Source organism: [Clostridium] scindens, assembly GCF_019597925.1.
Taxonomy (GTDB): Bacteria; Bacillota; Clostridia; order Lachnospirales; family Lachnospiraceae; genus Clostridium_AP.
In genome coordinates, this window is sequence record NZ_CP080442.1 from 3290382 (window position 1) to 3348052 (window position 57671).

45 protein-coding genes, 1 tRNA gene, 1 pseudogene and 1 other annotated feature (2 of these 48 cut by a window edge) are annotated in these 57671 nt (G+C 49.6%); of the genes and pseudogenes, 9 read left to right on the forward strand and 38 right to left on the reverse strand.

The genetic code is table 11. From position 1 onward, the window contains the following. From yedF to K0036_RS15805, 7 genes are all read right to left on the reverse strand, one after another. Positions 1 to 556, reverse strand: the 5' portion of a protein-coding gene (yedF, locus tag K0036_RS15775; protein WP_220430144.1) for a sulfurtransferase-like selenium metabolism protein YedF. The gene continues 50 nt to the left of window position 1, outside the view; only the first 556 of its 606 coding nucleotides appear in the window; the start codon lies at positions 554 to 556; its stop codon lies beyond the left edge, outside the window. Between the two features lie 40 nt (positions 557 to 596). Then, positions 597 to 1283, reverse strand: a complete 687-nt coding sequence (locus tag K0036_RS15780) for a PHP domain-containing protein (RefSeq protein WP_220430145.1) — start codon at positions 1281 to 1283, stop codon at positions 597 to 599. A 95-nt stretch (positions 1284 to 1378) separates the two neighbouring features. Next, positions 1379 to 2722 carry an MATE family efflux transporter gene (locus K0036_RS15785; RefSeq protein WP_220430146.1) on the reverse strand — a complete coding sequence of 448 codons (1344 nt, stop codon included), beginning with the start codon at positions 2720 to 2722 and terminating at the stop codon, positions 1379 to 1381. 99 nt (positions 2723 to 2821) lie between these two features. Next, entirely contained in the window at positions 2822 to 3709 is an 888-nt protein-coding gene (locus K0036_RS15790; RefSeq protein WP_025642157.1) for a YitT family protein, read from the reverse strand. A gap of 125 nt (positions 3710 to 3834) precedes the next feature. After that, a complete protein-coding gene (locus K0036_RS15795; RefSeq protein WP_025642155.1) occupies positions 3835 to 4542 on the reverse strand; it encodes a GTP pyrophosphokinase in 708 nt (235 codons plus the stop codon). Positions 4543 to 4664: 122 nt separating this feature from the next. Continuing rightward, positions 4665 to 5189 carry a cob(I)yrinic acid a,c-diamide adenosyltransferase gene (locus K0036_RS15800; RefSeq protein WP_025642154.1) on the reverse strand — a complete coding sequence of 175 codons (525 nt, stop codon included), beginning with the start codon at positions 5187 to 5189 and terminating at the stop codon, positions 4665 to 4667. 136 nt (positions 5190 to 5325) lie between these two features. Continuing rightward, positions 5326 to 6390, reverse strand: coding sequence for a PTS transporter subunit IIC (locus tag K0036_RS15805; RefSeq protein ID WP_025642152.1), 1065 nt, complete (start codon positions 6388 to 6390; stop codon positions 5326 to 5328). Positions 6391 to 6777: 387 nt separating this feature from the next. Between K0036_RS15805 and K0036_RS15810 the strand changes: the two genes are divergently transcribed. Continuing rightward, positions 6778 to 7041 carry a hypothetical protein gene (locus tag K0036_RS15810; protein ID WP_009248191.1) on the forward strand — a complete coding sequence of 88 codons (264 nt, stop codon included), beginning with the start codon at positions 6778 to 6780 and terminating at the stop codon, positions 7039 to 7041. 775 nt (positions 7042 to 7816) lie between these two features. On the opposite strand, the gene K0036_RS15815 is transcribed toward K0036_RS15810, so the two are convergent. Genes K0036_RS15815 through K0036_RS15825 form a run of 3 tightly spaced genes read right to left on the reverse strand, consistent with a single transcriptional unit; the run spans position 7817 to position 11405 of the window. Next, on the reverse strand, positions 7817 to 9229 hold the full coding sequence (locus K0036_RS15815) for an ABC transporter permease (RefSeq protein WP_220430147.1): 1413 nt from the start codon (positions 9227 to 9229) through the stop codon (positions 7817 to 7819). After that, the gene (locus tag K0036_RS15820) at positions 9195 to 10688 is read right to left on the reverse strand and encodes a COG1361 S-layer family protein (protein ID WP_220430148.1); all 1494 of its coding nucleotides are present in this window, start codon (positions 10686 to 10688) and stop codon (positions 9195 to 9197) included. The genes K0036_RS15815 and K0036_RS15820 overlap by 35 nt, the downstream gene beginning before the upstream one ends. 3 nt (positions 10689 to 10691) lie before the next feature. Then, positions 10692 to 11405 (reverse strand): ABC transporter ATP-binding protein, encoded by a 714-nt coding sequence (locus K0036_RS15825; protein WP_025642148.1) that lies wholly within the window; start codon positions 11403 to 11405, stop codon positions 10692 to 10694. A 121-nt stretch (positions 11406 to 11526) separates the two neighbouring features. Between K0036_RS15825 and K0036_RS15830 the strand changes: the two genes are divergently transcribed. Both K0036_RS15830 and K0036_RS15835 read left to right on the forward strand, forming a co-directional pair. Further along, a tRNA-Gly gene (locus K0036_RS15830) sits at positions 11527 to 11597 on the forward strand. A gap of 74 nt (positions 11598 to 11671) precedes the next feature. Next, positions 11672 to 11968, forward strand: a complete 297-nt coding sequence (locus K0036_RS15835; RefSeq protein ID WP_025642146.1) for a hypothetical protein — start codon at positions 11672 to 11674, stop codon at positions 11966 to 11968. 30 nt (positions 11969 to 11998) lie between these two features. Here K0036_RS15835 and K0036_RS15840 read toward each other — a convergent pair whose 3' ends face one another. The 16 genes from K0036_RS15840 to K0036_RS15910 form a co-directional block, all read right to left on the reverse strand. Then, on the reverse strand, positions 11999 to 13639 hold the full coding sequence (locus K0036_RS15840; protein WP_025642145.1) for a Na/Pi cotransporter family protein: 1641 nt from the start codon (positions 13637 to 13639) through the stop codon (positions 11999 to 12001). 76 nt (positions 13640 to 13715) lie between these two features. Further along, a complete protein-coding gene (gene spoVAE / locus K0036_RS15845) occupies positions 13716 to 14072 on the reverse strand; it encodes a stage V sporulation protein AE (RefSeq protein ID WP_025642144.1) in 357 nt (118 codons plus the stop codon). A 16-nt stretch (positions 14073 to 14088) separates the two neighbouring features. Then, positions 14089 to 15093: a stage V sporulation protein AD gene (locus K0036_RS15850; RefSeq protein WP_025642143.1), complete on the reverse strand. Its 1005-nt coding sequence runs from the start codon at positions 15091 to 15093 to the stop codon at positions 14089 to 14091. Between the two features lies 1 nt (position 15094). Beyond that, on the reverse strand, positions 15095 to 15568 hold the full coding sequence (locus K0036_RS15855; protein WP_044955170.1) for a SpoVA/SpoVAEb family sporulation membrane protein: 474 nt from the start codon (positions 15566 to 15568) through the stop codon (positions 15095 to 15097). Between the two features lie 13 nt (positions 15569 to 15581). Then, the gene (locus K0036_RS15860) at positions 15582 to 15998 is read right to left on the reverse strand and encodes a stage V sporulation protein AB (RefSeq protein WP_173694472.1); all 417 of its coding nucleotides are present in this window, start codon (positions 15996 to 15998) and stop codon (positions 15582 to 15584) included. Beyond that, positions 15958 to 16632, reverse strand: a complete 675-nt coding sequence (locus tag K0036_RS15865; RefSeq protein ID WP_025642140.1) for a stage V sporulation protein AA — start codon at positions 16630 to 16632, stop codon at positions 15958 to 15960. Before K0036_RS15865 ends, K0036_RS15860 begins: the two co-directional genes overlap by 41 nt. A 2-nt stretch (positions 16633 to 16634) precedes the next feature. Next, complete coding sequence (locus K0036_RS15870; RefSeq protein WP_196813506.1) at positions 16635 to 16790, reverse strand: hypothetical protein; 156 nt, start codon at positions 16788 to 16790, stop codon at positions 16635 to 16637. 72 nt (positions 16791 to 16862) lie between these two features. Then, entirely contained in the window at positions 16863 to 17576 is a 714-nt protein-coding gene (locus K0036_RS15875; RefSeq protein WP_220430149.1) for a SigF/SigG family RNA polymerase sporulation sigma factor, read from the reverse strand. After that, positions 17555 to 18010, reverse strand: a complete 456-nt coding sequence (gene spoIIAB, locus K0036_RS15880) for an anti-sigma F factor (protein ID WP_220430150.1) — start codon at positions 18008 to 18010, stop codon at positions 17555 to 17557. Before spoIIAB ends, K0036_RS15875 begins: the two co-directional genes overlap by 22 nt. Continuing rightward, complete coding sequence (gene spoIIAA / locus K0036_RS15885) at positions 18011 to 18322, reverse strand: anti-sigma F factor antagonist (RefSeq protein WP_009248197.1); 312 nt, start codon at positions 18320 to 18322, stop codon at positions 18011 to 18013. Positions 18323 to 18409: 87 nt separating this feature from the next. Next, complete coding sequence (locus tag K0036_RS15890) at positions 18410 to 19786, reverse strand: tetratricopeptide repeat protein (RefSeq protein ID WP_025642133.1); 1377 nt, start codon at positions 19784 to 19786, stop codon at positions 18410 to 18412. 20 nt (positions 19787 to 19806) lie between these two features. Continuing rightward, on the reverse strand, positions 19807 to 19941 hold the full coding sequence (locus tag K0036_RS19180; RefSeq protein ID WP_004607343.1) for a hypothetical protein: 135 nt from the start codon (positions 19939 to 19941) through the stop codon (positions 19807 to 19809). Then, on the reverse strand, positions 19934 to 21274 hold the full coding sequence (locus tag K0036_RS15895) for a bifunctional folylpolyglutamate synthase/dihydrofolate synthase (RefSeq protein ID WP_220430151.1): 1341 nt from the start codon (positions 21272 to 21274) through the stop codon (positions 19934 to 19936). The genes K0036_RS19180 and K0036_RS15895 overlap by 8 nt, the downstream gene beginning before the upstream one ends. Then, on the reverse strand, positions 21261 to 23465 hold the full coding sequence (locus tag K0036_RS15900; RefSeq protein WP_173694475.1) for an LTA synthase family protein: 2205 nt from the start codon (positions 23463 to 23465) through the stop codon (positions 21261 to 21263). Before K0036_RS15900 ends, K0036_RS15895 begins: the two co-directional genes overlap by 14 nt. Before the next feature lie 15 nt (positions 23466 to 23480). After that, positions 23481 to 26132 (reverse strand): valine--tRNA ligase, encoded by a 2652-nt coding sequence (locus K0036_RS15905; protein WP_025642123.1) that lies wholly within the window; start codon positions 26130 to 26132, stop codon positions 23481 to 23483. A gap of 84 nt (positions 26133 to 26216) precedes the next feature. Continuing rightward, positions 26217 to 26466: a binding site (T-box leader), on the reverse strand. A gap of 85 nt (positions 26467 to 26551) precedes the next feature. Beyond that, positions 26552 to 28726 carry a PKD domain-containing protein gene (locus K0036_RS15910; protein ID WP_025642121.1) on the reverse strand — a complete coding sequence of 725 codons (2175 nt, stop codon included), beginning with the start codon at positions 28724 to 28726 and terminating at the stop codon, positions 26552 to 26554. 276 nt (positions 28727 to 29002) lie between these two features. On the opposite strand from K0036_RS15910, the gene K0036_RS15915 reads away from it, so the two are divergent. Next, positions 29003 to 29986, forward strand: coding sequence for a hypothetical protein (locus tag K0036_RS15915; protein WP_025642119.1), 984 nt, complete (start codon positions 29003 to 29005; stop codon positions 29984 to 29986). 78 nt (positions 29987 to 30064) lie between these two features. Here K0036_RS15915 and K0036_RS15920 read toward each other — a convergent pair whose 3' ends face one another. Both K0036_RS15920 and K0036_RS19185 read right to left on the reverse strand, forming a co-directional pair. Next, complete coding sequence (locus K0036_RS15920) at positions 30065 to 32278, reverse strand: PKD domain-containing protein (RefSeq protein ID WP_025642118.1); 2214 nt, start codon at positions 32276 to 32278, stop codon at positions 30065 to 30067. Positions 32279 to 32472: 194 nt separating this feature from the next. Continuing rightward, positions 32473 to 33384 (reverse strand): hypothetical protein, encoded by a 912-nt coding sequence (locus tag K0036_RS19185; protein WP_259283327.1) that lies wholly within the window; start codon positions 33382 to 33384, stop codon positions 32473 to 32475. Positions 33385 to 33622: 238 nt separating this feature from the next. Between K0036_RS19185 and K0036_RS15935 the strand changes: the two genes are divergently transcribed. Further along, positions 33623 to 34162, forward strand: coding sequence for a flavodoxin family protein (locus K0036_RS15935; protein ID WP_025642114.1), 540 nt, complete (start codon positions 33623 to 33625; stop codon positions 34160 to 34162). Positions 34163 to 34169: 7 nt separating this feature from the next. On the opposite strand, the pseudogene K0036_RS15940 reads toward K0036_RS15935, so the two are convergent. Then, positions 34170 to 35113 (reverse strand): annotated as a pseudogene (locus K0036_RS15940) (AEC family transporter). A 201-nt stretch (positions 35114 to 35314) separates the two neighbouring features. Between K0036_RS15940 and K0036_RS15945 the strand changes: the two are divergent. From K0036_RS15945 to K0036_RS15960, 4 genes are read left to right on the forward strand one after another with little or no spacing between them, the layout of a single operon-like run. Further along, positions 35315 to 35866 carry an RNA polymerase sigma factor gene (locus K0036_RS15945; RefSeq protein ID WP_025642110.1) on the forward strand — a complete coding sequence of 184 codons (552 nt, stop codon included), beginning with the start codon at positions 35315 to 35317 and terminating at the stop codon, positions 35864 to 35866. Further along, entirely contained in the window at positions 35844 to 36605 is a 762-nt protein-coding gene (locus tag K0036_RS15950) for a hypothetical protein (RefSeq protein WP_220430152.1), read from the forward strand. Before K0036_RS15945 ends, K0036_RS15950 begins: the two co-directional genes overlap by 23 nt. Further along, positions 36589 to 37476 (forward strand): ABC transporter ATP-binding protein, encoded by an 888-nt coding sequence (locus K0036_RS15955; RefSeq protein ID WP_025642106.1) that lies wholly within the window; start codon positions 36589 to 36591, stop codon positions 37474 to 37476. Before K0036_RS15950 ends, K0036_RS15955 begins: the two co-directional genes overlap by 17 nt. Continuing rightward, on the forward strand, positions 37463 to 38656 hold the full coding sequence (locus K0036_RS15960) for an ABC transporter permease (RefSeq protein ID WP_259283328.1): 1194 nt from the start codon (positions 37463 to 37465) through the stop codon (positions 38654 to 38656). Before K0036_RS15955 ends, K0036_RS15960 begins: the two co-directional genes overlap by 14 nt. Positions 38657 to 38693: 37 nt before the next feature. On the opposite strand, the gene K0036_RS15965 is transcribed toward K0036_RS15960, so the two are convergent. From K0036_RS15965 to K0036_RS16005, 9 genes are all read right to left on the reverse strand, one after another. Continuing rightward, positions 38694 to 39497, reverse strand: coding sequence for a protein-ADP-ribose hydrolase (locus K0036_RS15965; RefSeq protein ID WP_220430153.1), 804 nt, complete (start codon positions 39495 to 39497; stop codon positions 38694 to 38696). Positions 39498 to 39506: 9 nt separating this feature from the next. Further along, a complete protein-coding gene (locus K0036_RS15970; RefSeq protein ID WP_220430154.1) occupies positions 39507 to 40007 on the reverse strand; it encodes a DNA-deoxyinosine glycosylase in 501 nt (166 codons plus the stop codon). A gap of 14 nt (positions 40008 to 40021) precedes the next feature. Then, a complete protein-coding gene (locus K0036_RS15975) occupies positions 40022 to 41680 on the reverse strand; it encodes a MutS-related protein (RefSeq protein ID WP_220430155.1) in 1659 nt (552 codons plus the stop codon). A gap of 105 nt (positions 41681 to 41785) precedes the next feature. Then, a complete protein-coding gene (locus tag K0036_RS15980; RefSeq protein WP_025642097.1) occupies positions 41786 to 42988 on the reverse strand; it encodes a hypothetical protein in 1203 nt (400 codons plus the stop codon). Between the two features lie 32 nt (positions 42989 to 43020). Continuing rightward, on the reverse strand, positions 43021 to 43437 hold the full coding sequence (locus K0036_RS15985) for a type IV pilus modification PilV family protein (protein ID WP_025642095.1): 417 nt from the start codon (positions 43435 to 43437) through the stop codon (positions 43021 to 43023). A gap of 15 nt (positions 43438 to 43452) precedes the next feature. Then, positions 43453 to 44106 (reverse strand): hypothetical protein, encoded by a 654-nt coding sequence (locus K0036_RS15990; protein ID WP_025642093.1) that lies wholly within the window; start codon positions 44104 to 44106, stop codon positions 43453 to 43455. Between the two features lie 53 nt (positions 44107 to 44159). Continuing rightward, entirely contained in the window at positions 44160 to 55373 is an 11214-nt protein-coding gene (locus tag K0036_RS15995) for a hypothetical protein (protein ID WP_220430156.1), read from the reverse strand. 25 nt (positions 55374 to 55398) lie between these two features. Beyond that, positions 55399 to 56448: a type IV pilus twitching motility protein PilT gene (locus K0036_RS16000; RefSeq protein WP_025642084.1), complete on the reverse strand. Its 1050-nt coding sequence runs from the start codon at positions 56446 to 56448 to the stop codon at positions 55399 to 55401. 24 nt (positions 56449 to 56472) lie between these two features. Then, on the reverse strand, positions 56473 to 57671 hold the 3' portion of the coding sequence (locus K0036_RS16005) for a GspE/PulE family protein (RefSeq protein ID WP_220430157.1). It continues 484 nt past the right edge of the window; only the last 1199 of its 1683 coding nucleotides appear in the window; its start codon lies off the right edge, out of view; it ends in the stop codon at positions 56473 to 56475.

Consider the following 57671-nt stretch of genomic DNA (forward strand, 5'->3'; position numbering starts at 1 on the left):
ACATGTTGGTAACAGAGCCAACCGCCAGCTTGTCCTTCAGCCCGTAATAGTCCAGGCAGGTCCCGCAAGTAAGAATCTCTACGCCCTGCGCTTCCAAAGACTTAAGATCCTCCAGGGAATCCGAGCCTTCCGTCGTCAGCATAGCGCCGCCGTTATAGAACAGCATCGTCTTTGGCAATTCATCCAGCTGCGTCACCGCAAAGATAAATCCTTTGATCAAAACTTTTCCTAACTCGTCATTTCCAGATCCCATACGGTCGGAAGATACTGCTACCACCATATTTCCTTTCCGGTCAGGAATACATGCCGGATCCTCCTGGGATGCGGCTTCCATAGCGCCATTCATCCGGATTACAACCTTGAATTCTTTGTCCCCCAATTTTTCTGAGGATACTTCTCCGCCTGCGCTTGCTGCCATCTTTGTCACATTCTGCACTGCAATCTCATTGTCGACCAGCACTTCTATCACTTCCGGCCCCGTAAGCGCCTGCATTGCCTTTTTAGTCTTAATAACCGGGATCGGGCAATTCTCTCCCATTGCGTTGACTGTAATCATAATATTCCGCCTTTCTTTTTCTGTTTCTTACCTTCAACACTTATAGATACATTCTATCATTGAAAGCGTAAAAGGTAAATGGTATTTTAGATTTTTGTTGCTCTTTTAGTTCCAATACATGGCATTTCCCTCCCGCGTAGTATGCGGGCTTCATCTGCCCTTTCCTGAACGCGTCAAGGAACCCTTCCATCGTATGAAACCTTTCAGGGAAGTAAGTTGCACATACGCCCACCTTCTCCGGCACATGGCAATCGCTGGAGCCCAATGTGAAAAGGCCCAGTTCTAAAGCGTACCTTGCCGCCTTCTGGCATGCCTCCACAGAAGTGCTTCCGTTTAGCACCTCCAGGCCATGAAGGCCTTTTACCTTGCGCAGATTCTCCTCTAGTCCCCGGTTGTTATTGCGGAAAGGATGCGCCGCAAAGCACACGCCTCCCTGGGCGTTTACCAGATCGATAAAGTCCTGGGCCGGGATTCTCTCTGTGGGATAATCTTCAATTCCAAACGCCACAATATCTCCTTGCAGGGAGTAGTACTCAATCCCGACGAAGATTGGGAATCCTGTATCTTTGGAATATTCTGCCGCATACTCCTTAAGCCCCATGCTGTCATGATCCGTGACGCAGATTCCCTCAAGTCCCTTCATCCGGGCAATCTGTACCATTTGATCAAGCGCAAGGAAACTGTCTTTGGAATATGTCATTTCATGCATATGCGTATCTATAAACATGGCCTGCTCTCCTTCTCTTAATTCCCATTATATAAACCCAGGCCCCCGGCTTCAAATAGAGTTTTTTTATATGTCCCTTGTTATATAGATATCGTCTATAAGTTTAATTTTTTACGCCAAATCCCCGATTTTACATAGCATATCCCGATCGGGACCGAGGATGCCGGGGCGATCATGCAGGCAAGGAATACTCCTGTAAGCCCCAGCGCCTGGTCAAGCAGGATTACCAGCACCACCCGGACCAGAATACAGTTAACAAAAGAACTAAGAAGTACAAACCAGGTATGCCCCGCGCCTAGCGCAAATCCATGATATATCATGAATATGGCATAGAATATCTGGCCGATCATCTCAATCCTGAGATTTTGAACCGCCACGGCCGCCACGTCTGCCTCCCGTGTGAAGAGTCTCACCAGGAGCGGCGCGCCAGCCTCTACAGCCACAATCAGCACCATCGATGCCAGCATGGTAATCTTCATGGCCTCATAGAGGATCTCCTTGGCGCGGCTATATTTGTCCGCTCCCAGCGTCTGCGCCACCATCGTGGAAGTAGCGCTGCTGATCGCCAAGGTAAAGAGCAGGCAGAAGTCCTTGATCTTCGCGGCAACGCCTCCCCCGGCGGAAGCCGCTACGCCATAATGGTTAATATACCTGGTGACAGTAAGCCAGGACAGGCCTGCAAGCGACATCTGAATCGCGCAGGGAATGCCAAGCGCCAGTATCCTCGCAAAACGCTTCAGCTGAATCTGCGGGTGACGGATGCATATGCCAAATACGTCTCTGCTCCTAAGCACGTGTACAAGAATCAGCACAAAAGAGATGCCCTGCGCGATAACAGTGGCAAGCCCTGCTCCTGCGGTTCCCATTTTCAATCCACCCACGAACAGAATATCCAGCACGATGTTCGCGCAGGTAGAAATGATGATGATCAGCATCGGCCGCCGGGAGTCCCCCACGCCTCGCACAGCTGCTACCAAAGCATTGTAGCCGAAGATAAACATCGTTCCTATCGTGCATATCCGCAGATAGGCCAGCGATTCCCCATATGCTGGCGCGCCCAGCGCCATAAGCATGGAAGAGGCGAAAGTCCTAAGAAGTATGGCTGTTGCCAGGGACAGAATCATAAAGCTATAGAAAAGCGTATTGGTGGTCTCTTTTCTGGCCTCTTCTTCCCGGGCGCCAAAGAACTGGCCAATCAGGATATTGCCGCCCTGAGACAGCCCGATCGCGATCTGGGTTACCAGCAGCATGACCTGGCTGGAATTATTGATGCCGGAGATTCCCCTGCTGCCAATAAAATGACCGGATATCAGAAGATCCGCCATGCTGTACAGAGACTGCATCAAATTCATGACCACAAGAGGAAGCGCATACTGTATCAAGGTCTGCCGCACCCTGCCTATAGTCAGGTCAAACGTCTTTTCCTCCACGCCTTTCATCGTCTTCCCTCCATTCTCATCCTTTGTAATAGGAAGATAAAACAAATCTGGGACAGGGCATAGAATGCCCCATCCCAGATTAGAATCGCTTGTTTTCTATTATAGCCTTTTTTCGAAATTGCCGTCTACATGGCATCCTTCCGTAAATATCATGAAGGCATTGGGGTCTATGCTATGGACGATCTGCTTGATCTGTCCCACCTCGTACTTGGATATCATTACAAATAAAATATAGGAAGTCTTATTGGTGTAGGCGCCTTCCCCGTCCCAGTTGGTGACGCCCCGGCCCGTCTGCTCAATAATGGCCCTGGAGATGCCCATCTTCTTGGTAAATATCATGACGCTGGTATTAATATTCTGGATATGTACTCTGTCAATAGCCATGGCTAGCACGGTAGTATAAATCAATGAATAGATGACAATCTCTATATTAAATAAGAACAGACAGATTGCATAGACGAATATATTCATCAATATATTAATCTTGCCTACGCTGATATTCGGATACTTCTTAGAGCAGCAAAGCCCTATAATATCCTGTCCGCCTCCGGAACTTCTTCCTCTTAGCACAAGCCCTGTTCCGGTTCCCGCAATGATTCCGCCAATGATGCAGGCTGTCAGATAATCCTCGATCAGCGGCACGGCTGGAATCGGCACGACTACAAGGAACATACTCTGCATGCCTACGGTAATGAGCGTCTTGATCGCGAATTCCTTCCCCAGTATCTTCAGTCCCATATAGAACAAAGGAATATTAATGATAAAGTATAAGATACCGGAAAGATCCACGCCCGATGGCACCGGCACATGCAGTACGCTGACTACGAATGTACGCATCAGCTGGGCAATTCCCATGAACCCTCCATTATATAATCCAAGCGGTATAATTATTAAGTTTACTCCCAAAGCGAACATCAGGCTGCCGCCCACCGCATAAGCCGCCTGCATAATCAATTGCTTCTTTTTTGCGTCTAACTTCTCTGCCATCTCCGTATCCCATTCCTCTTGAATAAATATTCATTAATAACCTTTCATCATTCTAGCATCTGCTATCTGGATTTACAATGATAATCTAAAATATAACAAAAAAGAATTTTAAAAAACCTGAGGGGTTACCTCAGGTCAGGCAGCACATGATTTTCCTGGCTGTTCCTATGTTTATTTGTACTAGTCTTTAACTCTTCGTGTTTTTCCAGGCAATCCTGGATTGCCTCATTCAGGGACAGCATCTTCTCATCCAATGTTGATACCATCTCCGCACACTCTCTTAATTCCCTGCTGATATATTCCGGCGCGTTTCCTTCAAACTTATAGTAGATCTTATGCTCCAGACTGGCCCAAAAGTCCATGGCTATGGTACGTATCTGTATCTCCACTTTCGTATCTACCACGCTGTCCGATAAGAAGATCGGCACGGATACCAGCATGTGATAACTCTTATAGCCGCTTTCCTTTGGATTCTTGATATAATCCTTGATGGACAGCACCTTAAGATCGCTCTGGTTGCCGATCATCTCGGCCAGCCTGTAGATATCGGATGTAAAGGAGCAGATTAAACGTACGCCGGCAATGTCATTGACATACTTAACCATGTTCTCGATCGATATCTCATAGCCATACTTTCTCAGTTTCTTTACAATACTTTCTGCCGTCTTTACTCTTGTCTTAATATGTTCAATCGGATTGTACTGATGTACATGCTGGAATTCGTCATTTAATATCTCAAGCTTGGTCCCCACTTCCTTAAGCGCGGAAGTATACAGGAACATAACTGTCTTCCAACTGTCCACATCCTCATAGTTCTTGATAGCATTCTCCATAATCAATTAGGTCTCTCCTCTCTTGCCGAAGAGTTAATTCCGTACTGTTATAGTATATCATATAGGACATGGCATTGTCATGGAATTCACATTTATTTAAGAAAGAGATTATATTTCGACAATTAGAACTCAATTCCTTCCCGCGCCAGTTTTCCCAGGTCGTAAGGGTGCTTAATCTTATGCATCTCCGTGGCATAATCCGCGATCTCTTTCATGCGGTCAGATACCTGATGCCCGGTCAGCACGATCTCCAGCCCCCGCGGCTTATGCTGAAGGAAGCTGATCAACTTCTCCTCGCTCAATACCTTTAGTCCCACCGCGCACAGGGCCTCGTCCATTACCAGCAGGTCAAACGGGCTGCAGAACTTGACGATCTCATCCAGCGCCTTATTGTTATAATGCAGAAGTTCTGCCTTCTCATCCCCGTTCATGCGGCTTACAAACTTCACCTGCTCTCTTCCCGGCAGGCAGGTAATATTCGAAATCTGTTCCAGTATCTTCCGCTCGTTGGAAGAGTTATCCTTTAGAAACTGGAAAAACAGCACACGAAATCCATGTCCGGCAGCCCTGACCGCCTGGCCTACGGCAGCCGTGGTCTTTCCCTTCCCGTCTCCAAAATATATATGTATTCTCCCTGTATCCATCATACTCTACATACCCGCCTTCATCTGTAGTCTCGCCTTTGGTCTTTGTAGGTTCCCCTGCCCCAGTCAAAAAAAGAGCAGCAAGAGTTATCTCTTACTGCCCATTATAATAGTTTCACGGAAGATTGTATAGTAATTCTTAAAACTCCAGCTTCATGTCGCCGAATTTGATCCACTGCTTCTTGCGCATGAACTCGGAGATGCCAAGGGTAACGATTGCCGGCAGGATGATCTGGATCAGCAGTATCTTGATCAGAACCACCATCCCAGGCTCTGTCTGGATCATCGTCTGCCAGGTCATGATCTGCCCCACCAGTCCCGCGGTACCCATGCCGGAACCTGTGGCATTGCTGGTCATATGCAGCACCATGGTTCCCACTGGTCCCAGTACGGCGCTTGATAATATAGCCGGCAGCCAGATCACAGGCTTCCTAACAATGTTCGGAACCTGCAGCATAGATGTGCCGATTCCCTGCGCCAAAAGGCCGCCGATCTTATTCTCCCTGTAGCTTGCCACAGCGAACCCGACCATGTTGCAACAGCACCCCACGGTCGCTGCACCGGCCGCAAGTCCGGACAGATTCAGGATGATTCCAAGCGCCGCGGAACTGATCGGCAACGTCAGGATCATTCCCATCAATACGGATACGATGATTCCCATCAGGAAAGGCTGCTGTTCCGTCCCCCAGTTGATCAAAGAGCCCAGCCATGCCATGAACCCTGAAATCGGAGGCCCAAGGAGCAGACCCACTGCCGCCCCTGACCCGATTGCTACAATCGGCGTGACCAGGATATCTACCTTCGTCTTCCCTGCTACCAGGTGACCGAAGAATATGCCCACATAGGCTGCGATAAACGCCCCAAGAGGCTCTCCTGGCCCAGCATATACCATGGTTCCCTCTACCAGAACCGTGCCAGCCAGAAGATTGCTTGCAAATGCGCCCACCATTCCGGCAGTTGCCGCCGATACCACGACCAGCGGCGGTTCTTTGAACTTATAAGCCACTGCCACGCCGATGCCGGCTCCCGTCAAAGAAGCCGCAACCTTCCCAATCACATAGATCATCCCGCCAACAGAACCTCCGAGCAGCGTTCCCACCTGCTGGATAATCGTGCCAATGATCAGAGTGGCAAATAACCCTTGCGCCATCGCGCTCAATCCCTCAATAAAAATCCGGTCTAATGCTTTTTTTAACTTTTCCATCTTTCCTCTCCTTGTAGTTTACATACAATTTTACAACTGTCTTGTCATACGAAGTCATTTGAAAAAGTTTATCATATTCCTCAAGTTAAATCAAGCAATGTTGATGATTTATTCCTGTTCCACTTCATGGTTCCTTAAGATTATTTATGATTAGATAATGATATCTTCATTTTTTCTTTAGTGCAGTGTCACACAATGGACACATTTAACTTATATACTGTAAATATCAAATGAAAGACGTTAACTTAAATTTATATAGATTGTTTTTTTCATTCCCTTTCCTCAAGATGCGGCGTAAAACCCGCATCTTTTTCCTTTTAATGCTTTACAGCGCATTCTAAAATGGATATACTTTTAGGTATTCATTAACTAAAGCGAGGTATGCATATGTTCCGATTATGGGGAAAAGAATTTAAAGACAACAGGATGCTTAGGGATACCGTCATCTGCGATGATACCGAGGACACCCGTACGCATAAAATATTCAACGCGCTGGATGCCATCTGCTATGAATTTGATTTGAGCAAGCCCATCTGGCTGGATTCCACCATCGAAGAATTTAAGAAACATGATAAGGCAAGATTTACACAGGATAATTTTGTGGATTCCATTGATTTTGATTACCTGGAAATCCATGTTATTGAGGAGTGAGGGGAATTGGGAATTGGTGGTGGCAGACGCCCGGAAGGGGCTGGGGGAATTTTTCCGACGCTTCGGCGCCTCCATCTCATGCACCGGGATGTAAGGCTTTGGGAGAGTCGTCCGCTGACTCCTCTCCCAAGGCCTAACATCGCGGGCATGGATATTCCGGACGCCTCCGCTTCCCTCCAAAATTCCCCCCAGCCCCTTCCGGGCTCCTCCACGCTATTGGCAATTCAGCGTGAGTGCGGCCACTACTATACACCTGACAATTAGCAACTCTAAGCCTGAAGTTCTAGGGCGTTTCGTATTCCCTATTTACTCATATTCACTTATATTCCTTATTTATATATATTCTCCGTTCACTCATATCCTCTATTGCATATATTCCACCTTTACTTAAATTCCTTATCTCCTCCTCAATACACAATCCCCCGCGCAACACCCACGCAGGAATTCCCTCTCGGGCGATATTCGGTAAGGCTTTACAGCAGCCAGGCCAGAGACAGCTGGAGGGGCGGCGTTCGGCATGTCGAATAAGCCCCGGACTTTGTTGCTGAAAAAACTGCCCAAACGTGGTATGGGAATTTTATCTCAAATAAAATTCCCAAGAGTCTCTGAGCCGCGAAATCCCTTCAGGATTTCACGGCGAATAGACTCGGTTGCCACGTTTGGACAGTTTTTGAAGTTACAAAGTCCAGGCGAAGAGAGTCAGGCCAAACGCCGCCCCTCCGGCTGCCTCTGGCCGTCCTCCATAAAGCCACGCCATATCGCCCAATAAATTCCCTTACTCGCTCCGTATCGCCGCCAGCGGGCTCAGCCTCATTGCCCTTAGCGATGGGAAGTATCCCGCGGCCACGCCTACCAGCATTGCGAATCCCATGGACAGGATCACCAGCCACCAGGGGATGTACGAGATATTTCCATCGATGCCCATTGCCGCTCCATTGCCGGTCAGGATATTGATGACAAAGGACATCAGGAAACTTAGGATATTTCCGATGACGCCGCCGATCAGGCCTATGAATGCCGCTTCTATCAGGAACATCTGCTTGATGTTCTTCAGGCTGCAGCCCAATACTTTGATGACGCCGATCTCTTTGGTCCGTTCATAGATGGACATCATCATCGTATTGGCAATTCCGATTGCCGCAACCAGAAGGGAGACTGCTCCGATTCCTCCGAGCACGGCCTGGACGATGGCGAACTGGCCTTTCATGCTGTCCAGATATTCGGCGTTGGTCTCCACATTGTACCCCATCTCCCGGACGATTCTGGCGACGCTGTCCACACTGTCTATGTCATCCACTTTTAACTGCGCGTAAGAGTAGCAGAATTCCTTGTATGGCTTGCCAGACTTTGTCGTCGGCTGCCCGGGGATCACCCTTCCGTTAAACTCTTTTTTCAGTATCTGCTTCAAGGTATCTAGATCGCAGAATATGTTATAGTAATTGGCATTGTATTCATCCGGGCTGCCTGCAACGATTCCGCTTGCCTTTGCCACATGCTTGGCTATGGTCTTGGGCTGGGCCTGCTTCCCGTCACCGCTGTCCGAACTGCCGGAGGCTTCGCCGCCGTTCTGGCTGCCCTGGCTATAATATCCTTCCTGATCCAGGATCAGGAATACAGAATCTTTCGCCAGATCGATATCCGGCAGCCTTCCGGTCTCATAATATCCTTTTCCCGAGCCTTTCTCATTGAACATGGTCAGGACTCCATTGCCGTATACCAGGTTCAAATGCCCGGAATTTGGCTTCGGCAGGGATCCTTCCGCCAGATTGATATTCCTTGCCTCCATGGCCTCCGGCGTCGTAGCCAGGAGCTGCCCGTTGCCCTCGTAGCCGCCCTTTAGCAGTACCACCGGCAGTTCATATACCGGCGATGCCAGGGTTACATGTTCCAGTTTTGACAGCCTGGCCAGCAGCTGATCATTAATATATTTGGTTGGCTGCTCTTCTTCCTTCCTAGAGGAAGAGTACATCATAGAGTTGCCTGCCTGCGCGCCGCTTACCTTAATGGTAGTCAGGCCGCCTGACTGCTCTACCTCGCGGTACAGGGACTGCTGCATTCCAAGTCCCAATGATATCATGACGACAATGGATGCTGTGCCGATGACCACTCCGAGGACGGTCAGGAAAGTACGGAGTTTGCGCCGTTTCAGGTTGCTAGTGCTCATCCTCAGAAGGTCCATCCAATTCATCCAGCAATCCCTCCTCTTCATTTAGCATCTGCTTTTTCTTCTTTTTTCTTATGATGACAACTGTCACGGCAATCCCTGCAATGATCACTACAGCGACTGCAATCGGCACTACCGGGACTTTGCCTTGCTCTTCTTCCGGGATTTCCATCATCGCGGCATCGTCCGCGCTCATCTCTGTCACTTCCAGCTGAAGATCTTTGGTGGTTGTAGAAACTTTTCCGGCCTCATCTTCGTAACCCAGCGTCATCGTAACCTTTGCCGGCCCATTAGTTGCCTTCTTGCCTTCCAGCATCGCGTCAATCGATGCCGTCGCGCCGGATTCTACATTTCCTACAAACACTTCTTCTTTCTTAATGCCGGCCCCTTCAAAGGTAGCCTTTACATTATATAGCTTGATGCGTCCCAGATTATAGAGGCTGCAGGAAACATTTCCTTCTTCTCCCACCGCGATGGCCTGCGGACTGATATCAAAATCGCTGAATTCAAACCTGGCATCCTGCTTGACTGGGATCGAGATGCTGGAAGCCGCTTCTATCTGGGCAGCATTGGCGTCTTCATACTTCATGCCCATGTCGATGCTGTAAGGCTTCTGAAGCAGGTCAGCCTTGGCGTTGAGCTGGATGGATATATCTGCCGTTCCATTGGCCGCGATTCCGTCCAGATAAATGGAACTCGCGCCGGATGTAGGAAGGAATGCGGGAGCCATGGTCTGCTCATCCTTTCCTTCCGTCGGAGCGTTCAGATTGAACAGCATATTGCTGACTTTGGTGGACTTGGAAGTATTCTTCAGATGAATAGTCAGCGTGAAGTCGCTCCCAGCACGCACCTCCGCAGGATCCGTGGTGAATCCGGTGACAATGACCCTTGGGACAGACCCGGAGCCTTCCGAGCCGCCGCCACTGAAGGACGCCCCGCCATTGCTGAATCCACCGGCCTCGATGCCCTCATCTCCTCCGGCGTAGACGGCCTGCGGCTGGTCAGAACCTCCGCCAGGCGTGCTGTCCTTCTTTTCCTCCGGCTTCGCCGTCGTATTCACGTAGAAATTCTGGGTTACCTTAGCCTCCTGATCATCGCCAATGTATCCTTTGAATACCAGCGTGTATCTGGCGGTAGGCACATCTTCTCTCTGGGTAAATTCAAATACCACTTCCTTCTGGGAGTTGGCCGGTATGCTGATGGCTGTGCGGTAACTTTGGAAATCCGTCTGAAATGGCCATGCATCCCCGGTATCTCCCAGTTCTGGCGCTATCACTACATTTCCCATATCCTGGCCGGTATGATTGGATACCACCAGCGTCCACTTCTGGGCCTTTCCCGCCTGATATACAGGCACCTTGTTGTCCTTGGATGCGATGGATAGTTCCGGCACTGCCGCCTCCGCCTTCTGGGCAGGCACCGCCGATACCGCCACCAGGGCCGCAATAAATACTCCTGATAGTATCTGTTTTAATTTTTTCATGTCTTACATATCCTCCCTCAATATTTTTTCCCGGTTCTCTTCTATCTTAAGAATCTTTCCATCCCGGATGTGGAAGATCCTGTCTGCGTAATTCGCCAGATGCTCGTCATGGGTTACCATAACCAGCGTCTTCTTCTGCTCCCTTACCACCTTCTGCATCAGTTCCATCACTTCCTCCGAAGTGTGGGAATCCAGATTCCCGGTTGGCTCATCGGCAAATATGATCTTCGGGTCCACCACCAGCGCCCTTGCTACGCCTACCCTCTGCTGCTGCCCGCCGGACATCTGGTTGGGCAGGTGCTTCTTATGCTTCTTTAAGTTGACCAGATCCAGCATCTTGTCAGCCTTCTTCAATCGGATATCCCTTGGAATCCCACGGAAGCTTAGAGGCAGCGCCACATTCTCCACCGCGTTCATAGTCCCCAGCAGATGGAAAGACTGGAAGATGAATCCTACGTTATCGCGTCGGAACCGCACCAGCTGGTCTTCGTTCAAGGTCTCAATGTGCTGCCCTGCGATCACTACGCTTCCCTTCGTGGGCTTCTCAAGGCCTGCCAGCATATTCAGCAAGGTAGACTTGCCTGAGCCGGACGTTCCGACGATCGCGCAGAATTCGCCCTCGCAGATATCGAAATTTACCCCGTCAAGCGCTCGGACAATCTCATCCCCTACCCGGTATAACTTATACAGATCTCTTACTTCTATTACTTTTCCCATAAGCCCCTCCTGTCATATGTGTTCTAAGTATACAGTAGAAATTGAAAAACTTTCAGTAGAAAATTATGAAATATTTCTTAATATTGCATTTCTGTGAAAAAAGTATTATAATATGTCTTGTGCAGATGTAGTTCATCGGTAGAATACCAGCTTCCCAAGCTGGGGAGGCGGGTTCGATTCCCGTCATCTGCTCTTTTCCAGGCTGGGAATACAATCGTTGTGTATTCTTAGCCTTTCTTAATACGATAGCCTATGAAGGAGCGGACATGATACCAACCATCGGATTATCCATAAAAGCATTAAAAAAAGAGCCTTTTTCAGGCTCTCACTGCGGCATGAGATATTACCTTAACGCGAAGGATGATATGCTGTATGCATACATCTATTCGGAACCCTGGTGCTTTGAGGCAACCCCGGATGACCAGAAGGAGCAGAAAGACTTTCCGTTTACCCAGGACGGCCTTAATGCGGCGGTGGACTGGCTCAATGCCATTTACGAAGAAAGACGCGTCCAATTCAATAAAGCAGAAAAAGACAAGATGAAGCATTTCCTTGGAAGATAAGAAAAGCGCCGGCGTATACCGGCGCTCTTATTATGCAACACTTTCCAGCACTTCTTCCGCAATATTGCGGGCATGGTCTGAAATACGCTCCAGACACACCAGGGTATCCAGAAATACGATCCCAGCCTCCGTATTGCACTGGTTGTTCGTCAGGCGCTTGATGTGCCTGCTTCGAAGCGTGATCTCCAGATCGTCTGCCTGGGTCTCTTTTTCAATCACCTTCAAAGCCTTTTCCTTACTCTTCTCTTCAAATGCCTCCAAGGCATATTTATAACTGTCAATACATACATCCAGCATTTCTTTTAACTGGGAACTTCCGATTTCGGAGAATGCTACCTTCTTTTCATAGAGCGTCTCCGCAAATTCAGAGATATTCTCACAGTAATCGCTGATACGTTCTATATCCGACACCAGTTGAAGAAGGTGTGCCACATCTTGATGCTCTTTCTCGCTGATCTGGAGAGCGCTTAGCTTGATCGCATAGTTGGTAATGCCCGCGCTAAGCTTATCCACCGTAGTCTCTTCTTCCTTCAGGAACTGGATATCCTCATCCTTGAGCGTAAAGAGAACCGTCTTGGCAACATCCAGAGAGTCCTTTACGATCTCGCCCATACGAGCCACTTCTCTGACGGTAGACTGAAGCGCAATGCTTGGCGTCTCCAGGATACGGTCGTCCAAAAGGACCTTGCTCTTGTCCCGGGTATCCTCCTCCACGCGCCCGATCTTCTTAGCCAGCTTGATAATCCAGCCGGATACCGGGAAGAGAAGCACCGTCGTGCCAATATTAAATGCCGTATGAACAATACTGATCTCCGTCTGCGTGATGATGCCAACGCCTGCCTCCGGATGGAGGACTTCAAAGTAGACGATAGCGATCACGCTGAATATAATCGTACCAATGATGTTAAACAGCAGATGCATCAACGCGGCCGTCTTGGCGTTCTTCTTCGCGCCAAGGCTTGACAGGATTGCAGTGATACAGGTACCGATATTCTGTCCCATGATAATGTAGATAGCAGCACTGAATGGCACCAGCCCTGCTGCTGCCAGACTCTGCAGAATACCCACGGAAGCCGAGGAACTCTGGATGATCGCCGTCACAAGGGCGCCTGCCAGGATTCCAAGAAGCGGGTTATTCCCCAGTGTAACAAAGATACTGCGGAATCCTTCTGATTCCTGCAGCGGCGCTACTGCCGATGACATAGTTGTAATACCAATAAATAACAAGCCAAAGCCTACGACGATGCTGGCGATCTCTTTGGATGAGCGTCTTTTCCCGGTCAGCATGATGATCACGCCCAGCATGACCGCGATCGGAGCCAGAGTGGCCGGACTTAGGAACTTGGCCCACTCGACAGAAGATACCAGCCATCCGGTTACAGTGGTACCTACATTCGCTCCCATAATGACGCCCATAGCCTGGGTCAGATTCATAATTCCCGCATTTACAAATCCCACGACCATGACCGTAGTGGCTGAGGAACTCTGGATAACCGCGGTGATCGCGGCTCCAAGCAGCACTCCCATCAGCTTATTCTTCGTCAGCACTTCCAGCAGGGATTTCATCTTATTGCCTGCCGCATTCTCGAGGCCCTGGGCCATGATCTGCATACCATAGATGAACATTCCAAGCCCGCCTACAAAAGGTATGATGATGTTTAAGTAATTCATTGGTTTCCTCCTAATGTACAAATAAACTCACTATTTCTACAATACCATTAACAAATAGAGAAAACAACCAGTTTTTTTACTTTTTCATCTTAGGATCAAATACCATGGATGCCAGGTAGCCGAATATCAGTGCCGCCGAGATTCCAACCGCGCTGGCTTTAAAGCCGCCCAGGAAGATTCCGATAAATCCTTCTTTCTCTACCGCTTCTTTGACGCCTTTCCATAAAAGATTCCCAAACCCGGTAAGCGGAACGCTTGCCCCGGCTCCGGCGAAGTCCTGGAACGGCTGGTACAGCTGCAAGGCTCCCAGAACGGCTCCGCCGCACACCAGAAGCACCATGATGCGTCCCGGCATCAGTTTCGTCCGATCCAGCAGGATCTGCACCAGAGCGCAGATCAATCCTCCGATCAAAAATGCTTTTAAATAATCCATACTTTTCTCCTTCCTGCTAGCAATGTTCCAGCACGATTCCATGGGCGATTCCCGGCACGCTGGCACCTTCGTTGAAGCTGACGGTGGACATCAGCGCTCCCGTGGGGACAAATAGGATCCGCTTCCATTCCCCCTTGATCAGTTTCGGAAGGATATAGGCCGACAGCGTAGTGGCCGCGCAGCCGCAGCCGCTTCCCCCCGCGTGGGTGTCCTGCGTCTGCTGGTCAAAGATGGTCATGCCGCAGTCCATATGGTTCTTCTTGATGTCATACCCTCTGCCTCTCATCAGATCGAACAGAATACTCTGACCTACATATCCCAGATCCCCGGTAATAATCCGGCTGTAATCTTCCGGCGCGTATCCAAAGTCTTCCAGGTTCTGGATGATGGTGTCGCAGGCTGCTGGCGCCATACAGGCTCCCATGTTCTGGGAATCCTTAAGACCATAGTCCACAATCTTGCCGATGGTGACTCCGGTTATCCTCACGTGGCTTCGCTTTTTTCCCAGTATAAAGGCCCCGCTTCCGGTCACCGTCCACTGTGCGGACAGCGGCCTCTGGTTCGCGTATCCAAGCGGAAAACGGAATTCCTTCTCCGCGCTTCCAAAATGGCTGGAAGTAACTGCCATCATATAATCCCCATAGTTTCCCGCAACGCTCATAGATGCGAGTGCCAGAGCTTCCCCTGCCGTAGAGCACGCCCCAAACAGTCCAAACATAGGGATTCCCAGCCCCTCTACTCCAATTGACGTGGCAATTCCTTGGCGCAGCAAGTCTCCGCCAAAGAGATATCTGATGTCTGCAGGCTCCAGATGCTCTTTCCCCATCGCCAGAAGGCACGCTTCCTTCTGCATAGTGCTCTCCGCCGCTTCCCAGGTGTCCTCGCCAAAGAGATCTTCGCTCTCTACCATATCGAACATCTTGCCCAGAGGTCCTTCTCCCTCCTTTTTTCCTACCACGGAAGCGCTGCTGATCAAAAATGGAGATTCCTCGAATTGAATGCTTTGCTGTCCTTTTATCATATTAAAATACCCCGCTTATCTTCAATATCCAGTAGCCAAGCCCCAGTAGCCAGCTGGTAAATATTCCATACAGGATGACCGGGCCTGCAATGGTAAAGATCTTGCAGCCGATGCCCATGACCTGTCCTTCTTTCTTGTATTCGATCGCTGGAGCGGCCACAGAGTTGGCGAATCCGGTAATGGGTACCAGCGCGCCGGCACCTCCCCATTTCGCTATCCCTGGGTAAATGTTAAACCCTGTCAGAAGGACGCTTAAAAGAACGAGTATCATGGAGGTCCATCCTCCGCTGATATCCTTATCAAGTCCTGATTTATCGCAGAAATTAAGGATTGCCTGTCCGATCACGCAGATGGCTCCGCCGGTCACAAAAGCCTTTGCCATATTGGCCGGAAGATTGTGGACCGGCGTCTTCTGTTTTACATAATTTTCGTATGCTTGCTGCTGTCTTTGCTTATCCAATTTTGTTTCCTCCATAATCATTTAATTCCTACCACCGGTTGAAGAAGAATATGAATGCTCCGATTCCTTTTCCCAGCGCCATTCCCAATATAATATAGGGAATGCAGCGAAGAAGCTTGATCCTGCGGATAAAGATCGGGAACAGATTCAATATCTCTGCCAGCGCCATGGACCAGCACCCTACGAAGATTCCCCCGAACAGGCCAAAGATTGGCACAAGCCACCCGCCATGGGGAATCGAGATCTGATAGATAAAAAATATGTTCCCCAGAATTCCTCCCAGGGCCACGCTGTCTTCATACAGAAGGATATGCTCTCCGGTATGGGTCCTGTCCGCAAAGTCGGATACAACGCCCAGCCCGATCACAAAGGAAAACAATCCCCCTGCAACCGCCACGCCGGCGCTAAGACCGATGATTGCCAGTAGTATTTGTGCTGCCCACATCCAGTTCTTTCTCCTTTCTGGAATATGTCTCTATCAGGGTCGTCTGGATATCATTCTCATATAAACGCATTTCCACTTCCATAGGAGTTGGGTCTACCGAAAACTTCTTTTTTCCAAAATGATTGAAAAATGTCAGTATTCCTATCGTAAGTCCAATACAGTAAGTCAGTTCCAGAATCGTAAATCCGCTGTTCGTCTTGCCAGTGACCAGTTCATAAATCTGTGAGAACATCTTGGTCGTCCCCACGTCATTGTTGAACGCCATAATGGAGAATGCCGCGCCGATAAAGCTGATGATCACCACGCCCACCACCTTCATCAGGTGCACGGCGCCTCCGGCAGTCTGCTGCTCCTCATAGGTAACGATAAAGTCTGCTTCTCCCATGCTCTGGACATCCATATTGGGAAACTGCTCATGGATGCATTCAATAACCCTCAGGATGGACACCGTGGTTCGATTCTGGTGCTTCTTATCCGTATGATGGAACTTTAAAAGCTTGATCGTATTCAGTTTTGGAACTACGGACGGATTCGCGCATTCCATAGTCACTACGTCGCCAAGGGTTACTTCCGCCTTGGTGACCTCTACATTTCTATCCGCCTTTATATATACGGTTTCGCTATTTGCCGCCATAACTACCCCCTGCTTTCCATACTGACTGTCACGAGCGTGCCCTCACTTACATGATTCCTGCTCTTGACATCGCCGAAATAATAGATAAATCCTATGATGATCGCGGCCGCTACGACGCAAATCAGGCACACCCTGAGTTTTTTCCTTGCCTCATCCATACTTTCCACCTTCTTTATTCCTTTTGTGGGTTAGTATGGATGGTTTCGGGAAAAATATACATGGCGTGCCTGTCATATTCGTTCTCTAAGATTTTTTAAAATTTTCTTTTCCATCCTGGATACCTGGACCTGGGATATGCCCAGTTCCCTGCCTACCTGGGTCTGGGTCTGGTTGGCAAAACACCTCAGATAGATCAGCTGCCTCTCGTCTTTGTCCAGATAATTCAGCAATTGCTGAAGCAGCATGTGATTCAGGATCTTGTCCTCTCCGCCTTCCTTCTCCGGCAGTTTGTCCATCAGGCGGATCTCCTGTCCTTCCTTCTGGTAGATCGGCTTATGGAGGGACTCGATATCGCCGCTGGCATCCAGTGCCATGGTTAGTTCCTCGCGCTCTACATTGAGGCTCTCTGCTATTTCAGTAATCGTAGGATCTCTGCCCCATTGCTCCTGCAGCCTTTCCTGGCACAGATATGCCTTGTATGCCAGTTCTTTCAGCGAACGGCTGACCTTGATCATCCCGTCGTCTCTCAGAAAGCGCTTGATCTCCCCGGATATCATCGGGACGGCATACGTAGAAAATTTCACGTCGTAAGACATGTCAAACTTGTCTATGGCCTTTAGAAGTCCGATGTTCCCGACCTGGAACAAATCTTCCGCCTCTACGCCCCTGTTATAGAATCTTTTTACAATGCACCATACAAGGCCTGCATTTTCCTCCACTAATCGTGCTCTTGCTTCTTCATCCCCGTCGTGAGACTTCTGAATTAAAGCGATTGTGTGGTCCATAGTCTACGTCCTTTTCCAATTGTTTTTTCCATCTTTACCGTTGTTCCTTTGCCCGGGACTGATTCCACTTCCAGCTTATCCATAAAGGCTTCCATAAAAGAGAATCCCATTCCCGACCGCTCCAATTCCGGCTTCGTGGTAAAAAGCGACTCCATCGCCTGCTTGACATCCTCGATTCCCTTCCCTTCATCTTCAATTTCAAGATAGAGGGTCTTGCCTTCTGTGCGGCAGCGGATATAGATGTTATGTACTTCGCTCTCATATCCATGGATGATGGCGTTGGTCACCGCCTCCGACACCGCCGTCTTTACATCCGATACCTCTTCCACCGTAGGATTAAGGGATGTCATAAAGGCCGCTACCGTCACCCTGGCAAAGGATTCATTGGATGAGCGGCTGTCAAAGATTAACTGCATTTCATTGGTATTCTCCATCTACTTCTCCTCCTCATATATCTGCATTATTTTTGTGACACCAGACATGGTCAATATCTTCTTCATTCTTTCATTCGCGTGCACCGCGCACACCTCTCCTCCCAGCATATAGATTCTTTTATAGCGCCCCATGATCACTCCGATTCCTGAACTGTCCATAAAATTTGTTTCCGCAAAATCAAAGATGACATAGCGGATGTGGTTGCGCTCGATCAGATGGTCCGACTCCTTTCTGATTTCTTCCGCATTGTGGTGGTCCAGTTCATGCGGAAGAAATACCGTCAGACAATTCTCCTGTACCTGATACTTCATATTCATCCTCCTTTTTATTTTGTCCTTTCGACGCAAAAAGGATATGCAATCCCAGATTGCATATCCTTCTCTTTCGTATCGTAGTTATTATTCTCCTGTACCGCTTTGTCCATCGTCCTGCCCGCCATCCTGCGCTTTGCCGGAATTCTGGGCATCCAGCGCCTGCTGGGCGGCCTCGGCCGCATCCGTTGACGGATAAGACTCTATAATCTTCTGGTATTTGACGTTTGCCTGGTCCTGGTCTCCTTTTTTCTCATAAGACTGTGCCAGAAGCAGCATGGCTGCCCCGTCATTATATCCTTCGTCCATCTTCATAACCTGTTCCAGGTTCGTGATAGCCGTATCATAGTTGGCTACTTCAAAGTTCTGCTGCGACGTTGCAAACAGGTTCGTGCACATCCGGGGGTATAAGTCCCCGGTAATCTCCTCGAATCGCTCTCTCCCCACAGTTCCCAGGGAATCCGGATTCACTTTCAGAAGTTCCTCCAGCATGGCCGCATCGCTCATATCATTCTTGTTGACATGGGCGCTGATATTCATGACAATCTCGTAACTCTCCTGTGTAGAGGCCGCAGTGGCCTGGGCGCTCTCGGTCTCCTCGCTGGTGGAGCGGTAATCTTCCAGTTCCTTCTTAAGGGCGCTGATCTGTGCCTTCTGTGTGGCGATCTGATCGCTGAATTCCACGGTCTGGCGGTTAATCTTATCCTGCCTGGAAGCCGTGATGGCCGGCATGATCAGAAACCACATGACTGCCACGCCTACCACCAGCCCGATCGCTATATTGACGATCGTATGAAGCCCCGCGTTATCCTTGTAACTGGAAGATACCGGCTGGATGATCGTCTCATTTCCTATATTATAGGTAACCGTCTGCTGCTCTTTTCCTTCTTTTTCTTTGATCTTGGCTGTCCTCGACTTGCGCACCTGATTCAGCTCATGCATATAGCGCAGCGTGATCTCGTCCGTCTTGTCCAGCTTATGGGCAATCCTGATGGATTGGCGGGCCTTGGAATACTGTTCCGTATCCAGATAAATCAAGGTCAGAAGCTGATAGGCCTTCACAAAGTTAGGGTGGATCGCCACCGCCTTCTTCAGCTGGATCACAGCCAGGTCCTCGCCGCCCTGCTGGCAGTAGCCGAGAGCCTGGTTAAACCGTTTGACTGCCTGGTTGATCGCCTCCAGCTCGCCCTGGGTCTCCTGAACCTTCTGAATATAGTAATTCGCTATATTTTCATGGGACTGGAAATTCTTGCTCAGAATCCATTCTACCAGCGCTTCTATCACATCGCCTCTGCCGTAATAGACGAGTCCAAGCAGATTCCTGGCAGCTATATTAGCCCTATTATATTGTAAGCTGCGCTTAAGCGATGCGACCGCTCCCGACAGATCCCGGATATTGGCCTTCTTCAATCCGTCGTTATACCAGTAGTTCGACTGGTACGCCAGTTTTGTTGTATAATCCATATACTACCCTCTGTACTCTTCTACTTGGTTTGTTCAATCATCTCACGTAAAATGTCCGTCATATCCGTCAAGTCTTCCTGATAGACAGCATCCTCTATATCTTCCACTTCCAGGCTCGGCTGGAATTTCTTCAATTCTTCTTCAAAATTAAGCATGGTAACCGCCTCCTGCCAGTAACTTCTTTACCATTCCTACAAGGTACAACGAGCCAAGACAAAAGATGTCGCCATCGTCCACCCGCTCGCTTTCCGCTTTTTCTAACGCTTCTTTCAGGCTCCCGGCTCTATACACCTTCTTCCTGGTATATTTCTTAAATAGGCGCTCCAGTTCTTCTGCCGGAACCCTTCTCTTGTCTTCAATCTCCGTGACGATATACGTGCTGGCATTCATATTCCTGCACAGGTATTCTATCATCTGCTCATATTTCTTATCCGACACGGCCGAAAAGATGATGACCGGACCTTCTCCTTCATCCGCGCCAAGCGCTTTTACGCTTTCTGCGAACGCCTCCACGGCTCCCGGATTGTGCGCTCCGTCGATGACAAGATGCGGGGCCACCCGTTCCATCCTGCCTTCCCAGTGCATAGATCCGATCGCATCCACCCAGCGGCTTTTATGGATCATCTCATCCTTGAGGAGATACTCGGCTGCCTCCAGGGCTATCTGGGCATTCATGACCTGATAGCATCCACAGATCGGCACTCGGTAGATAACATCTTTATCATACGCATTTGCCCGGGAAAATGCAATATATTTCCAGTTAACTTCTCGGATTTCGTACGCATTTTTCGAGATTTCTCTACAGGGCGCATGCATCTTTGCGGCTGTCTTTTGGATGACTTCGCAGGCCGAAGGATTGCTTGCGTCGAAAAAAACCGGAACGCCCGGCTTGATAATCCCGGCCTTTTCCGCCGCGATCTCTTCGATCGTATCTCCCAGGATATCTGTGTGGTCCAGGCTTATGGACGTGATCACCGCAAGCGCGGGATGCTCGATATAATTGGTGGCATCCAGCCTTCCGCCGATGCCGGTTTCCAGGATGATATATTCCACATCCGTCCTGGCAAATGCCGTCATCCCCATGCCAAGAAGGAATTCGAAATAAGAGGGATGATCCAATCCCTCTTCTTCCATCTGCCTTGCCATCCCCTGCACCTGGCCGAACGCTTCAAGGAATGCTTCATTGTCTATCTGTATATTGTCCATGCGAATCCGCTCATTGATGGATACCAGATGGGGGGAGGTAAAGAATCCGGTGTGCTTTCCTTCCGCCATCAGGATGGCCTGAAGATATGCGCACACCGATCCTTTTCCATTGGTTCCTGCCACATGAACGATCTTGCGGTCAGAGGCCGGATTCCCAAGCCTTCTTAAGAACTCCCTGACATGATCCAGGGAATGCTTCTTCGTAAACTTGGGAAGTTCCTCTATATATGCTACTGCCTCATCATATGTGAATCCTGCTGCCATCATCTTACTCGTCTCCATCCGTCTGCTCTACCCAGGACTTGGTCTTATCAGTTGCAGTTCCTTCCTGGAGGATCAGCTGCCCATCCTGGTAAATATATTCATCAGATGAACGGAAGATGGTATTGCTTGAGCCCACCTGGCTGACCACGATTACATCTCCGTTGACCAGTTCTGTCTCCGAGATGTCAATCCTTGTATTGTTCAAGAAACTGCTCTTTTGCTTTTCTCCGTTTACATAGACTTTGCTGGACTTCGTAAAGTTCTCTCCATACAGGCTATAGCCGCCATCCAGATGCGGCACCACGTTCTTCAGCGATACATCCTTGATGCCCATCACCATGTGGCCTTCCGTTATTGGCGGCTTGCCGTCGTATACGTACTGTTTTCCATACAGGATGTCATACTGCAGAAGTTCCAGGTCGGCCAGATAATTCTTGGTCTTTCTTCTCTCCTGGTGATAATTGAATACCGTTCCGGAATGAATATCCAGGCGGTCAAATACATCCGCCATGATCTGGTAGGACGGAACATTGCGGTCCTCTTTTGGAAGTCCGATGTTATCCCAGATTACATAATTCGTGTTGTAAAGATAACGCCCTTTCAGATCTTCCGCCTTCAGTCCCATAGTAGGAAGATGGTCTCCGTAGAATACGATGACGGAGGGCTCTCCCCGGTCTTCCACGGCTTTCACAAGATTCCCCGCGAACTGGTCCATCTCATAGACTTGGTTCACATAGTACTCCCACTTGTTCTTCGTTGCCTCGTCCTCGATCCCCTCCACCTGGATGGCGGGATTTTCAAGCACCTTTTCTTCCGGATAGTCGCCATGGCCCTGCACGCTGACGGCGAAGACAAAGTCTCTTCCATCCGTGGTATTCATAGAGTCCATCACATGCTGCACCAGAATATCATCTTTGGCCCATCCATTCTCCGTGGTCTGCAGAATGTTCATGAACTCCTTGCTGGTAAAACTGTCAAAGCCAATATTATTAAATACTCTTGCCCTGCTGTAGAAGTTTCCTCCGTTATTATGGAGCGCGTGGGTTCCATACCCAAGCGCTGCCAGGGCAGTCGCCGCGCTCTCGCTGGTCTGATCCTTAAGAACCGTCTTATAGGGATATTCTCCAGGCCCGAAATACCTCAGGTTCATGCCTGTCAGCACTTCGAATTCTGTATTTGCCGTGCCAGCTCCTACGGACGGCACCTTAAAGTAACCGGATGAATAATTCTTGTACATCTCATGCAGGTTTGGACATGCGTCCTGGGAAGTAGTAAAGAATTCGGCTTCATCCACGTCAAAGTAAGACTCCAGCTGAACGAAGATGATATTCGGAAGTTCTTCCTCTGTACGGCCCGTCTCATTCTTGGTGATCTCTCCGTTATTGCTGATCTTGGCAATCGTCTCTTTGCTATAGTCGTTCGGTTCCGTAATGCCTGTATTAAAAAGGCTTGCCATAAAGCAGTATGGAAGGCCATAGTCTTCATAGGCAAATGCAATATTTCCAAAATAGGTGGATACCACCCGCTTCTCTACCGCCAGGTCGGATGCGAAGCCATATGCCACGAAGCAGATGACGATGCCCACCAGGGCCCACACGCGGCGTATCTTTCCCTCATACTGGCCTCCCCGCTTCCACATGGAGATCACCCATATGATAACGGAGACGATGCCGATAATCAGGACGGTCAGTTCAAATCCATTAAAGTAGTTATTGATCAGGGTAAGTCCGTCTTTCGCTACCTTAAGATCCTGGGCGTTAAAAGGCGTAACCCGCTTCATAAGCATATATCCGTTTGCCACGCCCAGGACCATCCACAGCACGCTGATGATGATGCGGACGAATACCCTTCGCTTGAACAGATAGACGATGGAAAATGTGATGAATATCATAAAAGCATTGTACAAAAACACCATTGGCGTCCCTGTCATATAATTCCAGGCCTCGAACACCGAATGTCTGGATATCGCTTCTATGGCAAAATTAATGATACATGCCAGCAGCGCATGGAACACCAGGGAAAACCGGTTCATAAACGCATAGACCGGCTTCATCTTCCTGGCAAAGGCGCTGTTGCGGCGTTCCTCGATAATCCGGGCCCGCCGCTCCCTTCTTGCCTTCCATGCTGCCTTCACATCTTCTTTCTTCAGATTTTTCAGTTTATGAAACGCCCCTTTGATATCAGGCTTCTTAATATGGATTTTCTTCATAATATCCCCTTATGACTATTTTGCTTTTAGCCCCGCAAGCCTTTCTTTGACCTGCTCCATCATCTGTTTATATGTCTCGAGCTTGTCGCGTTCCTCCTGAACTTTTGCCTCCGGCGCCTTGCTTACGAATCGTTCATTGTTCAGCATTCCGGATGCACGGGCAATCTCTTTTTCAAGCCTTGCCTCTTCCTTGCTCAGGCGCTCGATCTCCTGCTCAAAATCAATCAGTTCTTCCAATGGCAGATATACGGTTGCGTCCGGCACTACGATAGATACCGCGTCATCCGCGATGCCCGTCTTATCATGCTGGAGAACCAGATCATTGACTGCTGCCATAGACTGGGCGGAATTCCTTAAGAATTCCAGTCCCGCGCAGAGCTGTTGATCCTCGCATACCACATAGGCGGTTGCCTTCCTGGAGTTCGGCACGTTCATCTCTGCACGCACGTTCCGGATTCCCCGGATAATCTCTTTGTAATGCTCTACAATAGTTTCCGCGATCGGATAGTTCCACTTCTCATCATACTTTGGCCATTCGGACATCATAAGAGACTCTTCTTCCGGCACCAGCTTGCCGTAGATCTCCTCTGATACGAACGGCATATATGGATGCAGAAGCTTCAGCGACTTCTTCAGCACTTCCCGCAGCGTCCACATCGCGTCATTGGCTGACTTCGGATCTTCCTCTGCATGATAGATACGGTATTTTGCAATCTCGATATACCAGTCGCAGAATTCGTCCCACATAAAATCATAGATTTTGGCCAGCGCGATTCCCAGTTCAAACTTATCCATATTCTCGGTTACGTCTTTTACCAGGTTATTGCACTTGGACATGATCCAGCGGTCTGCCGGGCGTAATTTGAAATCGGTCGGCTCCGTGATCTCCTTATCTTCTATATTCATCATAATGAAACGGGACGCATTCCATACCTTGTTGGCAAAGTTCCGGCTCGCCTCCACCCTTTCATTGTAGAAACGCATGTCATTGCCCGGCGCATTTCCGGTAATCAGAGTCATACGCAGGGCATCCGCGCCATACTGCTCGATAATTTCCAGCGGATCGATGCCGTTGCCCAATGACTTGCTCATCTTGCGGCCCTGGGAGTCTCTTACCAGGCCGTGGATAAATACGGTATGGAACGGAGATTTCCCGGTATGGGCATATCCGGAGAATACCATGCGGATTACCCAGAAAAAGATGATATCGTATCCGGTCACCAGAACATCCGTAGGATAGAAGTAATCCAGATCCTCTGTCTTCTCCGGCCATCCCAATGTTGAGAACGGCCACAGCGCAGAACTGAACCAGGTATCCAGGGTATCCTCATCCTGGGTAAAATGCGTGCATCCGCACTTCGGGCATTTCTCCGGCACGCCGCGGGATACGACGATCTCGCCGCACTCATCACAGTAGTAGGCCGGAATCCTGTGCCCCCACCAGATCTGCCTGGATATGCACCAGTCACGGATATTCTCAAGCCAATGCAGATAGATCTTATCAAAACGCTCTGGCACGAACTTAAGATCGCCATTCTTCACCGCCTCGATGGCCGGCTTCGCAAGTTCTTCCATCCTTACGAACCACTGCTGCTTAACCATTGGCTCTACCGTCGTATGACAGCGGTCGTGGGTACCTACATTATGGGAATGAGGAACTATTTTCACCAGGTAGCCTTGCTCTTCCAGTTCCTTAACCATTACCTTTCTTGCTTCATAACGTTCCATTCCGGCGTACTTGCCGCCATTTTCATTGATGGTGGCATCGTCATTCATCACATTGATCTCCGGAAGGTTATGGCGCTTGCCCACCTCGAAGTCGTTCGGGTCATGAGCCGGCGTGATCTTAACCGCTCCGGTACCAAATTCCTTGTCTACATAATAATCCGCTACGATCGGAATCTCCCGGTTCACCAGCGGAAGGATTGCTTTCTTTCCTACCAGGTCTTTGTAGCGTTCGTCATCCGGATGTACTGCGATCGCAGTATCGCCCAGCATCGTCTCGGGACGGGTGGTGGCAATTTCCAGATAGGCATCGCTGCCTACGATAGGATACTTGATGTGCCAGAAGTTTCCGTCCTGCTCTTCATGCTCTACCTCCGCATCCGAGAGAGAGGTCTTGCACACCGGGCACCAGTTGATGATCCTGGAGCCTCTGTAAATATATCCTTCTTCGTAAAGTTTGATGAATACTTCCTCTACTGCCTTGGAGCATCCCTCATCCATGGTAAAGCGCTCTCTGTCCCAGTCGCAGGATACGCCTAACTTCTTAAGCTGGCCCTCGATCGTACCTGCATATTCCTCTTTCCACTGCCAGGTCCGCTCCAGGAACTTCTCGCGTCCCAGTTCCTTCTTGTCAATTCCTTCTTCTTTCAACTGGTTGGTAACCTTTACTTCTGTAGAGATCGCCGCATGGTCTGTCCCAGGAACCCATAGCGCGTTGTATCCCTGCATCCTCTTATAACGGATCAGGATATCCTGCAGCGTATTGTCAAGCGCATGGCCCATATGCAGCTTGCCGGTAATATTCGGCGGCGGCATCACCGTAGTAAACGGCTTCCTGCTCCTGTCCACTTCGGCATGGAAATACTTGTTCTCACACCATTTCTCATATAACTTAGATTCAATCTCCTTTGGGTTGTAGGTTGTCTCTAACTTCTGACTCATAGTTTCCTCCTCATAAATCGTGTCTTACACATCTCTTCACAGTTTTTTCACATTTTACTGTAATGAAAACGCCCTTTACATTACGTAAAGGGCGATTGTAGTCGCGGTACCACCTTTATTATATAGAAGAAACTTCCTCTATACATCTCATCTTATTCTTTAACGGGAACGACTCCGGGACCATCTAGCACCATTCGGGAGCCCGTATGGATGTTCAACAGTCCGGCTCGGAAGCTACCTTCTGCATCTCTGTCTTCAAGCGCCTTTCAGCCTCCGGGCCACTCTCTCTTTCGAAAACGAACTTATGCATACTCCTCTTCTTCAATGCCTTTACGTATAAACTATTGAATATCATAGCCATCGAAAAGTATTTTGTCAAGGAGTTTAAGGAATTTTCAGAAAGTCTTAAGGGTTTGCCGCTACCTTGCGCGCTTTCTTGAAACTGCCATGATTCCAGCCCCTAATGCTGCCAATAATACCAGCAGGTATGCAACTGCATGCGACTCGTCTCCGGTCTTGACAGTTCCGCTTATTCCGTTCGCATTGCCTGTCCCGTTCGTATTGCCTGTTCCTGATGCGCCTGCTGCCTTGAATGTGCATTTTACCTCTTCGCTGGTTCCTGATGCGCTCAGTCCATTTTCATCCGTAATCGTTACTTTAACAGAATAGTTTCCACCCTCTGTCACTTTCAGCAGGGAATTTTCCTGATCCTTGATGACCTTGCCATCTTTGTACCATTCGTATTTGCACGGAACTCCCTTTAAATCATGGCTTACAACCGCTGTCAAGGTGATCGTCTCGCCAGCCTTGGCCTCAGTCTTGTCCGCCTTAATCGTAACCTCAGGAGTGTTCAATGTCCACTTGGCTGCAAGCGTAAGAGCCTCTTCCACCTTATCATCCGCCATGTTCCACTCCGTATCCGTTCCATACTTAAGCCATCCGGAATGTGTATAGCCTGTCCTGGACAGCCCTGGCACTTCTGCCGGATCGATTGCGCTGCCTGGCAGCACCCAGGTACTGTATACTATCGTATCAGACTTTCCGTCTGTAAAGTTTACCCGCAGCATATCCACCCACTCAAGGTTCTGGGGATTTGCCTTGTCCTGTATAAGGCCGATCGGGCTTGGATAGCTTGCAGCGGCTGATTTAAATGCGTTTAGATCCGGGGATACCCCTGCTGCATATCGAATTACATCTCTTCCGATTACATAGTTATTATCCGCGACAAGCACTGGCTGAGTCGGAGCAAATGCGCCTGTTACATCTATCACCGCGCCCTTATGCATGTTTTCACCAGCATCGTCTATATCCTGCAGATAGACTTCGCCGGAGATCGTCGGAGATCCGCTTAATCTTAACTCTGGAAATACGATATCATTTCCCCACCAGTCTCCTCTAAGCGCAATTGCTTCTCCATCGCCATCCCCAGCCGTGTTGCCAGAGAGTTCTCCGCCTTTGATCTCTATGCAGACGCCCAGCTTATCATAAGGCGCATCCGCAGCATCATCGCTTCTTGCATCCCAGGCCAAGATTGCTCCACCGTTGCCGCCCGCAGCATTTCCCTTAATAGCGCCGCTTGTCATTGCCAGCCTGGTAGTCAGGTCATAGGAAGAGTATGATCCATAACCGTCGTTGCCAATATAGATTCCGGCTCCGTTGCGGATTGATGTATTATTCTCAACGTCCGTGCCATTTAGATATACCTGTGCATTGATGATACAGATTCCGGCTCCATAATATGCGCTGTTGTTCTCAATGGTTCCACCATTCAGATTCACTGTCGCGCCGTCATGCGCGAAAATGCCACCGCCGCCTTCATTCGCATTCGTATTGCCTGTGATCGTTCCGCTCTCCATCGTAAACTTGGCCCCGTGCTCCACATCAAGCGCGCAAAAGCCGTTGTTCTTAAGCGTCGTGCCCTTGAACGTCAGCTGACCGCCATCATGAACCCAAAGTAACGGACTGGCCTCTGCTACCGCCGCATTGTCCTTGTTTCCATCCACGGTCACATTTTCAAATGTTATATTGTCGCTTCCGTCGATCTCAAAAAGATGCCTCAAGCCCATTGGCCTGCCGCTGTTGTCATAACTGGCATCTCGCACGATCGTTACGTTCTTTACCGTCATCTTGCTATTACTAATCTCTATCGCGCAAGATTCGCCGCATATGACGATGGTGCCGCCTTCTCCGGCCAATTCATAAGCCTTGGCAAATGTCCTTACTGCCTTGGTCTTGTCCGTGCCGTCATTGGCATCGTCTCCAGAGTTTGTATCCAGAAACGCTGCTGTCTGTGCTTTTGCAGACTTTAAGACAGCCTTATTCCCGACTGCGTTTCCCGCATCTGCATCCGCCTTCTTTTCCTCATCTTTTGCAGCCTCATCGGATACCCCTGAAGCATCTGCGGCAACCTCGCCTTCTGCTTTCGGCGCTTCCTGCTTAACTGCATCGCCTCCCTCATTTTCTTCTACATTGACCCCTTCTGAATTATCATTGTCATTCCCTTCTGCAAGAACACCGCCTGGCACCATCGTAAATGCCATAGAAAGGGATAGAAGAAGCACCAAAAGGCATTTCTTCACTTTACTCCTTTGCATTATAAATCCTCCTTTATTCTGTATTCCTATTATACAATAACAAAGTGTTACAATTTTTTGTCCATTTTTACCATAGTATCCCTATAATTACGGTTTTTTTGATTAATTTTGTTGATTTTCATGAAACAGAAATTTGGTTCTGTAATTGTGCAAATTTTCCAAATGTTTGTCGAATAATATATAGACCTGTCGAATATACCCATGGTACAATAATAGATAGGCAGCGAGCGTGCTGCCTGCTATACCAAGGAATGAATCATCAGGGAGGGATCAATTATGAAATGTCCACATTGCGGCGCAGACGTGACAGGCGATACCTGTGAATTCTGTGGCCAGAAAGTAATCGTAAAAGACCAGGGCAGCACGGCGAATCATACCGCCGCCGGAGGATATGCCGGGTATGACCCTAATAATCCAGGCGCCTGGACGCCATCAGGCCCGCCGCCGGAGAAATGGTATGAGAAGACCTGGGTCATCATACTCTTCTTAATCTTCTTATGGCCGATAGGGCTATTCTTAATGTGGCGTTATAAGAAGAACTGGGGAAAGGTGGCAAAGATCGTCATCACCGTCGTAGTGGCGCTCTGCGTGCTGTACTCCTGTACGTCGCCGGATAAGCCGGATACGGATAAGACAGCCGTACCTAAGACTACTACAGTCAAGGATACGGCTAAGGCTGAGCCAAAGAAGGACGAGCCGAAAGAAGAGATTGTAAAAGAACACTATGAACTTGACCTATCCGCAGGTAATTATACCGCTGGCAAGGATATTCCGATCGGAACCTATAATATTACAGCGACTTCCGGAACCGGAAATGTATCTTCTTCCAACATGTTCTCCGGCGGGCTCAATGAAGTCATGAGCCCGGACGATGACGGAATCTCCCAGCAGTCCTTTAATGGGCTTAAAATGAAGAAGGACGTAGTCCTTACGGTCGGCGGGGATGTCGTCATACATCTGGTCGCCGAGGATGCGCAGACAGGCACGGTCGAAGCAAGAGGCGAGGCTTCCGGAAGCCCGATAGACCTTCCGGCCGGGAACTACACGGCAGGCACGGAATTTCCTGCCGGCATCTACACCGTGATCGCCACAGGAGGCACCGGAAATGTATCTTCTTCTAATATGTTCGATGGCGGGCTCAACGAAGTCATGGGACAGGAAGGCTTTGGAGTTACCCAGTATAACAATGCCGTCTTCACCGAAGGCGTAACATTAACCGTATCAGGCACTTCCATCCAGCTGGTTCCTGTAGGAGAATAATAAGCATATGAAAATCAGCCCTCGCCTTTCACGTAATGTGAAAGGCGAGGGCTGTTGTTATGCTGCCTCTATCTACTATTAAAACTGTCTTGCGCGTCTTCTTAAGACAACCACGGTTCCAGCGCCTAATGCTGCTAACAGTACCACAAGGTACAGAATGCCTTGTGCTTCATCGCCGGTCTTAACCGAGCCATTCGTTCCGTTATTGCCTTTTCCATTGCTTCCATTTCCTGCATTGCCGGATGCTGATGCCTGGTCTGAGAATGTGCATTTTACTTCCTTGCTCATTCCTTCTGCTGTCAGGCCTTCCGCATCGGTAATCATAACCTTAACGGAATAATTTCCATTTTCTGTAACTTTTAATGTAGAGCCTGTCTCTCCCTTGATCTCTTTGCCGTCTTTATACCATACATAGGTACAAGGCAGTCCTTTGATGTCATGGCTGGCAATAGCCGTCAGCGTGATCGTCTCGCCTGGCTTTGCTTCTGTCTTATCAGCCTTGATGGTGACCTCAGGAGCATTCAGCTTCCAAACTGAAGTCAAAGTCATCTCATTGGTTACCACATCATTCGCCATATCCCATTTGTTTCCATCCGGGTCTGTCCAGCCGTCCAGCGTGTAGCCCTTGCTTGTCATCTCCGGGATGCTGGCCGGGTTGATAACGCTTCCTGGAGTTGCCATAATCTTCTCCTGAGAAGAATCTTTTCCTACAAGCCATATTGGAACCTCGTCTCCCCACTCAAGCACCTGAGAATTGGCCTCATCTCGTCTTATGCCCAGAGTATCCCATCCTGACACAAAAACGCTCAGATCAGGAGTAACACCGTCTACATATTTGATGATATCTCTTCCGACTATGCCATTGTCATCTGTCACTATGACCGGATCAGATGGCATGAACTCTCCTGTCACGTCTATCATCGCGCCCTTGTTAACATCCTTATGCTCCTGCAGATATACATCGCCAGAGATCGTCGGAGCGCCGCTCAGTCTTAAATTGGAATAACTTACATCGCCATTGTAATATCCTCTAAGCGCGATAGCGCTTCCATCCGATTCGGATGTATTATCTGAAATGGTTCCGCCGCTTATATCTATGATCACGCCACAGTCGTCTCCAGGAGCGCTAGCAGCGTCACTGCCTCTGCAATCCAAAGCCGAAATTGCTCCGCCAACCCGGCCGGCTGTATTATTCGTTATAGAGCCACCGGTCATTACGAGTTTGGCGCTATGCACATCTGTTGCAGATGACCCGCTATAATTGTCATTAACCATGTAGATCGCGCCGCCCTCTTTGGTTGTTGCCGTATTATTCTTAATCTCCGTTCCATTCAGGTATACTGTGCCGGTGCTGATATAGATTCCGCCACCCCCTATGGCACTATTTCCTTCTATGGTTCCTCCGTTCAGGTAAGCTACGCCGCCATCATTTACACGCATTCCTCCGCCGTATTCCCAGTCGCCGCTAGGATCATACTCGTTATTTCTGATGCTGCTGCTGCCTTCCATCGTAAATTTGCCGCCAGTACCACAGTCAACTCCCCAGCAGCCGTTATTCTCTATGATCGTATCGATGATCGTCAATTCGCTGAAAAAGCCAACGTAAACCAACGGACTATTTGTTGGCGCTACTTTAGCGTTCGCCTTGTTACCGTCTATGGTTACATTGGTAAACGTTACATTTCCCTCAATTTCGATAACTTCTGATCCCCAATCCATTTTGCTGGTATCATAATCATCATCCAGCTTGATCGTCACATCACTCAGATCGTGATTTACCCGGATCCAATAGGTAGTGTCGCAGATAATGATTGTTCCGCCTTTGCCTGCCAGTTCATATGCCTTGTCAAATGTTTTTACCGGCTTATCCTTTGACAATCCATCGTTGCTGTCGCTTGCTCCAGCGCTTATGGCATCATTCAGATAAATGGTGTTTCCTTCTGCTTTCGCTTCTATACTCTTGTCAGAATCCTGGTTCCCGGCATCCCCTACTGCCCTAAGCACGGCCTTATTCTGTACTTTCCCCTCATTGGAAGAATCCTTATTCTCCTCTTTAGAAGAATCCTTATTCTCCTCCTTAACGGCCTCCGATACCTTCTTATCCGTATCTTCTGCCTCTTTCTTGTCTTCTGCCTTATTTTGCCCCTCCCCTTGGGCATCTTCTACCTTAGGCTCTCCTGAGCCTTTTCCATCAATCTCTTCTGCGCGCACTCCGCTTGGCAGCATGGCTAACGACACAGTAAGAGAAAGAACAAGCGCCAGAAGGCATTTCTTGACCTTATTCCTCTGCATTTCTTTTCCTCCTGTTTCAGAAATTCCTCCAATTTTCAGACGAATTCCCTTAAATTTTATACTTCTATCAAATTTTACCAAATCGCTGAAACATTCTATATGTTTTTACCGAAACCGTACTGTTTTTACAGATTTTCAACAAGCGTAAAGAAAAAGCGGGCTTAAAAAAGCCCGCTGTAATCTGGATATCTTCACTATTTTATTGTCTTTAATACCAGCCTTAGTAGTTCCTCTGTGTCTATATCAGGATTCTCGCTTATGATATGATAGATTCCTTCTATCTCACCTGGCTTTTCTTCCAGATCCTCCGCGGTCTCCTCAAGACTCTTCCCCTTCTGGCATTTCTTCTGGATCAAGGAAATCAGTTTTAAAGCCTCGCCCTCGCTTCGGCCCTCGTTCCTTCCATCCATCTGGCCTTCTTCTCTCACTTGGCGCATATGCTTCTCTTCATCGTATTCATACAGGCTCGATCTGCCTGCCTCTTTTTTTAACGCAGCATCTGTCTCTAATACCATCCTTAATAATTCTTCCCTATCCCTGCTGGGATTTTCTCTCACGATATCATAGACCGCCTCTATCTCGCGTATCTCTTTTTCCAGATCCTCCGCGATTTCTTCAAGGCTCTTCCCCTTTTGGCACTTCTTCTGGATCTGGGTGATCAGTGCCAGAGCCTCGCCCTCGCTTCGGCCCTCGTTCCTTCCATCCATCTGGCCTTCTTCTCTCACCTGGCGCATATGCTTCTCTTCATCGTATTCGTATATGCTCACTTTGCTCGCCTCCGCTCTGTTTTTGCTTAGAAATTCCGACAGGATCCCTTCCGCGATGCATTCCGTCACCGCCCGCTCTACGGCCGCCGAGATCTCCATAACCCTCGCATAGCCGCGTACCCTCTGGGTGTACCTGGCATAGTCGGATAAGGTCCGGCAGGACTCCATCAGCTGCCGGTTCTTCCCTTCGTTGATGTTCAGCATGACCGCTTCCAGTTCCAGCGCCGGGGACTCCTCCGGTACCGTATAGGCATCCGACAGCCGCAGGATCCTCCTTTGCGTTCTGCCAAAGAGGCCCCGCCGGCACCTATCCTTAACGAAACCTCTTTGCTCTTTCATTTCCTGGGTACAAGCATTGAGATTTCTTCTTGACGCCTGACGGCTGATATGGAATCAGATGCGGCTGATGCCGCTTAGAATATCAGAAATATAATGCTCTGAAGTTATTTTAGCACAGACCTGAGGCCTGTGCCATAATAATTCCTTTGTTAATCTGTAATATTTTAAGTTTACTTTTGTTCCCCAAACTCTTATCATAGAAGTAACAGAAATAAAATTCATATTAAGGAGGCCCACTATGAAAATACTGGTAATAAACGGAAGCCCGCACCCGCACGGAACTACTTCTCTTTTAAGGGATGCCTTTGAAGAAGGCGCTAAAAGCAAGGGACACAGCATAACCACATTTCATGCTGGACAAGAGACGCTTCACTCCTGTCTTGGCTGCGACCATTGCCGCACGGCTGACGAAGGATGCGTATATAAGGATGGAATGGAGACGCTGAATCCGCTCCTGCTGGAAGCCGACTGCGTAGTCTTTGTAACGCCCCTGTATTATTTCGGGATGAGCAGCCAGTTAAAAATGGTGATCGACCGCTTCTACGCCAATAATGCGAAACTGCGCGAGCAGAATAAAAAGGCCGTTCTTCTGGCCGCCTGCGGAGACGCGGACGAGTGGACGCTGGATGCCCTGGATCATCATTATCATGCATTGTGCCATTATCTGCGCTGGGAGAACGCAGGCGAAATCAATGCCATCGGAATGTACACGCCGGATGACTTAAAAGGCAGCGATTACATAGAAAAGGCCAGAGCACTTGGAAGTTCCCTGGCTTAACTTCCTATTAGATCAGGCTAAGACTCTTCATCACATACAGCCATCCAGTTAAGGTAAATGCGCTGAACAGGGTCGTCAGCATGACCACGCTGGAAGACAGCACGCCCTCATGCCCCATATTCCTGGCCATGACAAAGCAGCTGACCGTGGTGGCTGAGCCCAGCATTACCAGAATCGCCACCAGTTCCTCCTGCCGGAATCCCATCTGGGCGGCAAGCGGCAGAAAGATGGCGGCAAACCCTACCAGCTTGATCAATGTGGCGGCCACTGCCGGCTTCACCTTGGCAAACGCTTTGCGGATGTCGAACGTGGCCCCCATCGCCATGAGTCCCATAGGCGTAGCTACTCCTGCCACACTATTTACCGTCTTCTCCATAATGTTGGGCATTGGTATGCGAAGCGCTGACCAGGCTAATCCAGCCACGATACCGATAATAATCGGGTTCTTGATAATCCCTATCAGCGTCCTCTTTACAACATGCCGATCCAGCCCATTCTGGCCCGGCCGAAATAAGGACAGCACCAGTACAGCCATCATATTGTAAAGCGGCACGCTTCCAATGATCATTAGCGGAGCCATGCCTGCCGTCCCGTAAATATTCTGGATAAACGCAATTCCCAGAAGCGCCGCGCTGCTTCGGTAGGAAGACTGGATAAATTCTCCTTGTATGGACTTATCCTTCCAAAGAAATGAGACTGCCGTAGAAATGGCGATGCTTATCACCGTTGCTCCAAAACAGAACAGCACGAACTTCATATTCCATACTTCTTCAAAGTCCACCGTTGCCAGGTCACTGAATACCAGCACCGGCAGTGGTATCAGGAACACGAATTTATTCATCTCGTCCGCAAGCGTATCGCTGATAAATCCGATTTTCTTAAAAAAAGCCCCAATATCATCATCAGGAACACCGGGACTGTTGCATTCAGACTAAAAACTAGATTTTCCATTTGCTGCATGATTCCCTTCCAGACAGGCATATTCCTGCCTGCATTTTATCCCTTCTATTTTGCAACATGCAGTCAGCATCTGTCAATGATTCTGATTATTTCTTTTTTAATTCCATCCTATCCTTTTGCCTCCTTGATTCGTTATATATAATAGAATAAGATAAACGTTTTGAAGTTCTAGTATCAGGAAAGGAGGACTATGTGGATGCCGATTTTCTTTTAATCAGAAAAATGAAGCAAGGGGAAGATGACGCCTGCGATTTATTTGTTCAAAAATATTATCCGGATATTCTAACTTATTGTAGTCATCACTGTCCTGATAAAGGATATGCCGAAGACTTGGCGCAAGAGACTTTTTTGAGATTTTTCGCGAATCTGTCATCCTATCATTATAAAGGGAAGACAAAAAATTACTTATACACGATCGCCTCTAACCTGTGTAAAGACTATCTGAAAAAGCGAAAAGATATGCCGGTTGATGAAGCCAGGCCAAACGATGAGGCCGGCCCGGACGAGCCCCAGATGGCGGAGGTCATAAATAGGCTTACTCTAGAATGGGCGCTGAGGCAATTGCCGGATGAATTGCTTGAGGTGATTATCTTTTATTATTTCCAGGAACTTAAACTTAGGGAAATTGCCGGGATATTGCATATCAGTCTCCCATTAGTGAAGTATCGGCTCAGACAGGCAAAGATACAGTTAGAAAAACTTCTGGGAAAGGAGGACGAACATGAATCTGGAAGAAAGACTTAAAAACTATAAAAATATGACGCTGATGGAACCGCAGGCCGAAAAAGTGCAGGAAGTCATCCATAAATCAAAAGAAGCCTTTTATACGTCAGAAGAAGGAAATGATTTATCTTATTTTGAGTTCTTACGGATACAGCTCAGAGTGATACAGAAAAGATGGTGGATCCTTCAATTTGTTCTGCTACTAATATTATGGTTCGTGCTGATGGCTGAATGGGAGGCGGTCTATATCCAAAGAAGCATGGGAGTCATAGCATCCTTATTTGTGATTCTCATTATCCCTGAATTATGGAAAAACAGGACATTCCAATGTATGGAAATAGAAGCATCCTCTTATTACTCTCTCAGACAGGTCTATGCCGCCCGCATGCTGCTGTTCGGCATTACAGACCTTGCCTTGCTAACCATATTCTGCGGATCTGCTTCTATTGGACTGCATTTTAAACTGATGGAATTAATGATTCAATTCTTATTTCCGTTAAGCGTAACTGCCTGCATTTGTTTCGGAATACTGTGCAGCAGATATTCCTTCAGTGAAACAGTAGCCATCTCCTTGTGCATTCTATGGAGCGCAGTGTGGATGTTCATGATCTTAAATGAAAATGTGTATAGACGGATCACAGTCCCTATATGGCTTTTATTATTGGGATTTGCGGTGATTTTTCTGGCTGCTTCCGTCTATCGTACGCTAAAGTACTGTAATCGATATTGGGAGGTGCCCTTTGATGAAATTAAAGTTTGAGAATTTAACAAAAGAGTTTGGAGATTTTACCGCCGTAGACCATCTGAGCCTTACTATGACTAACGGCGTCTACGGGCTGCTGGGCGTAAATGGAGCCGGTAAAACTACCCTCATGCGGATGCTGTGTACCTTGCTCAAGCCCACAAGCGGAACCATTACTTGTAATGGCAGAGATATCTTTGAAATGGACGGCGATTACCGGAAACTGCTAGGCTATCTGCCACAGGAATTTGGATTCTATCCGGAATTCACGGTTCAGGAGTATCTTCTTTATATTGCGGCGTTAAAAGGGATACGGCCAGTTGTCGCCAGGAGGCGGGTTAAGGAACTGATCGCCAAAGTTGGACTTACCAAAGCGGCAGGCAAAAAGATGAAAAAATTATCCGGCGGAATGAAGCGCAGGGCCGGAATCGCGCAGGCTATGCTAAACAATCCGAAAATCCTGGTGCTTGACGAGCCCACGGCAGGGCTTGATCCGAATGAAAGGATTCGTTTCCGCAATCTCATCAGCGAACTATCCGAAGAACGCCTGGTACTGTTATCTACCCACATTGTTTCCGATATCGAATATATCGCAAACGAAATCTGGCTAATGAAGGACGGGAAACTTATGCACAAGGGCAGCGCGGATCAAATCATTAGTTCCATGCCTCAAGACGTTTGGGAGTGTCTTGTGGACAAGAGCATGGTGTCCGCTTTCATCAAAAAATATAAAATATCAAATATGAAATCCGAACCGCATGGCGTCGAGCTGAGGATCATATCCAGCGAGAAACCCTGCGCAAGCGCCAGGCATGTGGAAGCGTCATTGGAGGATGTCTTTTTATACTATTTTGGGGAAAAGGCGGGTGATGAAGATGCTGCGGTATGAATGGAAGAAAGTCTTCTCCAAATTTAAGAATAGAATGACCGTCCTTCTTTTGCTGGTCATACTCATCATAACCAGTATTCTGACGATAAACCGGGTTGAGTATGTCGACGGGAGCGGAAATCATTCCAGCGGTATTTCTGCCGCAAGAAAACTCCGGGCAGAAAAAAACAAGTGGGAAGGTTATCTTACAGAAGAGGTATTCCAGGAAGTCGTCAAAACGAATGCAAAAATATCGAATTCGCAAGCAGCGCTGTCGCAAGATATTGATGAACAGAATAAAGAATATGCAAAGAAGCAGGGGTTCCAAGGTATTGCGGATCTGATCAATAATGCATTCAGCGAATGGAGAGATTACAATTATTATGCGATTGACACCGTCTCCGCAGAAGACGCAAAACAAGTCTACGATAAAAGAATTTCGAATTTAAAAGAATGGCTTGATTCGGAAGAAGAAACATTTACAGAGGGGCAAAAGAATTATTTAATCCACCAATATGAAAGCCTTAAGACTCCGTTTTATTATAAATACGTAGATGGATGGAGCGCATTGCTGCAGAACATATCAACCTTTATACTAATTCTGGCATTGATTATAGGCTTTCTGGTGTCCGGCATATTCTCAGACGAGTTCCAGGCAAAAGCGGATTCGATTTTTTTCTCATCAAAATTAGGAAGAAATAAAGCAATTCTATCCAAAATGGGTGCTGGATTTTTGATTACTTCCGTTTTTTACATTGTGTTCGTACTTCTATATACTTTTATTGTACTATGGGCATTAGGCGCAGATGGAGCAAATTGTCCCATCCAGCTGGATCTGTGGAGAAGCATCTACAACATAACCTTTTTCCAGGCCTATCTTCTCATTGCAGCAGGCGGCTATATAGGTACTTTATTTGCCTCCACGCTTTCTATGCTTGTATCCGCGGCAGCACGTTCTACTGCGACAGCAATTATCGTGCCTTTTATTCTATTGTGCGCCTTTCCTTTTTTTGAGCAGGATCATTACATTGCCTCAGATCTGCTCGTTCTTCCCGGACCAGCTGCTAGAGGTATATATCTCCATCAAAGACTTCGCACTGGTGGAAATAGGCGGCAAGGTAATGGATATCGCAGGGGTAATCCTTCCCGCTTATCTTGCTGCCTGCCTGTTGCTCCAGCCTGTATTGTATCGTATTTATAAAAAAGCGGAAGTACGATAATCCGAATCGATCCTGGCTTTACTGTAATAACTTTTTATAGATGTTATAATCCTCTTCTTTAAACACATTGAAGATCACCCGTTCCAGTTTGGAGGAAGACAGGTAGCGGTCCACCGTCTCTACGGCGATCTGGGCCGCCAGCTTGTTGGGAAAATGAAATTCTCCAGTGGAGATGCAGCAGAACGCGATGGACTTAAGCCCTTCCTTCTCTGCCAGCTTCATGCAGTTTAAATAGCAGGACTTGAGTTCCTCTTTCTGCCTCTGCGTCACCTCCAGCCCCACGATCGGGCCTACCGTATGAATTACATGGCTGGCTGGCAGATTGTATCCCTGCGTGATCTTGGCTTTTCCCGTGGGCTCTTCATGGCCCTGCTCTTCCATCATCCTGGCGCATTCGTTCCGAAGCTGTATCCCCGCCGCCGAATGGATGGCATTGTCAATACAGCCGTGGCAGGGCACAAAACATCCAAGCATCTGGCTGTTGGCGGCATTGACGATAGCATCCGCACGAAGTCTGGTAATATCCCCTCTCCAGAGGGAGATCCTGTCCATATTCTTGATTCCAATGCAAGTATAAATGTCTCCAATGACCGGGATATCCGCATAATCCACAATACCTTTTTCTTCTGCCTCTTCTGTCAGGAACTCGTCCTGCCTTGCCAGGAACTCTTCCGAAGCTTCCCCTGGCCATCGCACATTCATAAGGCTTCTTAGAAGCCGGCGCTTCTCATCGTAATTTACAGGCTCTCTGATGGACGCATATCCGTCATTTTCATTTCTCAAATACCGAATCAGGCTATCTACTCTCTCTTCTCTTGTCATAGGCTCCTCCTAGTCCTGCAAGTATCCGGCAATCACCGAATACGCCCGATAAAGTTCCTCGTAGGTTGTCCGGCAGTTGGCCGGGCTGGTGGATGGAAGTCCGATTGCCTCCATCCCCGTCTTAGGGTAGCAATATCTCTTATACAGCTGGGCTGCCTTAGTTCCCGTCGTGAAAATGGCACGGATATCCGCATGGTCAAGAATTCTCTTCATGTCATTGGCCTTCGGGTTGCGGATACTGCCGTCATCCGCTCCTTTGATCTCGCATCCGGCCAGCACGTCCCAGACAGCGATCCGGTTTCGCAGCGCAAAACTGATCTTCTCCTCCTTTGTCAGTGGAAGTCCCTCGCCGCATACGTCCGATATTACCTTCCAGAAACGGTTCCTGGGATGTCCGTAGTAGAATCCCACCTCCCTTGACTTCGGAGAGGGCATGGTTCCCAGCATAAGAATCCGCGACTCCTGATCATAGATTGGCTGGAAGTTATGAGTAATATATTCTGGCTCCATCTTATCACGCTCCTTTATTCAGACGCAAGCATCTGGTAGATACGCTCCGCGTCCGATACAATCTGCCCGGGGAATCCCACATATTCCAGCAGGCGTATGGCATTCGTCTTTTCATTGATTCCCTTGTGTATCTTATAATCAAATACAATGTCTTCCTCCCCCTCCTGCTCGCAGAAATAATAATGCTCATACTCCCGGTCAAGCAGATCTACTAATTCCATGTCATGGGAGGCCACCAGCACCAGGCAGTTCCGCTCCTCTAAGTACCGCAGGATTGCCGCGGAGGCCGCAATCCGCTCCTTCGTGTTGGTTCCCCGAAGGATCTCGTCTATCGCGCAGACCACCAGTTCATTTTCCTGCATATATCCAAGCATTCGGTTCAGCGACCGGATCTCCTTCATGTAATAACTTTCTCCTTCCATCAGGCTGTCCTTCACAGCCATGGATGTGGCTACGTAGGCGTGAGGAATCTCTGCGATGCCTGCCATGCAGGTATGGATGGTCTGGGCCAGGATGCAGTTTACCGTCACTGCCTTGATGAAGGTGGATTTGCCGGATGCATTCGAGCCTGTTACGATGCTGTTCCTATCCATCACGACATCATTTAAGACTGGCTCATTCAGCAGAGGATGGTACAGCCCCTCCAGATGAATGCAGGCATCCTGGCTGAACTTTGGCAGGCAGTAATGCGGCAGGCTTTTTCGGAATGACACCACGCTGATCAGGGCATCCAGTTCCCCCACAAGGCGGTATACCTTCTTAAAATGCTCCATCTTCCGCTTCAACTGCCTTATGGCCTGGTTATACATGGTAAAATCAATGAGCGTGGCTCCCGTGAGGTAAGTTGCGAATAGTTCCATCGCGTCTCCCCGCATCCCGGCCTGTCTGCGCACCGTGGCCTTTCGAAGCCGCTTCTCTGTCTCGCCAAGCTGCGCCACATGCGCCGATATCTCGCCAAATCGATTCTCATAACCGCCGCTGGTTCCTTTTGTCAACTCTCGCCCCGTATAGATCAGCCCCCGGACGCTCTCCATCAGTTCCAGGTGAATCTCATACTTCTGCTTCATAACCGCATAAATGCACAGATTACATATGAATATCATGCCAAATGCCGTCATTCCATATACATTTCTAAGAATGACCGCCCCAGCCAGAGAGAGGAAAAGAAGCGCCTGCATTAGCCGGTAGAACCAGCCATGGCCAATCTGGAAATCCTCGATCTCATTCAGGACTTGCGGCAGATAATAACTGCTGTCCCTTTTTCCGAGCGCCATCAGTTTGACCTGAACTTCTTCCCTTTCCCTCTCGTTCTCTTCCAGGTAGCACATCTTCTCTTCTATCTTCTCGAGCGAAGCCGTATCCTGGGATACGTCCCTTAACAGCGCATAGAGGTACTGCTCCCCCGCAAAAGACTGGCATTGGTTCATGCGCTCGTAGATCCGGCTCATATCCAGATCGCCCCACGTAAGGTCATCCAGAGGATGCAAGGCCTCCTCCCTGACCGCGTTCCAGTACATGGATATCTCTTTATAATCAAAATCTGCTGGATCTGGCTCTTGTCCAAATTTCTTCCTGACAATCCGATAGGCTCTCCTTATCCTCTCCCGTCTTGCATACACGCTTCCGACAATGAATACGCAGATCAGGCCCGCGATCACAATGGCCGACTCCATAGGCAGTCCTCCTTATTATGCTTATTGGATACATCTTACCACGAAACCGCTTTTTTTGCCATGCAAAGACTGAAAAGGCAGAGCGTGCGCTCTGCCTTTTCAGTCCTATTTTGATTCATTTACAAAATCCGTAATGTCAAACCAGGAATCCGGGTTTTCCGGCGGATTCGCCGGAGGCTCTTTGCCATTATGGCTGGTAAGGAGATAGTACCTTCCGCCATACCGAATAATATTTCCCTCTTCCGGCACGCATCCCGGCGCCCATTCTGATTTATTGGAATGTTTGATATCCGCTTCCGTATACAGCCTGCTGCCGTCAACCCTGTAGCAATATCCATTCTTACTTTCCGAGTTACAGTAAGCGTTCAGATTTCCTTTGAATTCGTTGGCATCCATCTCCCTGTCAACCGGGATAATGTAGTAGACGCCATCTTCCTCGTAGATTCCCTTGGGAACCTTGACCTTCTCTCCACTGTTCTTTGCTTCTTCGCGCAGTTCTTCAAAGGAAGGGCTATTGGCCTCGAATGAAATATTATCGTCCTTATCAACGGTAATAAATCCTTCTTCCTTCTTATCATCATCGTCGCCTCCCGGCGTGTCCGGGTCCGGCACTTCGCCGCCTCCGCCGCCCTCGCTGTCATCCTTGATCTTATCAAAATCCTGATCCGTCACGAAGTTGTAGCACTCCACATATCTGGTGGAATGGAAGGTTCCATAGCCGCCGCCTGTCAGATCCATATCTACCCGGATCACATTCTCAGGATACAGGGATTGGTCTGCACGGGCAAACTTAAGGCTGCTGATCTTAAATCCCATGTACACGCCTTCATCAAAGCTCCAGTCCACCTCCTTGTAAACCGTCTCTTTAGTCGAAGTTCCCGTCTCGTTTTCCACATCATACATAACCGGATAGTAGTGGATCACCATCTTCTGATCCTTGCTGGTAATATAGATGTGGCTTCCCGTGCGGTCGTACAGGTCGATGGTCGCGCCTGCGTCCTTAATCCACAGCGTGACTCCGTCATTGTCCTCCCCTGCCTCTTCATACTGCACGCCTACCTGTGCCCCTTCTATCTCTCCTGTAATCTTTTCCAGCAGGGTATCGGATACCTGGCGGGCATTATTCAGTCCTCTGACTTGATGATATACTTTGATGGATGTGGAGATAATCTGGCAGGTTCCCGCGGCAAACAAGCCGATCAAGGCAAAGGTAATCACAAGTTCCACCAAAGTGGCGCCCTTCCTGCCTCTAAGCAGGCTTCTTAAAGTATGCAATTGTCTTTTTCTGCCATTCTTATGCCCCATCATATCAACTGCTCCTGTTTTTAATCGATCTGTTTCTAATCGGTCTCTTCCTCTGGACCGTCCTCTGGTTCTTCCGGCTCTACATAGACAGTATATCTGCTCATCTTCGTACCGCCCGCGTCATCATACTTTTGTATCTTCCCTTTCGGAAGCGCGATGGTCAGATCCCTGACCTTCGTATTATTAGTACTTGTCTTTTCCTTGTCCAGTACCAGGGAAATGTCCTCGCTTACAACTTTGCGTTTCTTTCTCTCTTCTGTCTGGTAGTACTTCTCGTCAAATGCCTCAGTCTTTTCAATCGTTGACTTGGAACGGTTCAAAAGGCTGATGGAGGTGGTCACGACCTTGGTAAACATCGCCATCAGCAGCATGACGATCAGAAAAGCGATCATAACCTCTACCATGGAAGTTCCGGCATTGCGCCATCTTCTGTCCTGCTTCTTCTTTCTCATGCCAGTCCCTCCTTCCTATTCTCTCTGGGCCAGCGAGAATGTCCACTTCTCGCCAGTCTGGATCAGGTGCTTCCCATCCAGCATCTCTTCCCCCGCTCCCCCATAGTTTGCCGGGTTTTCATCGATGGTCAGTTCATAGGTGGAGGTAATGATGCTCTTTAACTTTCCTTTCTGGCAAGTCACTTGAACGACAAAGGAGGTGTCCTCCTTTTCCGCGTCGTTCTCGCCTTCCCAGTACATTTTCACGGAAATATCATCTAAGGCATCCGCTACCGCTTCTTTTCCTGTCCCGGTATTAATGTCAAAGTACCGGTACGCATATGCCGCCGTGTGGCCTCGCTCTTCTTCATTATAATAAGGCCAGTCGGACTGCCACAGGTTGAAGCGCAGGTAGAACCACAGAGGGCTTTCTCCCGCCTCATAGGCAGTTTTCATCTCATCGTAAGTGGAAAAATCCACATCCGTGCCTGTAATCTCTTCCTCCAGCTCCCTGCTCAGGCTCTGGGCCATCTCCTTGCACTGCTCCATTCCCTGCTGCTTATTGGCTGTGGCAAATAAAGAATAGGATACCAGCAGCAGGGCAAGGGTTAACATCGTCAATACCATCATAATCACGATTGCTATCAGGAGGGCTGAGCCCTCTTTTTGTTTTAACGCCTTTTTCTTCATTACCGGTATCCCTTCTTTTTATCAATCTCTTCTTAGCATGATTGCTTTCTTATCTAGTTTATCTTCACGATCTCTACGCTGCTGTTAAACGTAACTGCTACATTCTGCCCATTTACACTGACTATAGCGGACTGCTCAGGCACTTGCAGCGTATAGCTCATCCATCCGCCCGCATTTGTGACTTCCAATACTGCCTGCGCCATGATCGATGGATCTTCGTTGGCGGAAAGGGTTGCCAGTACATGCCTGCCCTCTCCATAGGCTGATGTCTCGAACGCCTGGCCGCCAATCCAGATCTGATAGATAGCTGCCGGATTGTCCTGTTCCCAGGTCTGCGCCGCCATAGGCACAGACGGGCTGCCCGCATCTGACGCTCCGCCGTCTCCGTCTTCCCCGCTATCAGCGGATGGATCATTTAACTGCTGCGGATCTGCCAGTTCTGGAAGCGGCGAATATTCCAGCCAATCCGTCCACTGGCTCAGGCCTCCCTGCTTGATCGTCTCCTCATTTTTGCCTTCCAGGATGGCCGCCGCCCTCACCCGGATCTTTGCCCCTTGTGGATTGGCGTACATATCCCTGGCAAGCAAGGCTACTGTATCAATATCGCTGCCATTCGTTCCATAGCCGTAGGCGCTCACATAGCCTCTCTGGATCACATTGCCTGCGCCATCTTGCGCTTCAATCTGGTATACAAGCCAGTTTCTTGCGCCCGTCTTTAGTTCATAGGCAATTCCTTCCCTGTCTGATGACTCCATAACCGGGTTCATATTCTGGGGCGCTTCTGCGTACCCATCCAACTCTACCGTCTGGGCGGTTCCGTCATTTTTACGGAACCAGTCCGCAACCTTGGAGTCTTCATAGCGTAGCCGGTTTCCTTCCGCAATCCGGCCTTGTACGGAGATTTGGCTGGTAAATAAGTCATTCTCTTTTCCGAAACTGTCTTCCCCGCCAACCTTCTCGGCATCCGGCAGCTGGACTGTGAATGTCTGGCCATCCTGCGTCTGTTCCAGCAGTAGATAGGAGACTGTAGCTACCATGTTCGGATTCACGTCCGCGCTCTCTGCCACCATTCCTGTATATGGCAGCATAATTCTATTATAGCCGCTTCCGCCTCCGATGGTTCCCAAGTACACCGCGGCTTCATCCAGTTCTGATACTGGAGTCTCGGGCGTAACCGCCTCGCGGTATGGCCTCGGGTCAAATGCCGGATCGCTGGAAGCATAGAATACGTGATAGCCTCCGTCTCCTGCATTCTCCAGATAGATCCAATCCAGGTACTGCGCGGTATACGCATACTCTGGCGTGATCTCGACTTCGCTGCCTCCTCTGCGGATCAGCTGGATCTGGTAGTGGTCCGTCCAGCCTGGCGCGTCATAAGACAGGCGTGTCTGCTCTACTGCCAGGGATGTATCCGTCTTGTCATCCGTATACTGGCCTTCGTCGTCGTAATACAGGGTATCCGTGCCCTGCGTAAGCGAAGGCGCCTCTACCTGTACTCTTGGAATCTGAATCCACTTGTAATTCACGGTTCCATCCACCGTCTCGTCTTCATCGGACCAGTAGGAACTTACATTACTGTCAGAAATGCTTCTCATGGCAATCTTCAGCCACTTTCCGGCATAGTCTGCCGGGATATCCTTCAATACATAGCCTGCCTCTGACAGATTTCCGTCCATCTCCGTAGACGCGTCCTTGCTAAGGAGCGTTGCAATTGCCCCGCTGTTCCAGTATCCGTCACCCTGCGCGTCTCCAGCGTACTTGATCGAAGTATCTTCTGCCTCCTGCGCGTCGTAGACCGCAACGGCAATCTGGTATCTGCCCTGCGTCTCGTTGCTTACATTCTGCGGCTTGTAGGAAAGAGCTATGCCATCGCTTAACTGATCAAGCGTAACAAACTGATCTTCGGCATATGGAAGATTCGTACCCATCCAGGATACATCCGGAACATCCAGCCTGCTTGGCAGCACCATCTCGGTCTCTACTCCGTCCGGGCCGTCCCGATAAGTCCGGGCATTCTCCGCCGCCAGAGCATTTACCCTGACAGCCAGGGTATCTCCCCGCTCATAATCATTCAGGTCGATCATCCTGGTAATACGCTCCTGGCCGATATCTTCCCCGACAGGGAAGTTCCATACGCAGGTCAGTTTCTTGGCAATGAAATATTCATCCCCGGATCTGCCGAAGGCAATCTCCATTCGCTTCTTCACCGTTCCTGCCGCTGCCTCCTGGCTCCATTCATATATCATGCTTCCATTGGCGCTGTCGTCTGTGACATCTACGCCTTCTTTGCCTCCATAGAGGCGCTCTGTCCGTTCCAGGGCATCCTTGTATTTTTCTTCGCTCTGGTAGTTCTGAGTCACGGCTGCTTCATCCTTGCCGCCTTCCACCGTCACCTCGTAGCCTCCAAGTTCCGGCTGCTCCGCTTCCGGGACGCTGTCCCAGGTCACGTCATAGACCAGCGAGTTCTTCTGGACTTCGTCTCCTTCCTTATGCAGGAACAGTTCCGGTTTGGTAATCTGGGACAGGCGCAGTTTCAGCGAGCTCTCCCATACGCTTCCAGCCGGGAATACGGTGGTGATACCGTTGCTGTCCATCTCTCCCCTGCGGCTGACGGCGATCCGGATGCTGGTATAATTCCAGTTGTCTGTCGGCAGGATCAGTTCGTTGTCCTTGCCGTCTTCTGTCGTGTAGATGCCCGACGCGATCTGTATCTGCGCGCCATCGGCCGTCGTGCCGGCCACCGTATAGTCATAGACTGCACCGGCCTTGTAATTGGTCTTTCCGTCCTCATCCTTATACTCTTTCAGATCCCAATAGATCCTCATGGAATCTTCGTTGGGATTGCCGTCCTCGCCTGCCTTTTTATGATCATTTACATGGATGACAGGAGCGTTGTGGGTCTTTCTGTCCGATGGAATCTGGTAGTAGTAGACCTGGCTCATCATTGCCGTGGCATTTTCCTTGTCATAGGAATGCTTCTTGACAGACTGGTTATAGTCAAGCAGGGCATTATAGTACAAGGTGTATGTGCCATCCGCAACACGTTCAATGACGAAGCCAGAAGCCAGTTCGCCAGCATCAATCAGCTTGCGGCCGCCCGACGCATCCATCGTGACTTGATTGTCTTCGGTAACGTAGAACTGCTGCAGCACTTCCTTTTCCACTCCGGCCGCATTATCCCTTCGATACTCTGATACATCTACCGTATGTCCGTTATAGACAATATTGTTGGACATCATGGACGGATAACTTCTTACCATCAGATCGCTGTAGGACTCCCCAGACATCAAATCCTCCGGAAGCGAGCTTAAAGCCGTCGGGATATAATCCTGCGTGGTGTCGGATACTCTCAGTTCCGAAGATGCGACCGCCACAGGAACATTCAGCTGCGCATCCACCGCCGTCAGTTCCGAACGCATATAGAATGCACTGTTGATATTGTATTTCATGCGTACCTGATAGTTCAGCGTATCTGCTGTCGCTCCGTGGAATCCTGCATCCTTGGATACATCCGTTGGCGTCTCGCCGTTGGCCAGCACCACCAGCGCGATCTTAGCGTCGCCTTTATACTTGCCATGCGTCAAGGCCACAGACTCCCGCAGATTCTCGCCACTAGCCTCATATCCGGAGGCGGTGGCGACTGCTGAGAACATTGCATTGCCGTCCGTGCCGCCATAATATCCGGCAGATCTGCCAACAGACGCATTGAAGGCTAGGTCGTCTAGGGATTTGCCATCTGCCTTTATCTGAATCTGTATCTTCATAAGTTCGGCTTCTATGGCATCAGATGCCACTCCATGATCCGCCAGGAATTGGCGGTATTCCCACTGGTTATCCAGATAGGACTGGTATACCAGCTTCTTCTCATCACCAACCGCTTTGACCGCCAATTCCAGATGATACTGCGGGATTGGCAGCGTATCTTTTATCTCTTTTTCTGCAAGTGCCGAGAAATCAGACCATGACGCATGGACGATTCCGTCCGCTCCCAGCACGTCTGTACCTGCCCGCACCCGGATAGATGCTTTCGCCACCTTGATGCCGCCCACGCTGGTAAGCGGGACTGCCGTCGAGGTATCATAGATAATGTCTCTTGCCACATCTCCCAGCAGATTGCCATCCTTGTCATAGTAGGATATCTCATACTGGTAGTAGGACGCATGTTCCGATGGATCCCATGTAGCAGTCTCACCTTCTATCTTTACCCCCTCCGGCACGGCCGGTACGGTTCCATCCACCGCCACATCCGTGGCAAAATATGGATTATCCTTTTCATACACTTCATAGCGGACATTATCGTCCTGGTCTCCAGCAGCGCGAAGGCGTTCATCCGTCTTCACATTGCCGGTTCCCCCAAAGATGGAGAGGGGATTCAGCGGGAAGCCGGCTGCGCCGATCTGCACCGGATTGCTGCTGGTTCCGGCCTGAATCAGGCGGAATAAGCCTGATCCGTAAGGTACGGGAACCGCAATCGTTCCGCTGCCTTTCTGCGTATCTTCTCCTGCTGATGAGGGAGAGAGCGTCTCATAAGGCAGGCCGCTGAATACTGCTCCCTTTCGAGTCATCCCGTCATCCAGCGTATAGCTCGTTCCATTCGTCGTTCCGCCCTGGCCGCTGGCATACTCGACGCCATCCACATTTCCATGGAAGATGGCCCGGATCAGACAGGCGTTTACCTTGCTTCCGCCATTATTCACAGACTTTGTGATTCTTATCTCCACGCGTCTGGCAGTCACAGTACCGGCAGTTATCTGCTCCTTTTCATTCTTTGCCACATCCGCGTGGGTAGTGGCATCCTTATTATTCTCCACCTTCTGGTATGTCTTTAACGTCCCTCCCGAACTGTACCGGCTGTAGAGGACTTCATAGTCCTGCACGCGCCCATCATCTCCATTGCGGTTCCAGTACAGATCCATGGAAGATAATTCAATATCCCTGTTAAATGTGAATACATAGGTGGCCGCCGTGCCGGTCTCTTTTACCTTATCGCTGCTGAAATACGCCCGGTTAGCGTCCTTAAGCCCGGCAGCGTCGGCTCTCATCACTGTCTTATACAGATTGCCGTCCTTGGCATTCTGTCCTTCATTGATTCCATCCGCCACTACTGACTTCACATAGAACTTCTCCGGCTTTTCTGTCGTCACTTTGCCGTCCTTATCATAATATACCGGGGTTTCCTGGTCGGAATCCTGGCCCAGATAATAGTTGCTTCCCTGGTCCGCCGCCTTATATGTCAGGGCGATCGGATAGTCGAGGTCTGCCAGGCCAAAGCAGTCTTGTATCGTTATCTCCGTCTTCAGATTCGTAGGAACCATGCCGCCAATCTTTGCGCTGTTTATCCCAAAGCCATAATTATTGCAGCCTATGATCGTCGATTTGCCACTGATGCTGCCAGTGATGCCAAGCATCCCGCCGCTGTTTCCATTGGCGCTAAGAAGCCCGGTATTGACGCATTTACGGAGATGGACTTCCGCCGCTTTCTGGCTGGCGAATCCAATCATTCCGCCACTGCTGGCTCCAGTGATGGTGCCATGATTTGCACATCTTGTGATAGTTACGGAACCAAATGTAGTCCTTAGGTCATACAGGCAGCCGACCATTCCTCCGGCACCCTGGCCATCGTTGTCGCTGGTGGTGATCCTTCCATAATTCACACAGTCAGACAGGGTTCCGCCGTAATATTTCCATACGCCGATCATGCCGCCGACTCTCCGGCGTCCATAGATATTCCCGTAATTCTTACAGTTCTGTATGGTATAACTCTTACTTGTGGCGCACTCCATACGCCCAATCATGCCGCCAACGCCATTGCTTCCGCTGGCAGTCTTTTCCACCGTGGCCCGGTTCGTACAGTAGGAAAGGCCGCCTTCTCCCGCCTGGTATCCGATGATGCCTCCGCACCCGTTATCCTGGGCATTCTGCGGCGCGGATACGATCCAGTCCTTTCCGGTAGCAACATTCTGGATTCTTCCGGACTTGCGGTTATATCCGGCAATCCCGCCCACATGGCCGCGGTAATTCTCCACGATCACGCTGGTATCATCAATCTGCGGACTATAGTCGCTGGCATCTAAGCGGCCATCCTCTGCTTCCTGACGGTTATAGCCGATGTCAGAGATATTTCCGCTATTTAAGCCGGCCACGCCGCCGCTATGGGCATAGGCCGTGGTGGAATCTCCGGTTCCTATGTAGACGCTGGCCTTGCTGTCTGCTTTCTTTACGATCGTTCCGTCAAAGTTCAAGCCGTATTTCTTAACACTGCCATACGTGATCCCGGAAATATCCGCGCCAAGTCCGTTGACTCCGGCCACGCCGCCTATATTTGCCACGTTGTTGGCATCGCCTAGCCCGGTAATCTTTGCCTCGCTTATCTTGCAGTCTGCAATGGTTCCCTGGCTCATCGCCTGGGCCTCTCCATTGACTCCCGCGATTCCGCCATATCCATAGATGACGGCGCCGTTTGTCTCCTGATCCGTATTGGGATCATAGGTAGGCGCATTCTGCGGATTATTGCCCGTTCCACTGACGCTGCCGCTAAATTCATACCAGGAAACATGGCTTAGATTCTTCCCTGCAACGCCTCCCATATTTCCAAAATATGCCTGCTCCGTGCTGGCAAAAGAAAGTTTTGCGCGCACTTTGCTGTAGGTTCCTTCTGTTCCGCGGATCTCGCCGCTGTTAACGCCTGCGACTCCCCCCATGTCTACCTGGGCGGACATGGACTTCAGGATGACTTCATTGGATTCATTTCCCACATTGCAGCTGGTGATCGTCCCTTTATTCTCTGCCGCAATTCCACCTAACATGCTCTGCTTGCTGCCAGCCAGATTATACAGCTGGATGTAAGATACATCGGTGCTGTCTATGGTTCCTTCATTGATTCCGCAGACTCCGCCTGCCTTTTCCTTACTCTCAAAGACCAGATAGCCCAGCCCTCCCTGGGCGGTTACCTGACAAGATGCAATCGTGGAGGCATTGACCCCGCTGATTCCTCCGCTGATTCCATTCTGGGCGGTCACGCTTCCATAGTTCCTGCAATTTCTGATCTCATAATTATTATTTGCGACGATTCCCCCGGCATTTCCTTCCTGCTGTGCTATGACTGCCCCTTTATTCCAGCAGTCGGTGATATTGCCGGCCGCGATGCCCGCGATTCCTCCCGCGTAGCCATATCTGGCAGTCACGGATGCCTTGTTATAGAATCCTTCCATCGCGCCATTGCTATTTCCAACGATTCCTCCCACATACTGGCTTCCAGTGATGCTTCCAGATACCGTGCCTCTGTCTGAATCCTTTAAATCTGACGACTGCCGGATCGTTCCCTCATTCCAGCCTGCAATGCCTCCCACGTAAGGGCCATTGGCATTGACGGCAATGTTCAGGGTATCCGATATATCGATCAATGCGCCGCCATAATTGTATCCGGCGATTCCTCCGGCGACTCCGGCAGTTCCATAGGTACGCACGGTGCCTCCCGATACCTTGCTTCCGGTTATCGCCCCGTAATTCTCGGCAGCGATTCCTCCTACGTAGTTCCTTCCGGTTATCGTACGCAGTTCCAGCTTGCAAGATTGAATGCTCCATTTGTTCAGCCCGGCGATTCCGCCCACGTAGTCCATACTTCCCGAGCCAAGGCTTGATACTGTGCAGTCTTTTACGATGCCATCATTGATCTCGCACAGGCCTCCGGTGTATGTGCCTCTGGATACCACGCTTCCTGCGTCCTGATTCCTGCAGTTTTCAATGGTGGTATTCCTGTATACTTTGCCGATGATGCCACCGGCATAAGAATAGCGGAATGGCTGGCCGTTATAGTCGGTTCTTCCAGGCTGCTCGTTCTCATTGCTCACCGCTGCCCTGGCCGTAACCGGCGTCTTATTGACAATGTTCCTTACCAGCAGGGTCGTTCCCTGGTCGTTGTAGCCCAGGACGCCGCCCACATGAATGCCTGCGGTGATCCCGCCGAACTTCGTATGGCTCTCGGAGGCCCCATTGCCGCTGATGATCAATCCGCTGCCTGAATCCGCTGCGGGATAGACTCTGTCAAACAGTCCCTGGGGATCTGCCAGCGCAGTCAGGTCTGCCACCGCCTCCAGCTGGTGGATGCTCTCATTGGCTGACGCCTGTATGGTTCCTTTGTCCACGCCCGGCGATACCAGCCTGTTATAACCGATAAATCCGCCGGCAAATGCTCCGTCGGCCTCTAATTCTCCTAAGAAGTTGTCTGTACGGAATCCGGCTTCGATGACGCCGCCTGCCGGAACCACATTGCCTCCGATCGTTCCGCCCACGCAGAACCGTCCCTTCACCTGATTTGGATTGGACTCGATAAATCTTGGGCTTGTGCCATCCATCAGAAGGTTAATGGACGCGTTGAATCCTGCAAAACCGCCGATATAGCAGCCTTCCCCATCGACGTACCCACCGGTCATGGCATAGTTGGCCACAGCCGCATCTACGTCGTTGTAGCCTACGACTCCGCCGACGAAATTGCCGCCGGTCAGATTGCATACCAGAGAAACCTTCTTATCGCTGGCGATGATTCCGTCATTGTAGCCCGCGATGCCGCCTGTATAATTGGCACGGAACAGCCCGGAATCCACCAGCTGCCTGGCGTCGTTCGTACCGGATATGACGACTTCGCTGCTGCAATTATGTATAACCGCAGAGTTCCCGCCTGAAGTTCCGCTTTTTTCCGGATCTCCATTGCAGCCCGCGATTCCTCCCGCGTACGCTTCCTGTGCCGCAACGAATCCGCGGTTTAGCCAGCCGGATATGGTTCCGTCCGCCGGATTGGCGCCAATGATGCCGCCTACGCGCCTCTTGCCTATGACGTGGGCCGCGTTCACGCCTTTCTTCGCGCCGTCTCCGCCGATCACTTTTGAAGTTCCGTCGGCTCCCGGCTCATTGTAGCCTACAATTCCTCCCACGTACTCCTCGCCGAAGATGTATCCTTCTTTGGAATTGCTTTCTTTTTCCGTATTACAGCCAACGATAGCGGCTCCCGCATTGGTTCCTACGATTCCCCCGACTTGGCTGCCCTTGAGGCGTTCCTCAAGATTTTTTTTGCTGGAGAGAATCTTTCGGATCTCGTCTTTTTTATACTGCGGCGAACTGGTGCAGTCTTGTACCGTTATGGTGCCTGTCTTTGCCTCACAATGGCCCGCGATCCCGCCAAGGCCTGTCATGCTGTCATTCATGGCCTCGATCTTGCCGTAGTTCTTACAGTCTTTTACCGTGATCGCATTTCCCTTCTCTGCCTTCAGTTCTCCGATAATCCCGCCGAAAAAGCTGAACGAGTAGATTTCATCCGCTCCGGTCACCTTAGCGTAGTTTGTAAGTCCCTCATAGACCACATCGCCGTCTTTGTCTTTCGCTTCTCTGATTCCAACGATTCCTCCCACGTAAAAATCGCCCTTGATCACGCTCTCTCCGTCGGAATTCTTTACCGTAAGATCTTTTAGCGTCCCTTGGTCGATTCCGCAGAAAGCGCCCACGCTATTATCTCCTTCTACGGAGATATTGTCCATAGCCACGTTGCGGATCACGCCGCTGTTCGTGAGAAATAATCCGGCGCTCTTATCATACTTGCCTTCCACTGCCTCATACAGGCTGGCTTTGTCGTTAGCCGTATCATTGATCTCAAGTCCGGATATGGTATGCCTCTTGTTCGTTCCGCCGCTTTCTAAGACCGCATCGCTTCTTAACTGCTTGATGGATGGAAATGCCTGCTCTTTTAGCGCTTCGTTCTTTCCTGTTCCATCCATCTTAGCGCCAGACTTAAAGAGCGCCTCATGATCCTGGAATTCCTCCCAGTCTATATCCTCGCTGATCTGATAAATGACCTGGTCAGCTTCCCGCTCATAGCCCATATCTTTTCTCTCGTTATCCGTATAGTCCTCAAGATAACGCATGTTATAGAGATGGCGGGCATTTTGGACAGTGTATGTCTTGGTAGCCTTTTTATCCACATCCGAAGCCTGCATGGAGCCAAAATATGTATTTTCGGTATTGCTCTGCTTCTTTGCGGTCGTCTTGTAGAGTTCTCCGGTTCCCTTGATGGAACAGTAAATGTCTTCCGGGTTCACCCCGAACCTGCGGAAACTCAGCGTATTCTTGATATCCTTGACGGCCTCTGGCTCCAAGGTGGAGGTGCCGGTCTTTTCCATCAATTCCGGATACGCTTCTTCATACAGCGCGGTGGTGGCTTCTAAGTCCGCCCCATCCAGCACCACATGGATGGTCTCGTCCTTATCGATCCAGGCAAGAATGTTGTATTTGCCCATCTTGGTGGGCTCTGACTTGCCTTCTTCATCATAGTCATACCGGGTCACATCGCAAGGCACTGCCGCCCTGGCGTCCTCATTCTTTATCTTCTTTCCGTCCAGAACCAGGCGCAGCAGCGCCTTCTTCGTAGTTCTGTCGTGGATGGTAAGCTCGTATTTTAGTTCCTGGACCGCCTTCTTTACCTTGCTTAAATGGAAGGTCAGGTTCAGGGTGTCTTCATTATTCAGGCGCACCGCCGATATGGACGGCTTCTTTGCCTTCGTGCTGGTAGCCTTGGACAGCATATCTACGCCGTAATATCCTACCATCCGGCGCTTCCGGTAACTGGTCTCGCGACTGAATATGCTCACCGTGCCTCTTCGATCATCCGTATCTTTATAAGTAAAGTCCTTATTCTTGTCGCTGTAGAGGACCGCAAATACCTGTCCGTCCTCCGGCGTAAATTCCACGCAAACCGTCGCGTTAAGAATAGAGGTATCATACAGATAGGAAGAGAACATATCATAGAGCGCCTTGATCTCATCGCTGGCCGTTCCATCCAGATACGCTTCATAATCTTTGGCCGTCCCTTTCAGCGTGCAGACTTCGCCCTGATATTTGGACGCTTCATCGCCTTTGTCGGCGCTGGATGGCCATACCTTCTTCAAATCATAGGGTTTGCCGTCTTTTCCCATAAGTTTTGACACATCTACCGTATGGAGGTATTCGCCGTCCTCATCCGTCACCTGCTCCTTAAGCGCTGTGAGCTGGCCGCTCTCGCTGTATTCCGTAAGCTGGTTCTGGGCAGCGACGAAAAGCGTCCTGGCATATTCATTCTGGCGCTTGAACTGGGTCCATTCTACCCATTTCATGATCCCGAATACCAGGCCGCTGGCAAGGATCAGCATCAGGATGATCACCACGATCTGCTCCACGGTGGTAAATCCTCCGTTATTCCTCTTTCTTCTGTTTTTACGGTTGTGTAGTGTCTGCCTCATCATATTATCTCTTCTTTAATCTATATTTTTAAAAATACTGTTCCAGATCTCTTCTGTCATTCGTATACTGAATCGCCGTCTGCTGCGTGATCTTCCTCTGGGAAACCAGCCGCATCAGATCCATGTTAAGCGTATGCATTCCAAGCGCGCTGCCCGACTGCATGACGCTGGCCATCTGGTGGCTTTTGCTCTCCCGGATCAGGTTGCACACCGCGTCCGTCCCCATCAGAATCTCCGTTCCTGCTATCCTGCCTTGCCCGTCTGCCGTAGGCATGAGGCATTGGGTGATAACGCCTTTGATCACGCTGGAGAGCTGGGTCCTTATCTGGTTCTGGCTTCCGCCCGGGCAGGCGTCTATGACACGGTCGATGGTCTGCGCCGCGCCTGTCGTATGAAGGGTGGACAATACCAGATGTCCGGTCTCCGCCGCCGTCAATGCAGCAGATATGGTCTCGTAGTCCCGCATCTCTCCCACCAGGATGATATCCGGGTCTTCACGGAGCGCGCTTCTTAGGGCTGACGCAAAACTGATGACATCCTGTCCGGTCTCCCTCTGATGAATCAGCGCCTTCTTTCCTACATACGTATATTCGATCGGATCCTCGATGGTAATGATGTGGGTAGATTTCGTCTGATTAATGTACTCAATCATGGAGGCAAGGGTCGTAGACTTTCCACTGCCGGTTGGCCCGGTCACAAGGATCAGCCCCCTGGGCTCCTGGGCAAGTTTATAGAGCTGGTCCGGAAGGTTCAGTTCTTCCAGGGTCGGTATATAACTGTTCAGAAGCCGGATGGTTGCCGCAATCCTCTTCTGGGTACGAAACACGTTCACCCTCTGACGGTTGCCGTCCTCCGTCTGGATGGCAAAGTCAATATCATATCCTTCGTCCAGCCGCTTCTTCTGTCCTTCATCCAGAAGGCCATACAGCATCTCTTCTGTCTCCTCTGGCGTAGGCTGCATGGGTGCATGTACCAGCGTGCCTTTTACCCGGTACAGAAGATACAGTCCCTTCGTGATATGAATATCCGACGCATTGGCCTCTCTTGCCGCCATTATAATCTTATCAATCTCTCTCATCAGATTCCCTCTCCTATCTACGTCCTACGAATAGTACGCTACTTTCCTCAATTCCTCGATGGTAGTGATTCCCTGCTCCACCATCTCGATGCCGCATTCTTTCAGGGTCTTCATATGCTGATGGTCTATAGCATACTGCAGGATCTCTTCCGCAGAAGCCTCCTCAATAATCATCTTGCGGATCTGCTTGTCAATATAGAGAATCTCATGGATGGCGATCCTCCCGCGGTAACCGGTATAATTGCATGCCGGGCACCCCTTTGGCCTCATGATCCTGCTGGCGGCCGGGCTTAGCATGGCTGCCTCTTCCTCCGTCGGCTCTGCCTCCTCGGCACATTCCGGACATACCTTTCTCATCAGCCGCTGCGCGATGATCCCCACCAGCGAGCTGGATACCATATAGGGTACCAGTCCCATGTCTTCCAGCCTTGCAATGGATGACACCGCATCATTGGTATGCAAGGTGGAGAACACCAGATGTCCGGTAATCGCCGCTCTTACGGATATGGACGCAGTCTCCACGTCTCGGGTCTCGCCTACCATGATCACGTCCGGGTCTTGTCTGAGAAGCGCCCGAAGCCCGGCTTCAAAAGTAAGGCCTGCCTGATTATTCACCTGCATCTGGTTCACCTTTGGAAGATTCTTCTCAACCGGATCCTCAATCGTGGATATATTGACCGGACGCCTGCTTATTTCCTCCAGAATCATATATAAAGTCGTGGTCTTTCCCGAGCCCGTAGGGCCGGTAAAGTAGATGATGCCATTGGGGGACTGCAGCATTTTCTCAAGTTTGAGATAATCGGATTCCTCCATGCCGAAGGTCTTCGGATAATCAATATTGGCATTGCTGGTCAGAAGCCTTAAGACGGCCTTTTCCCCAAATACCGTAGGAATTACGGACACACGGATGTTCACGTATTCCCCTTCTATCTTGGTCCTGAAATGACCGTCCTGCGGAATTCTACGCTCCGCGATATCCATATCTCCCAGAATCTTAATTCTGGCGATCAAGGATGCATGCAGGCTTTTCTGCAGCGTGACATATTCCACGATCACTCCGTCGATACGCATCCGGACTACCGTCTTGTCTTCAAACGGCTCAATATGGATGTCCGAAGCATTTGTATTGTATGCGCGGTTTACCAGACGGCTTAGCAGGTTGATGATCGGCGTATCGTCATCTCCCTCTTCGTCCATCTCCACTTCTTCGATCACCTGGTCTC

What these genes read in the sequence shown, in the direction of transcription:
- K0036_RS15780 (WP_220430145.1), bottom strand. Translation starts at nt 1,283, where the DNA reads ATGTTTATAGATACGCATATGCATGAAATGACATATTCCAAAGACAGT.
- K0036_RS15785 (WP_220430146.1), bottom strand. Translation starts at nt 2,722, where the DNA reads ATGAAAGGCGTGGAGGAAAAGACGTTTGACCTGACTATAGGCAGGGTG.
- K0036_RS15790 (WP_025642157.1), bottom strand. Translation starts at nt 3,709, where the DNA reads ATGGCAGAGAAGTTAGACGCAAAAAAGAAGCAATTGATTATGCAGGCG.
- K0036_RS15795 (WP_025642155.1), bottom strand. Translation starts at nt 4,542, where the DNA reads ATGGAGAATGCTATCAAGAACTATGAGGATGTGGACAGTTGGAAGACA.
- K0036_RS15800 (WP_025642154.1), bottom strand. Translation starts at nt 5,189, where the DNA reads ATGATGGATACAGGGAGAATACATATATATTTTGGAGACGGGAAGGGA.
- K0036_RS15805 (WP_025642152.1), bottom strand. Translation starts at nt 6,390, where the DNA reads ATGGAAAAGTTAAAAAAAGCATTAGACCGGATTTTTATTGAGGGATTG.
- K0036_RS15810 (WP_009248191.1), top strand. Translation starts at nt 6,778, where the DNA reads ATGTTCCGATTATGGGGAAAAGAATTTAAAGACAACAGGATGCTTAGG.
- K0036_RS15815 (WP_220430147.1), bottom strand. Translation starts at nt 9,229, where the DNA reads ATGAATTGGATGGACCTTCTGAGGATGAGCACTAGCAACCTGAAACGG.
- K0036_RS15820 (WP_220430148.1), bottom strand. Translation starts at nt 10,688, where the DNA reads ATGAAAAAATTAAAACAGATACTATCAGGAGTATTTATTGCGGCCCTG.
- K0036_RS15825 (WP_025642148.1), bottom strand. Translation starts at nt 11,405, where the DNA reads ATGGGAAAAGTAATAGAAGTAAGAGATCTGTATAAGTTATACCGGGTA.
- K0036_RS15835 (WP_025642146.1), top strand. Translation starts at nt 11,672, where the DNA reads ATGATACCAACCATCGGATTATCCATAAAAGCATTAAAAAAAGAGCCT.
- K0036_RS15840 (WP_025642145.1), bottom strand. Translation starts at nt 13,639, where the DNA reads ATGAATTACTTAAACATCATCATACCTTTTGTAGGCGGGCTTGGAATG.
- spoVAE (WP_025642144.1), bottom strand. Translation starts at nt 14,072, where the DNA reads ATGGATTATTTAAAAGCATTTTTGATCGGAGGATTGATCTGCGCTCTG.
- K0036_RS15850 (WP_025642143.1), bottom strand. Translation starts at nt 15,093, where the DNA reads ATGATAAAAGGACAGCAAAGCATTCAATTCGAGGAATCTCCATTTTTG.
- K0036_RS15855 (WP_044955170.1), bottom strand. Translation starts at nt 15,568, where the DNA reads ATGGAGGAAACAAAATTGGATAAGCAAAGACAGCAGCAAGCATACGAA.
- K0036_RS15860 (WP_173694472.1), bottom strand. Translation starts at nt 15,998, where the DNA reads ATGTGGGCAGCACAAATACTACTGGCAATCATCGGTCTTAGCGCCGGC.
- K0036_RS15865 (WP_025642140.1), bottom strand. Translation starts at nt 16,632, where the DNA reads ATGGCGGCAAATAGCGAAACCGTATATATAAAGGCGGATAGAAATGTA.
- K0036_RS15870 (WP_196813506.1), bottom strand. Translation starts at nt 16,790, where the DNA reads ATGGATGAGGCAAGGAAAAAACTCAGGGTGTGCCTGATTTGCGTCGTA.
- K0036_RS15875 (WP_220430149.1), bottom strand. Translation starts at nt 17,576, where the DNA reads ATGGACCACACAATCGCTTTAATTCAGAAGTCTCACGACGGGGATGAA.
- spoIIAB (WP_220430150.1), bottom strand. Translation starts at nt 18,010, where the DNA reads ATGGAGAATACCAATGAAATGCAGTTAATCTTTGACAGCCGCTCATCC.
- spoIIAA (WP_009248197.1), bottom strand. Translation starts at nt 18,322, where the DNA reads ATGAAGTATCAGGTACAGGAGAATTGTCTGACGGTATTTCTTCCGCAT.
- K0036_RS15890 (WP_025642133.1), bottom strand. Translation starts at nt 19,786, where the DNA reads ATGGATTATACAACAAAACTGGCGTACCAGTCGAACTACTGGTATAAC.
- K0036_RS19180 (WP_004607343.1), bottom strand. Translation starts at nt 19,941, where the DNA reads ATGCTTAATTTTGAAGAAGAATTGAAGAAATTCCAGCCGAGCCTGGAA.
- K0036_RS15895 (WP_220430151.1), bottom strand. Translation starts at nt 21,274, where the DNA reads ATGGAGACGAGTAAGATGATGGCAGCAGGATTCACATATGATGAGGCA.
- K0036_RS15900 (WP_173694475.1), bottom strand. Translation starts at nt 23,465, where the DNA reads ATGAAGAAAATCCATATTAAGAAGCCTGATATCAAAGGGGCGTTTCAT.
- K0036_RS15905 (WP_025642123.1), bottom strand. Translation starts at nt 26,132, where the DNA reads ATGAGTCAGAAGTTAGAGACAACCTACAACCCAAAGGAGATTGAATCT.
- K0036_RS15910 (WP_025642121.1), bottom strand. Translation starts at nt 28,726, where the DNA reads ATGCAAAGGAGTAAAGTGAAGAAATGCCTTTTGGTGCTTCTTCTATCC.
- K0036_RS15915 (WP_025642119.1), top strand. Translation starts at nt 29,003, where the DNA reads ATGAAATGTCCACATTGCGGCGCAGACGTGACAGGCGATACCTGTGAA.
- K0036_RS15920 (WP_025642118.1), bottom strand. Translation starts at nt 32,278, where the DNA reads ATGCAGAGGAATAAGGTCAAGAAATGCCTTCTGGCGCTTGTTCTTTCT.
- K0036_RS19185 (WP_259283327.1), bottom strand. Translation starts at nt 33,384, where the DNA reads ATGAAAGAGCAAAGAGGTTTCGTTAAGGATAGGTGCCGGCGGGGCCTC.
- K0036_RS15935 (WP_025642114.1), top strand. Translation starts at nt 33,623, where the DNA reads ATGAAAATACTGGTAATAAACGGAAGCCCGCACCCGCACGGAACTACT.
- K0036_RS15950 (WP_220430152.1), top strand. Translation starts at nt 35,844, where the DNA reads ATGAATCTGGAAGAAAGACTTAAAAACTATAAAAATATGACGCTGATG.
- K0036_RS15955 (WP_025642106.1), top strand. Translation starts at nt 36,589, where the DNA reads ATGAAATTAAAGTTTGAGAATTTAACAAAAGAGTTTGGAGATTTTACC.
- K0036_RS15960 (WP_259283328.1), top strand. Translation starts at nt 37,463, where the DNA reads ATGCTGCGGTATGAATGGAAGAAAGTCTTCTCCAAATTTAAGAATAGA.
- K0036_RS15965 (WP_220430153.1), bottom strand. Translation starts at nt 39,497, where the DNA reads ATGACAAGAGAAGAGAGAGTAGATAGCCTGATTCGGTATTTGAGAAAT.
- K0036_RS15970 (WP_220430154.1), bottom strand. Translation starts at nt 40,007, where the DNA reads ATGGAGCCAGAATATATTACTCATAACTTCCAGCCAATCTATGATCAG.
- K0036_RS15975 (WP_220430155.1), bottom strand. Translation starts at nt 41,680, where the DNA reads ATGGAGTCGGCCATTGTGATCGCGGGCCTGATCTGCGTATTCATTGTC.
- K0036_RS15980 (WP_025642097.1), bottom strand. Translation starts at nt 42,988, where the DNA reads ATGATGGGGCATAAGAATGGCAGAAAAAGACAATTGCATACTTTAAGA.
- K0036_RS15985 (WP_025642095.1), bottom strand. Translation starts at nt 43,437, where the DNA reads ATGAGAAAGAAGAAGCAGGACAGAAGATGGCGCAATGCCGGAACTTCC.
- K0036_RS15990 (WP_025642093.1), bottom strand. Translation starts at nt 44,106, where the DNA reads ATGAAGAAAAAGGCGTTAAAACAAAAAGAGGGCTCAGCCCTCCTGATA.
- K0036_RS15995 (WP_220430156.1), bottom strand. Translation starts at nt 55,373, where the DNA reads ATGATGAGGCAGACACTACACAACCGTAAAAACAGAAGAAAGAGGAAT.
- K0036_RS16000 (WP_025642084.1), bottom strand. Translation starts at nt 56,448, where the DNA reads ATGAGAGAGATTGATAAGATTATAATGGCGGCAAGAGAGGCCAATGCG.